Genomic DNA, 56,429 nt, shown 5'->3' with positions numbered 1-56,429 from the left:
TGAACGTTTCCCGAAGCGCGCCCCTGACGCGCCTTTCCTGCGTGCTACGCTTCGGCGCATGGATGAAGTTCTCGCCGCGCGCCGCGCACGCCCCGCTCGTTTATTCCCGCGCCTCGCCGGCGCGATGATCGTCTTCCCCCTGATGTTCGCCCCCGCGGTGTTCGCCCAGACCCATCCGGGTCAGGCACAACTCGTCGACGAAGTGGCGAAGGACACGGGCAAGAGCAAGGCCTCGCTGAACGCGATCCTCGACGGCGCGAAGATGCAGCAGTCCATCATCGATGCGATGAACCGTCCGGCGGAAGGCAAGCCGTGGCGGGATTACCGGCCGATCTTCCTCACCGAGCAGCGCATCCAGGCGGGCGCGGATTTCTACCAGACCCATCGCGCGCTGCTCGATGCCATCGGCAGGAAATACGGCGTACCGCCGGAATACATCGTGGCCATCGTCGGCGTCGAGACCTTCTACGGCCGTAACACCGGCAAGTACAAGGTGCTCGACGCGCTGACCACGCTGGCCTTCTATTACCCCAAGCGGGCGCCGTTCTTCCGCGAGCAGTTGAAGACCCTGCTGGAACTGCCGCCGAACCATCTCGCCGGTCCGCTGGATACGCTTACCGGCTCGTATGCCGGCGCGCAGGGCTGGGGGCAGTTCATGCCCTCGTCCATCCGCGACTGGGGCGTGGATTACGACGGCGACGGCAAGATCGACATGAAGGGCTCGATGGGCGACATCTTCGCCAGCGTGGCCAACTATTTTTCCCAACACGGCTGGGAAACCGGCGGTCCGCTGGCCGTGCGCGCCCAGCCGGATGCCGGCGTCCGCGATCCCGCCGTGCCGAAGGACTGGCGCCCCGTGGCGCCGGTGGAAACCTTCGTCGCCCAGGGCTTCGCGCCGCTGCAGCACCTCAATCCGGGGCGTGACGCGCAGCTGGTTCGCCTGGACGGGCCCTCGGGTCCCGAGTACTGGTTCGTCTTCCAGAACTTCTACGTGATCACCACGTACAACCGTAGCCCGATGTACGCGATGGCGGTAAACCAGCTGGCGCAGGCGATCCGGGAACGGACCCATGGATCCGCGGCGCGATGAACGGGCGAATCGAGGAGCTCGCTGTCGTGGGGAGCGTCTCGCTTCGCAGGGATCGCCGGCGTAGCCGGCTCCCACACACAGCCAGCGTCCCGACTGCCCCCCAGCCCATGTACGAACCGCGCCCCCTGCGCGAGCCGCCCCCTCTGCTGCGCGAGTCGCCCCCTCTGCTGCGCGAGCCCCGCCCTCTGCGCGAGCCCCGCTCCCTGCGTGAGCCTCGCTCCCTGCGTCAGCCCCGCTCCCTGTGGGAGCCCCGCCCCCTGTGGGAGCCGCTTCAGCGGCGATGGGTGCTAGCGACACGCCTCGCCCTCATCGGCCTCCTGGCGCTGGCCCTGGCCGCCTGCGGCGGTTCGAAGAACTCCCGTCCGTCGGGATCGCGTGGCGGCAGCGGCGGCTCGTCGTCGTCCTCGCGCGGTGGCCGTGACGACATCAGCAAGTCGCAGTCCTCCCGTTATCGCTCCAGTTCCGACAGCGTGCCGACCGACATTCCGGATGTGAGCAAGCTGCCGGAGCCCGTGCCGAAGGTCGAGCCGCGCGCGCTCTACGGCAACAAGAGCCCGTACTCCGTGCTCGGCCAGACCTACAACGTGCTGCCCACGCCGCGCGGCTACGTCGAGCGCGGCATCGCCTCGTTCTACGGCAACAAGTTCCACGGCTACAAGACCTCGAGCCTCGAGGAATACGACATGTACCAGTTCTCGGCGGCGCACAAGACGCTGCCCCTGCCGAGCTATGCACGCGTCACCAACCTCGAGAACGGCAAGAGCGTCATCGTCCGTATCAACGATCGCGGTCCCTTCCACGAGAACCGCATCATCGATCTTTCCTTCGCCGCGGCGGTGAAGCTCGGCGTCTGGCCGAAAGGCACCGGCCTGGTCGAAGTGCGCGCCATCGATCCGACCGAGGCCAACGGCGATCGCGGCGCGCCCTACGTGAACACGGCGCCGAAACCGGCACCGGTGACCGCCCCGGCACCACCGCCGCGTCCGGCCTTTGCCGCCGCGCCGCCGGCCGCACGCACGGCACCGACGCCGGACATGGCCACCTCGCCGCCGTCGACCCCGTCGCGCTTCGCCGCGGCGGCTCCGGTCGGCGCGACGCCCGTTGTCGCCGGCGCCACGCGCGCGCCGAGCGCGGCCATCGCCGCGCCGGTGGGCACGACCGTCCCGGTCCGGGCCACGCCGGTCGCGACGGCCTCCGCTGGGGACGAGAACGACGGTCCGGTGCCCGGGATGACCGGCGTTTCCGCCGCCGAGGCGCTCCCCCCGCTGCCCGGCGCGAAGCCGGCAACCGCTCCCGCCACGCCTGCCTCGACGCCGCGCCCGGCCACGCCTGCACAAGGCCCGGTGATCGCCTCGGTGCCCGGCAAGCCCTCGATCTACCTACAGGTCGGGGCGTTCTCCGACGTGGCCAACGCCAACCGCGTGGCCGACCGGCTGAACAAAGCCGGCCTGGGCCCTGTCAGTGTCATCGAGACCGCCATCGGCGGCCACAGCGTGCGCCGCGTGCGCGTGGGCCCCCTGGCCGATGTGGACTCCGCCGACCGCGTGACCGACCAGATCTCCGGTATGGGCCTGCCTCGGCCGCAGGTCGCGGTAGACTGACCTTCTTTTTTGTTGCTTTGACTGGATCGCTGAAACGATGAAGCTCTTCCCACGCTCCCTGTTCGCTTTCGCCGCCGCCGCGCTCGTCGCCGGCGTCACCGTGGCGCAGCAGACCCCGCCGCATCCCGCACCCGTTCCGCGCCCGGTCGTCCCCGAGGCGCCGGTGCCGCCGCCGCCGGACGTGGAGGGCAAGAGCTGGGTGCTGATGGATTACAACACCGGGCAGATCATCGCCTCGAAGGATCCGGACGTGCAGCTGGAGCCGGCCTCGATCACCAAGATCATGACCGACTACGTCGTCTCGGCCGAGCTGGGCAACGGCAAGATCCACAACACCGATCCGGTGACGATCAGCGAAAACGCGTGGCGTGGCGGCGGTGCCAGCACCGACGGCTCGACCAGCTTCCTCAAGCTCAACAGCCAGGTTCCGCTGAAAGATCTGCTCTACGGCATGATCATCCAGTCCGGTAACGACGCCGCCATCGCGCTGGCCGAGCACACCGCGGGCTCCGAGCCGGCCTTCGCCAACCTGATGAACGCGTATGCCAAGCAGCTGGGCATGACGCATTCGCAGTTCCAGAACGCCTCGGGCTACCCGGTGGCCAACCACTACACGACGGCTCGCGACATCGCGATCCTCTCCCGTGCACTCATCCACGACTTCCCCGAGGATTACGCGATCTCGGCGGTGAAGGAGTTCGAGTGGAACGGCATCAAGCAGCACAACCGCAACCTGCTCCTGTGGCGCGATAACACGGTCGACGGCATCAAGACCGGTCACACCGCCGCTGCCGGCTACTGCCTCGCCGCGTCGGCGAAGCAGGGCGACGCCCGCATGATCGCGATCATCATGGGCGCCAGCAGCGAGAAGGGTCGCGCCGACGCCGCGCTGGCGCTGCTCAATTACGGCTTCCGTTTCTACGAATCGCACAAGCTGTATGAAGCCAACAAGCCGCTCGCCACGCCCAAGCTGTGGAAGGGCGCCGAGAACACCATCCCGCTCGGCGTCGCCGAAGACGCATTGGTCTCGGTCAAGCGCGGCGACTACGACAAGCTCAAGGCCAACCTCGACATCCCGGCCACGCTCATCGCTCCCTTCAAGAAGGGCCAGCAGGTCGGCACATTGCGCGTGACGCTCGACGGCCAGCCGGTGCTCACCACCCCGTTGGTGGCCCTGAACGACGCACCGGAAGGTGGCTTCTTCTCGCGCCTCTGGGACACGATCATGCTGTGGTTCCACAGCGACAGCGACAAGAAGTAAGAGGACGGCACGATGCGTGAAATCGACTTCAGCGACGCGCAGAAGGACGGCAAGGGCTTCCAGTTCCCGGGCGAGTTCGAGATCACGGCTATCGGCAGCGCCGCGGCCGGCCTCGACAAGCATGTCCCGGCGCTGCTCCATGCGATCGGCCTGGAAGTGCTCCACGAGACCCTGTCGACCAAGCTCACCCCGGCCGGCAACTACCAGTCGGTCACCGTGAGCTTTGTCGCGCCGAGCCGTGAGAAGTACCTGGAGGCGCACAGCACCTTGCGCGCCGACGAGAACATCCGCTTTACGATGTGATCCGGCGCGGGCGGGGCTTTGTGGGCGAAAAGCTTTGTGTGGGAGCCGATTTATCGGCGAATGGGTGCTTGCGGCAGGCTGGCCCGCTGCCGCGGGATCGCCGCTGAAGCGGCTCCCACAGTCGCGGTGTAGTCGGCTCCGGGCTCTTGTATCGCTGGCGCTTCGCCCACAATTCCTCGACATCCCCTCCGATCCGATCCCCATGAGCCTCCCCCTCAACGTCCGCCGGCTGGGGCGCGTCCCCTACGAATCCACCTGGAAGGCCATGAGCGCCTTCACCGACAACCGCACGGACGACACCGTCGACGAGCTGTGGTTGCTGGAGCATGACCCGGTGTTCACCCTGGGCCAGGCGGGCAAGGAGGAGCACGTGCTGGCGGCCGGGGACATCCCCGTGGTCCGCGTGGACCGCGGCGGCCAGGTGACCTACCACGGCCCGGGCCAGATCGTGGCTTACCCGATGATCGACCTGCGCCGTGTGGGCGTGGGCGTGCGCGAGCTGGTCAACCGGATCGAGCAGGCCATCATCGACACCATGGGCGAGTGGAATATCGGCGCCGAGCGTCTCGAAGGCGCCCCTGGCGTCTACGTGGCCGGGGCCAAGGTCGCGGCCCTCGGGCTGCGCATCCGCCGGGGCTGCAGTTTCCACGGGCTGGCCTTCAACGTGGACATGGACCTGGAGCCCTACCACCGGATCAATCCCTGCGGCTACAAGGGTTTGGAGGTCACCCAGGTGTTAGACTTGGGCGGTCCGTCACGGTTGGCGGACGTGGAAGACGTCCTGGTACAGGAATTCTGCAAGCAGTTTGGCTTCCACGCCGTGTCAGCCGAACCCTCCCTCCCCGAACTCCCCGCCCGCATTGCGGTCTGAGGTCGTAGCCGTTATGAGCCATACCTCCACTTCCCCCTCCCGCAGCATCCCCATCGCCGTCGTCGATAAACCCGGCGAGAAGATGCTCGGTAACGACAAGATCGCGCTCAACCGCGCGAACTTCGATACCGACGTGCCCACGCTGCGCAAGCCGAGCTGGATCCGCGTGCGCCTGCCCCAGGGCAACGCCGTGCAGCAGCTGAAGGCGCGCCTGCGCGAGAACTCGCTGGTCACGGTGTGCGAAGAAGCGTCCTGCCCGAATATCCACGAGTGCTTCTCCAAGGGCACCGCCACCTTCATGATCCTCGGCGAGGTCTGCACCCGCCGCTGCTCGTTCTGCGACGTGGCCCACGGCCGGCCGCAGCCGCCGGATCCGCTCGAGCCGGCGCGCCTGGCCGAGACCATCCGCGACATGCGCCTGAAGTACGTGGTGATCACCTCGGTGGATCGCGACGACCTGCGCGACGGCGGTGCCGAGCATTTCGCCTCGTGCATCCGCGCCATCCGCCATGCCAGCCCGAACATCCGCATCGAGATCCTCACCCCGGATTTCCGCGGCAAGGGCCGTATGGAGCGCGCTCTGGACGTGATGAAGGACTTCCCGCCGGACGTCTTCAACCACAACCTCGAGACCGTGCCGCACCTGTACCGCGAAGTCCGTCCGGGCGCCGACTACCAGTGGTCGCTCGACCTGCTCAAGCGTTTCAAGGCACAGCATCCGGAGGTGCCGACCAAGTCCGGCATCATGCTGGGCCTGGGCGAGACGATGGAGCAGGTGCTCGAGACGATGCGCGATCTACGTCACCATGACGTGGACATGATCACCATCGGGCAGTACCTGCAGCCGACGGCGCATCACCACCCGGTGGTCCGTTACTGGACGCCGGACGAATTCGAGGCGCTCCGCGTCGCCGGCGAAGAGATGGGCTTCGGCCATGTCGCTTCCGGCCCGTTGGTGCGATCCTCCTACCATGCCGACCTGATGGCTCACGCCGCCGGCGTCGTCGAATAAACGCCCCAAAGCAATCCGAGGCTTCGACTACATGACCCTTCGCCCCGCGTTCGCCCTCCTGCTGGCCCTTTCCGCCGCGGGTGCCCAGGCACAGACAGCCGCCCCGCAGCATCCGGGTGCGGCCGCGCCGGCGAGCAAGCCTGCGGCGCCCCAGCCGAAGGACGCCTCCGAAGCGGCGACCTCGCCGGAGCCGCAGCGCAAGGAGTCCAGCCTGCCGCTGAAGGCGACGGCCGCCGAGGCCCAGGCCTCGCAGCTGTCGGCGCGTTTCCTCACGCGCTTCCACTACCAGGCCCAGCCGCTCGACGACGCCATGTCGGCCAAGATCTACAAGGCCTACTTCGACGCGCTCGACAGCGAAAAAGTCTTCTTCACCCAGGAAGACATGGACAAGTTCGCGCCGCTGAAGACCCAGTTCGACGACGCGATCTGGAACCAGGACCTCAGCGGTCCGTTCTCGGTGTTCAACCTGTACATCACGCGTGCCGTGGATCGCATGACCTACGCGCGCGGCCTGCTGAAGAAGGGCTTCGACTTCAGCGGCAACGAGAGCTTCAACTTCGACCGCAAGAAAGCCGCGATCCCGAAGAACCAGGCCGAGCTGGACGACGTGTGGCGCAAGCGCACCATGAACGACTGGCTGCGCCTGAAGCTCGCCGGCAAGAGCGACGACGACATCCGCAAGACGCTCGACAAGCGCTACGCGACCTACATCAGCCGCGTGCGTCAGCTCGACGACGAGGACGCGACGCAGGCCTTCATGACCGCGTACGCCAATTCGACCGATCCGCACACCGACTACCTCGGTCCCCGCGCCGCCGACGCGTTCGACATCGCCATGCGCCTGTCGCTGGAAGGTATCGGTGCGGTGCTGCAGGCGCGCGACGACTACACCACCATCCGCGAACTCGTTCCGGGTGGCCCGGCGAGCAAGTCCGGCAAGATGAAGGCGGGCGATCGCATCGTCGCCATCGGCCAGGGCGAAACCGGCCCGATGGTCGACGTCGTGGGCTGGCGCCAGGACGACGTGGTCAAGCTGATCCGCGGCAAGAAGGACACCACGGTTCGCATCGAGGTCCTCCCGGCCGACGCCGGCGTGGACGGCAAGCACGACATCGTGACCCTGGTCCGCAAGAAGGTCACCATGGAAGAGCAGGCCGCCAAGTCCAAGGTCATCGACGTGAAGGACGGCGACGTCACCCGCAAGATCGGCGTGATCGACCTGCCCACGTTCTACCAGGACTTCGGTGCGCGCAAGAACGGCGACGCCAACTTCAAGAGCGCCACCCGCGACGTCGCCAAGCTGCTCACCGAGCTCAAGGCGCAGAAGGTCGAAGGCGTGGTCATCGACCTGCGCAACAACGGCGGCGGCTCGCTGTCGGAAGCCACTGAGCTGACCGGCCTGTTCATCGACACCGGCCCGGTGGTGCAGGTGCGTGACGCACGCGGCCAGATCGACGCGCAGGGCGACGATGCACCGGGCATGGCCTGGGACGGCCCCATGGCCGTGCTGGTCAACCGTGGCTCGGCCTCGGCTTCGGAGATCTTCGCCGCGGCGATCCAGGATTACGGCCGTGGCCTGATCATCGGCGAGCCCACCTTCGGCAAGGGCACCGTGCAGAACCTGGTCGACCTCGACAAGTTCGGCAAGGCGGCCACCGGCGAAGACGCCAAGTACGGCGAGCTTAAGATGACCATCGCCGAGTTCATCCGTATCAACGGCGACAGCACGCAGCTGCGCGGTGTCACGCCCGATGTCATGTTCCCGCAGAACGGCGACGCGAAGGAATTCGGCGAGTCCACCTACGACAACGCGCTGCCGTGGCGTCATATCGATCCGGCCGACTACAAGCCGGTCGCCGACCTCAAGCCGATCGTCGGTCCGCTCAACGCCAAGCACGAAGCACGCGTGGCGAATTCGCCGGCGTGGAAGCTCATGCTCGACGAAATGGCCGAGTACAAGAAGCTCCGCGACAAGACCGACATCTCGCTGAATTTCGCCGCACGCCAGGCCGAGCGCAAGCAGTACGACGCGCTGCAGACCGACTTCCGCAACCGCCGCAAGGCGATCTTCGGCGGTGACGGCAGCCCGGCCGATGCCGCCGACGATGCGAACAACGGCGACGACGGCCTCAACGCCAACGAGCGCAGCCTCAAGTCGGAGATCAAGCAGGAAGCCGATGCGAAGAAGGCGAAAGACACGCCGCTCGACGAAGCCGCGCACATCGTCGGCGACGAGGTGGCGCTGATCAAGGCGGATCCGAAACTCGCCGCGGAAGTCCTTCCGTACGGCGGTCGCAAGATCGATGCACCGCAAACCGCGCAGGTGCCATCGAGCCGACCGGCGGCGACCAACCCCTAAACGACAAGCCCGCCACTGGCGGGCTTTTCTTTTTCTGCATTGCCTATCCCTGCTAGCCTCTGTGCCGAACAGAAAAACGCAGGAGGCACTCCATGAACGATTTGCTCAACCACCTCGGCATCGACACCGCCATGCGCGCGCTGATCGTCACCTATTCGATCCGCCTCGGCCTTGCCGTGCTGCTGCTCCTCATCGGCTTCTGGATCGCCGCGCGGGTGGCCAACTTCGGACGCCGCGCGTTGGAGCGGGCCCGCGTCGACGTCACGCTGGCGATGTTCCTGCGCAACGTCATCTACGGCATCCTCATCGCGCTGCTGCTGATCCAGGTGCTCGGCATGGCCGGCATCCCCACGGCCTCCTTCATTGCCGCGATCGGCGCGGCCGGCCTGGCCATCGGCCTGGCCCTCAACAGCTCGCTGTCCAATCTCGCCTGGGGCGTGCTGCTGATCCTGTTCCGCCCGTTCCGCGTCGGCGACCACGTGACTATCGGTGGTGTCGAAGGCGACGTGCAGAGCGTGAACCTCATGCACACCTACCTGATCACGCCCGACAATCGCCAGGCCGTGCTGCCGAATGCTAAGGTCGGCGGCGAGGCGATCATCAACTTCAATGTCCGCGGTACGCGTCGCTTCGAGATCAAGGTCGGCATCGGCTACAACGACGACATCGGCAAGGCCATGCAGGCGGTGCGCGATCTGTTCGCCGCCGATTCGCGCATCCTCAAGGACCCCGCGCCAGGCGTATGGACCGAGGCCCTCGGCGATTCCAGCGTGAACCTCGTCATCCGCGCCTGGACCGCGACCGGCGACCTTTGGGAAACCCAGACCCTGTTGATCCGCAGCATCAAGGAGCGTTTCGACGAGGCCGGGATCACGATCCCGTATCCGCAAAGCGAGATCCGCCTGGTGCGCCACCCCGCGGACGACCAGCCGAAGCCCGAAGCCTCCTGATCCCGCTCTGTAGGGGAGCCAAAGCTCAGCCTCCGGATCAAAGCTTTGCGTGGGAGCCAAGATCGAAGCCTCGGAATCAAAGCTTTGTGTGGGAGCCGCTTCAGCGGCGATCGGGCCGCCTCGGCCCGCTGGCCCGCTGCCGCGGGATCGCCGCTGAAGCGGCTCCCACAATCGTTTGGGATCGCCGCTGAAGCGGCTCCCACAATCGTTCGGGATCGCCGCTGAAGCGGCTCCCACAATCGTTCGGGATCGCCGCTGAAGCGGCTCCCACAATCGTTTGGGATCGCCGCTGAGGCGGCTCCCGCAATCGTTGGGGTGGCCGGTTCCCGCGTGGGTTCTCCCTGAAATACAGCCGAACAACTGTTTGAATCGTGGGAAACGGCGCCCGAGGGATTACAATCGACCGGTTGCGCCTCACAGCGGCGCCCTTCCTTCCCCCGCCGGTGGGTTTGCCGCCCGCCGACGCCTGCTCCAGGAGTTCCTATGGCCGACGTCAAAGAAGCCCGTGTCCCCGATATCGGTGGCAGCGCGGTCCCCGTCATCGAAATCATGGTCAAGGTCGGCGATCGCGTCGAGAAAGACCAGAGTCTGGTGACGCTCGAATCCGACAAGGCCACGATGGAAGTGCCGGCGCCCTTCGCTGGCGTCATCAAGGAACTGAAGGTCAAGGTCGGCGACGAAGTCGACGAAGGCCACGTGATCGCCCTGGTCGAAGCCGAAGGCGATGCCCCGGCCGCGGAAGCCCCGAAGAAGGCCGAAGCCCCCAAGGCCGATGCGCCGAAGGACGAGGCGCCCAAGGCCGCCGCTCCGGCTCCGGCTCCGGCCGCCGCCAAGGCGCCGTCCGCATCGAAGTCCTCCGGCCCGGTCAACGTCACCGTGCCCGACATCGGCGGCAAGCCGGTGCCGATCATCGAACTCATGGTCAAGGTCGGCGACACCGTCACCAAGGACCAGAGCCTGATGACGCTGGAATCGGACAAGGCCACGATGGACATTCCCGCACCTGCCGCCGGCGTGATCAAGGAACTCAAGGTCAAGGTCGGCGACGAGGTCAACGACGGCGACCTTATCGCGGTGCTGGAAGGCGAGGGCGGCGACGCCGCCGCGTCGACCGACACGCAGCCTGCGCCGTCCGCCGGGACGCCGGGTGTCTCCGAAGCACGTGCCGAAGCACCGAAGCGCGAAGCCGCGGCGCCGGTCGCCGATCTTCCGGTCGGTGGCGCGCCGCGCACGCCGCCGGTGTCGTTCGACGCCAGTGTCGTCATGCCGGGGTCCGTGCCTTACGCCAGCCCCGCCGTGCGCGCCTTCGCTCGCGAGCTCGGCGTGGATGTCGCCCAGGTCAAGGGCAGCGGCCGTGGCGGTCGCATCCAGCGCGAAGACGTTTCCGGTTACGTCAAACAGGTGATGACGGCCGGCGTGCCGGCGTCCGCAGGTGGCGCGGTTGCCGCCGGCGGTGGTCTCAACCTGCTGCCGTGGCCGAAGATCGACTTCTCCAAGTTCGGCGAAGTGGAAGAAAAGCCGCTCGGCCGCATTCCGAAGATCTCCGCGGCCAACCTCGCGCGCAACTGGGCGATGATCCCGCACGTCACGCAGTTCGAAGACGCGGACATCACCGAGCTGGAAGCCTTCCGCAAAAAGCTCGGCGAAGAGAACAAGGATCTCAAGGTCACCCCGCTGGTCTTCCAGATCAAGGCGGTGGTCGCGGCGCTGAAGAAATTCCCGCAGTTCAACGCGTCGCTGGACGCGTCGGGCGAGACGCTCACGCTGAAGAAGTATTTCAACGTCGGCATCGCCGTGGACACGCCGGACGGCCTGGTCGTCCCGGTCATTCGCGATGCGGACAAGAAGGGCCTGCTCGAACTCGCCGCCGAACTGGGTGAAATCTCGAAGAAGGCGCGCGACAAGAAGCTCACCGCCGCCGACATGCAGGGCGGCTGCTTCTCCATTTCCTCGCTGGGTGGTATCGGCGGCACGGCGTTCACGCCGATCGTCAACGCACCGGAAGTGGCCATCCTCGGTGTCTCCAAGGCGCAGATGAAGCCCGTCTGGAACGGCAAGGAATTCGTGCCGCGCCTGATGCTGCCGCTGTCGCTGTCGTACGACCATCGTGTCATCGACGGTGCGCTGGCCGCACGCTTCGCGGTGTTCCTCGCCAATCAGCTCGGCGACATCCGTCGCCTGCTGCTCTGACGGGAGACCCACGCCATGGCAAACACGATTGAACTGAAAGTCCCCGAACTCGGCGGTTCGCACGACGTGCCGGTGATCGAAATCCTGGTCAAGGTCGGCGACACGGTCGCCAAGGACCAGAGCCTGGTCACCCTCGAGTCCGACAAGGCCACGATGGATGTGCCGGCTTCGCAAGGCGGCAAGATCGTCGAGATCAAGGTCAAGGTCGGCGACGAACTCAACGACGGCAGCGTGATCGCCCTCATCGAGGCCGAAGCCGGTGCCTCGGCTTCGGCTGAGAAGCCGGCGGACGGCAAGGCTGCGGCTGGGTCGACTGCGAAGCCGGCGGCGACCGCCGCGGAATCGGCTACGCCGGCCGCCGGTGGTACGGTGTCCGAAGCCCCGGCTCCGGCGCCTACGACGTCCAAGTCCGCACCCAAGGCTGCCGCCGACTCCGGTCGCAAGGCCGATATCGAGTGCCAGCTGGTCGTCCTCGGCTCCGGTCCGGGCGGCTATACGGCCGCCTTCCGTGGTGCGGACATCGGCCTGGATACCGTGCTGGTCGAGCGTTACGCCATTCTCGGTGGCGTCTGCCTCAACGTCGGCTGCATTCCGTCGAAGGCGCTGCTCCATGCGGCGGCGGTGATCGACGAGGCGGAAGCCATCGCCGCGCACGGCATCACCTTCGGCAAGCCGACCATCGACCTGGACAAGCTGCGCTCGTTCAAGGAGAAGGTCGTCGGCAAGCTCACCGGTGGACTTGCCCAGATGGCCAAGGCACGCAAGGTGCGTACCGTCACCGGCGTCGGCACCTTCATCTCGCCGAACGAGATGGAAGTCCAGACGGCCGAGGGCACCAAGCTCATCCGTTTCCAGAACGCCATCATCGCCGCCGGCTCGCAGTCGGTGAAGCTACCTTCGTTCCCGTGGGACGACGAGCGCGTGATCGATTCGACCGGCGCCCTCGAGCTGCGCGACGTGCCGAAGACGATGCTCGTCGTCGGTGGCGGCATCATCGGCCTGGAAATGGCCACGGTGTATGCGCGCCTGGGTTCGGAAGTGACGGTCGTCGAACTCGCCGACCAGCTCATGCCGGGTGCCGACCTCGACTTGGTCAAGCCGCTGCAGGCGCGCATCGCCAAGCGCTACAAGGGTATCCACCTCAAGACCAAGGTCGTCGAGGCGAAGGCCACCAAGAAGGGCATCGAAGTCACGTTCGAAGGCGAGAGCATTCCCGAGACCAGGCTGTTCGATCGTGTCCTGGTGTCCGTCGGCCGCTCGCCGAACGGTAACAAGGTCGGCGCCGACAAGGCGGGCGTGGAAGTGACCGATCGCGGCTTCATCCCGGTCGATCGCCAGATGCGTACCAACGTGAAGCACATCTTCGCCATCGGTGACCTCGTCGGCCAGCCGATGCTGGCACACAAGGCCACGCACGAAGCCAAGGTCGCCGCCGAAGCGGCCGCCGGTCAGAAGAGCTTCTTCGACGCGCGCGTGATCCCCTCGGTGGCCTACACCGATCCGGAAATCGCCTGGGTCGGCGTGACCGAACGCGAGGCGAAGGAAAAGGGCCTGAAGATCGGCGTCGGCAAGTTCCCGTGGGCGGCCTCCGGTCGCGCGATCGGCATCGACCGCACCGAAGGCTTCACCAAGCTCCTGTTCGATGAAGAGACGCATCGCATCGTCGGTGCGGGCATCGTCGGCGTGCACGCCGGCGACCTCATCTCCGAACTCGCGCTCGCCATCGAAATGGGCGCCGAAGCCGGCGACATCGGCCGCACCGTCCACCCGCACCCCACGCTCGGCGAATCCGTCGGCATGGCCGCCGAGGTGTACGAGGGCACGATCACCGATCTGTACATTCCGAAGAAGAAGTAACTCACGCCCACCCGCGGTGCCGGACGGCATCGCGGGTGGCGCGCTGGCGGCATTGTGTGGCGATGCATACATCACCTCACTCGCGCGACCTCCGTCGGGGTCGTGTTTCTGAACCCGGTCGGATCTACCTGATCACCACGGTCGCCTGGAATCGGGCACCCGTGTTCCGCGACGTCGCTCTCGCACGTCGCGCCTCGCGCATCTGTCACTCGCCTGCGACCTGGAAGGATGCCGCATGTCTTGCGTGGGTCCTGATGCCCGATCACTGGCATGGCCTGATCGAACTTCACGATGGCGACCTTTCGCGTGTCGTCGCACGATACAAGGCCATGGTCTCGCGTTCGATCAAGCGATCGACAGGGCGCAAGTCGCCGGTCTGGCAGACGTCGTATCAGGATAGGGCGCTGCGCAAGAGCGATGACATCAAGGCGGCAGCACGCTACATCGTCGCCAATCCGATTCGCGCGGGCCTTGTGACACGCGTCGGCGACTATCCCTACTGGAACGCCACCTGGCTCTAGCGCAGGCGCAGCTTCTTCCGGGGTCACTTCATGTGAGAACCACTTCATGTGAGAACACACTCCGTGTGCGGCCCGCGCCATGTGGGAGCCGCTCCGTGTGGGAGCCGCTCCTTGTGGGAGCCGCTTCAGCGGCGATAGGGTGCTCGCCATAATCCCCAATACCCCACTCCGCAGGAATCGCCGGCATAGCCGGCTCCCACACAATGCCGGGCCGGGCTGGCGCGGCCTGGTCGGGACAAATTCTCATCCTTATGGCATCGTCCGGGGATGTCTGCCCCTCAGCCTGCTCACTACCTCCGTCGCCTTGGCATCTGGGATGCCGCGATGATCGTCATTGGCGGTGTCATCGGCGCGGGTATTTTCCGTACGCCGGCCACTGTCGCGCAGCTCACCAGTTCGGGCGGGGAAGTCATCCTGCTCTGGACGCTGGGCGGTCTGCTGACCCTGGCGGGGGTGCTCTGTTACGCCGAGCTAGGTGCGCGACGGCCGCAGGCGGGTGGCACGTACGTCTACCTGCGTGAGGCCTTCGGGCAGCTGCCTGCCTTCCTGTTCGGCTGGACCATGGCGTTGATCAACTACCCGGGCAGCGTGGCCGCTGTGGCGACGACGTTCGCCGACTACGCGTGTCGGGCGATGGGCTTGCCGCACGAGTGGGTCAAACCACTGGCGGTCGGTGCGATCAGCTTCATCGTGGCGGTGAACCTGTTCGGTATCCGTGCCGGTGCCTGGGTGCAGAACATCTTCACCGTGCTCAAGCTCGGTGCCGTCGCCCTGCTGATCGTGGTCGGACTGTTTCTTGCGAAGGGCCATCTCGGCGCCGCCTTCGCGGCCGACCCGACGCATGACGTGCCTGCGAGTACCGTGATCGGTGCCTTGCTTCCGGCGATGTTTGCCTATGGTGGCTTCCACTACCTCAACGACCTGGCCGGCGAAGTGCGCAATCCGCAGCGGACCTTGCCGCGCGCCCTGGGCCTGGGCATGGCCAGCGTGGTCGTGTGCTATGTGCTGGTGAACATCGCCTACATGGCCGGCCTCGGTCATGCCGGACTCGCCGCGAGCACCGCGCCGGCGGCCGACCTCATGCGTCGTGTCTTCGGCGAATCCGGCGCGACGATCATCGCCGTCGGCATTGCGTGCTCGACCTTCGGCTACTGCAGCATCGCCATCGCCGGTGGCGCGCGCGTGCTTCAGGTGATGAGTGCGGACGGCATGTTCTTCAAGCCGATCGCACGCATCGAACCACGTACCGGTGCACCGCAGTTCGCACTCGTCGCATTGGGTGGCTGGGCGATCGTCTTGCTGGTGTCAGGCAGCTTCAATGCGTTGCTCAACTACACGACGGTCGGCGAGTGGTTGTCGCATGCGTTCGGCATCGCGACGATTTTCTGGTATCGCAAGAAATTGAAGTCGGAACCTTCACCGTACCTGGTGCCGGGGTATCCGGTGTTGCCGTTGGTGTTCACGGTGACCGTGTTTTGCGTAATTGCCGCCACGGCGATCACCGAACCGGGCGATGCCGGCATGAGCCTGTTGATTATTGCGGTGGGTGTGCCGGTTTATTACATGTGGCGGAAGCGGCTGGGGCGGGCTGTTTAGAGCATCGCCGCTGAAGCGGCTCCCACACGTCGGTGACGGCTCCCACACGTCGGTGAAGGCTCCCACGCGTCGGTGAAGGCTCCCACGCGTCGGTGACGGCTCCCGCAACGTGGCAATATGGGGGGATGCGCTCACTTCTTCTGCTGTTGTTGGTCGGTGCCACCGTGTCCGCGCAGGCGGCGACGGTGGATCTGGTTCATCCGGATGCGCTGCGTGTGACGCCGAAAGGCGCGACGCTCGATCCCACGCCGCGCAAGGCGGCGGATGGGGGCGACCTTGTCGCCGTCACTTTCCAGCCGTCGCCGTCACCCTCGCTGACGATCGCACCGAAGCAGGGTACGTGGGCCTGGCCGGCGGATGGCGCCATGCGCCTGCGTGTGCAGAACGGCATGCCCTGGCCGGTGACGCTCATCGTCGACATCGCCTCCAACGGCAAGCACACGACGACCACGGTCGGTGTGCCGCCGGGTCCGCCACAGACGTTGTCGGTATCGTTGAAGCCCACGTCGCCGCGTGCGTTCGGCATGCAGGTCGGGCCACCGATGCCGTATGACGAAGGCAAGGAAAAGCGCCTCGTCGCCACAGCAGTGGAAGGCGGCGTCGAGGCGGGCGCCATCACCTCGGTCACCGTGTCGATGCCGCAGCCCGGTGCCGCGCAGACCCTGCTCTTCGGCACGATCCAGACGACGGACAACGGCGACGACCTGCGTCGTGCGTATACCGCCATCGTCGACCGCTATGGCCAGTACACCCGCGCAACGTGGCCGGAGAAGATCGACAGCGACGCCGCGCTCAAGCAGCGCGCGAGCGCCTTGCCCACCGCGGAGAAGGTCAAGGGCCTCGACACGTATGGCGGTCGCACCGACGTGCCTGCCCTGCAGGCCACCGGCTGGTTCCATACCCAGAAGCAGGGCGGGCGCTGGTATCTGGTCACGCCCGAAGGCCACGCCTTCTTCTCGCTCGGCGTCAATGCCGTGAACATGACGGACGGCCGTACCTACGTGCAGGGTCGCGAGTACATGTTCGCCGACCCGGCCGCGGCGAACGGCACGTTCGGCGGTACGTCGGACAGCCGCAGCGATGCCGGTTCGCAGCGCGACAACGGCATGAACCATGGTCGCTGGTGGGACGTCTACGCGAACAACGTCGCGCGGACGCTCGGCGACAACCCCGAAGCCGCATGGCGCAAACGCACGATCGATCGCCTGAAGGCCTGGCGCTTCAACACGCTCGGTAACTGGAGCGATCCCGGTTTCGCGGGCGACCATCGCATCGCCTACGCGGTACCGATCCTCATCCACGGCGACTTCAATACGGTCGGCACCGGCTACGACTATTGGGGCCGCATGCCCGATCCCTTCGATCCGCGCTTCGTCAAGGCGACCGAAGTGGCCGTCGCCGCCGCGACGAAGAACGTGCGCGACGATCCCTGGTTGCTCGGTTACTTTGCGGACAACGAACTGGCGTGGGCAGGGCAGGGACCGCAGGGTCGTTGGGCGCTGGCCGTCGGCAGCCTCGCGCAGGGGCCGGACAGTCCGGCGAAGCAGGCCTTTCTTGCCTACCTGAAGAAGACGCACGGTGACGCAGCCACGTTCGCCAAGGCGTGGGGCGTGGACGCGGGCTCGTGGGAGCAGGTCGCCGCGAAAGGCTTCAAGGCGCCCGACCCGAGCGAGGCGCATCCCGCCGTCGCCGTCGACTACATCGCCTTTCTGAAGCTCTACGCGGGGCAATACTTCCGCACCGTGGCGCAGACGCTGAAGAAGGCCGATCCGCATCATCTCTTCCTCGGCGGCCGCCTCGCCGTGCGTACGCCCGAGACCGAAGAAGCGAGTGCGACGTATGCCGACGTCACCAGCGTCAACACCTACACCGACCTCCCCGAGCACGGCTTCGACGTGGCCGGATTCCGCAAGTTCGACAAGCCGGTGATGATCACCGAATTCCACTTCGGCTCGGCCGACCGTGGGCCTTTCGGCAATGGCGTGGCCGCCGTGGGCAGCGAGGACGAGCGGGGCAAGGCCTACGCGCGCTTCGTCGATGCCGCCGTGGCTTCGGGCGTCATCGTCGGTACGCACTGGTTCCAGTACGTCGACCAGCCGGTGACCGGTCGCATCCTCGATGGGGAGAACGCCCATATCGGGCTGGTCGGCATTACCGACATCCCCTTCCAGGGTTTTACGCGCGCCGTCACCGACGCGAACGCGCGCTCAGGCGGCGGGCGTTAGCTGCAGGCCGTGACGGGTCTCGCGCGCGATGTCGCGGCCGAAGGCGAAGGCCAGCGGCTCGGCAAGGCCGACGATGGTGCTGAACGCCACGTTCTGGTTCACCGCGTAGCTCATCGAAAAGGCGATGCTGAAATGCGTCGCCGCGTACTTGATCTTCCTGGCCATGGCCGGACTCTCCAATAAGAATGACTCTCATTATGGGGACGAGAGCCCCGGAGTCCAACTGATCATTCGGATCGGATCGATAGGGTTGCTCTATCGCCTTAGCGGCGAATCGTCGTGCCCAGGACCATCGCCACAACCATCACCAAGGCGACCGCCATGCAGGCGCTGGTCGGCTTCACCCGCCGGGCGTCGATCCGCGGGACCAGGCGCCAGATGAGAAACGCGCCGATCAGCATGTCCAGCACCAGCGAGGCACGCATCCAGGGCAGGACGAAGATCGACTGCCCCGGTGCCTGGCCGTGCTGGGCGGCGATCACCAGGCCGCCCGTGAGCACTGCGACGAGGGCCCAGATCAGGCTGGCCATGTAGGCCCGGTTGAACACCACCGGGGTCTTCTCGAGGAAGCGTAGGGCACCCCAGACGATCAGGGCAGGGATCACGGCAGCGGCGCTGGAGTAGATCACCCACCAGATAGCGGCGGAGAGGAAGGTCAGGAGAGGTTGGGTCACGTTGCTTCCGTCAGTACGCCGGGCCGAAGCGGCCGAGTGCCTTGCTCATCAGCCATGCCGGTCCGATCAGCAGGTACTGCAGGTCGGTCAGGAACGAGGGCCGGCGACCTTCGATCCTGTGCCCGATGAACTGGCCGATCCAGGCCACCACGAAGACGCCGACCGCCAGCCAGAGCAGGCCGCTGCTACCGATGTTGCGGTAGAGGGAGTCGGTGACCAGGGCCAGTGAAAGAAAGGCACCGGCCATGGCCAGGCCGATCCGCCGCGACAGCCGGTAGTAGTAGAAGCAGAAGGCCAGGAACATCGCGAGTACGGCCCACAGGCCGGGGCGACCGAGCCAGCCCGGCACCGGAACCAGCCAGATCAGGGCGACCACCGTCCAGGTGATGGCCGGCACGCAGACCCAGTGGATCAGGCGATTGGTCGGATTCTGGTGATCGGCCGCGTAGTTGTTGAACCAGGTGGCTGCGTCGCGCATGGTCGTACCCCCGTAAGAACCGTCTGACGAGAGCTTAGTCCAGTCGGATGCCCGCGAGCTTATCCAGCGCCTCGGCGTACTTCGCCGCGGTGCCGTCGATGACGTCCTGGGGAACCTTCGGCGCCGGCGGCGTCTTGTTCCAGCCGATCTGTTCGAGGTAGTCGCGGACGAACTGCTTGTCGTAGCTTGGCGGGCTGATCCCGACCTGGTACTCGTCGGCAGGCCAGAAGCGCGAGGAATCCGGGGTGAGCATCTCGTCCATGATGTGCAGCACGCCGTTTTCGTCGCTGCCGAATTCGAACTTGGTGTCGGCGATGATCACGCCGCGCTCGGCGGCATACGCGGCGGCCCAGGCATAGATCTCGAGCGTGGCCTTGCGCACGGCGTTGGCCATGTCTTCGCCGACGAGGGCGACGACGGCGTCGAAACTGACGTTCTCGTCGTGGTCGCCGACGGCCGCCTTGGTCGACGGGGTGAAGATGGGTTCGGGCAGTTTCGCCGCCTGCTGCAGGCCTTTCGGCAGCGTGATCCCGCAGATGTCGCCGGTGGCCTTATACGACTTCCAGCCCGAGCCGATGATGTAGCCCCGGGCGATGGCTTCGACCGGGACCGGCTTCAGCCGCTTGGTGATCACCGCGCGTCGGGCGTATAGCGCCGGGTCCACGCCGGCCGGCAGCACCGAGGCGACATCTTCGCCGGTGAGATGATTCGGAATGATGTGCGCGGTCTTGCCGAACCAGAAGTTGGATATCTGCGTGAGCATTTCGCCCTTGCCCGGAATCGGGTCGGGCAGCACCACGTCGAACGCCGAGAGCCGGTCCGTCGCCACCATCAGCAGGCGGTTGCCCGGAAGGGCATAGACGTCGCGGACCTTGCCGCGATGGATGAGGTCCAGGCCGGGCAGGTCGGATTGGCTCAGGGTCGTAGGCACGGCGGGGACTCCGGGGTAGGCGGTTCGAGCCGTCTATTGTAACGAGCCGCTGCCTCGTGGGAGCCGATTCATCGGCGATACGGCGGTAGCGGGGAGGGATGTCGCGAGCACCCATCGCCGCTGAAGCGGCTCCCACAGGAACCGCTCGCCGCTGAAATGGCTCCTACAGGAACCCATCGCCGCTGAAATGGCTCCTACAGGAACCCATCGCCGCTGAAGCGGCTCCTACAGGAACCTGTCGCCGCTGAAGTGGCTCCTATGGGAACCGAAGTCCGTACGACCGGGTTACAGGGGTCGTGGCGATTGGCCTGCTAGAATTTACGGTTACTGCCCCCATTGCCCTGCCATGCGAATCCTGACGACCGCGGCGCTTGCCCTGGCCCTATCCGCCCCTGTCCTTGCGACGCCCCCTGCGAAGCCGGCGCGACTCGGGCTGTGCGCGGCGTGCCACGGTGAAGACGGCATGGCGCGGATCCCAGGCGCCCCCAATCTGGCCGGGCAGAAGCTCGACTACCTGCGCGAAGCCCTGCGCCAATACCGCGACGGCCGCCGCGACATCCCCGTGATGCGCGCCGCCACCGGTCCACTCACCGATGCGGAACTGGACCAGCTGGCCCAGTGGTTCTCCGCGCAAACCCCTTCCAGAGCGGCTCCATGAATTTCTTCGCTACGTTCATCGGCCTCTTCGGCGGCTTCTGGCTGACGCACAACCTGCTCGGTGCCCTCATCGGCGGCGCGCTCGGTTTCATGTTCGACGCCAGCCGCCAGCAGAACCAGCGCCGACGCGCACCGGCGCAAGGCGGCTACATCTCGCCGCTGTTCGCGTTGATCGGCGCCGTGGCCAAGGCCGATGGACGCATCTCCGAGGCCGAGATCGCCATTGCCGAACGCCTCATGGCGCGCATGGGCCTGGACCAGGACCAGCGCGCGGTCGCCGTCGGCGCGTTCAACGAAGGCAAGCAGCCGGAGTTCAACGCCGCCGAAGTGATCGACGAACTTCGCCAGTGGGTCGGTCATCGCCGCGACCACGCCTTCCCGGTGATCGACGTGGTGATCGAGACGGTGCTCGCCGAGGGCAACCCGTCGCCCGAGAAGATGGCCATCCTGCGCCAGCTCGCCTTCGCCCTGCGGGTGAGCGACATGGAGCTGATGGCCTTGATGGCGATGAAGGGCTACGCCTGGAACGCCAATGCGGGCGGTCGCTCGTACGGCGGCCAGGGCCGCACCGGCGGTGGCTACGTGCCGCCTCAGCGGAGCACGCTGGGTCCGGACCCGTACGCGGTGCTCGGCATCCAGCGCGACGCCGACGACCGCGCGATCAAGCGTGCCTACCGCAAGCTGATTTCCGAGCACCACCCGGACCGCCTGGGCGACCTGCCGGAGGACATGCGTCGCCGCGCCGAGTCGCGCGCCAGCGAAATCAACGCGGCGTACGAGCGGATCAAGGCGGAGCGCGGCTTCAAATAACGGTCGGGTCCTTGTTTGGCAGGCGCCGACTCGTCGGCGATGGGGTGCTCGCTGTAAACGCATCCGCACTGGAAATGGCCGCCCCACTGGATCACGCTTGGGCAGGCCCCATGTTTTTTCAGGCGCTGGCCCGCTGCCGCGGGATCGCCGATGAATCGGCTCCCACAATGTGCGCATGCCCCTTGGTCCTCTTAGAACCCCTTAGTCCTCGTACGAACTCCTTGGTCCTTCTTAGAACCCCTTAGTCCTCGTACGAACTCTTTAGTCCTCTTAGAACCCCTTAGTCCTCCTGCGAACCCCTTGGTCCTCCTAAGAAACGGTATCGATCATGTCCAAGCAAAGCCCCGTTATCGCCCCGTCCATTCTCTCGGCCGACTTTGCCCGGCTGGGCGAGGACACGCGCAAGGTGCTCGACGCCGGTGCGCAGTGGGTGCATTTCGACGTCATGGACAACCACTACGTGCCCAACCTCACCATCGGCCCGATGGTGCTCAAGGCGCTGCGTGACTACGGCATCACCGAGCACATCGACGTGCACCTCATGGTCAAGCCGGTCGACCGCATCGTGCCCGACTTCGCCAAGGCGGGCGCGCGCAGCATCAGCTTCCATCCGGAAGCGAGCGAGCATGTCGATCGCACCATCCAGCTGATCCAGGGCGAGGGCTGCGAAGCCGGCCTGGTGTTCAACCCGGCCACGCCGCTGTCCTGGCTGGACTTCGTCATGGACAAGATCGACATGGTGCTGATCATGTCGGTGAACCCGGGCTTCGGCGGGCAGAAGTTCATCCCCTCGGCGCTGGAGAAGATCCGCCAGGTGCGCGAGCGCATCGACGCCAGCGGCCGCAAGATCCGCCTGGAAGTGGATGGCGGGGTGGGCCCGGACAATATCGCGGCGATCTCGACGGCCGGCGCCGACACCTTCGTGGCGGGCTCGGCCATCTTCAACGCGCCGGACTACGCCGACGTGATCCGGCGCATGCACGCGGCGATCGACGGCAAGTAATTGCCGATGGCCGCCGGGCCATGAAAAAGATTTCACGAATAAAAAGCGAACTCGGTGGTACGGTATTAGCGACTCGGGGTGGGTCACAGTCGAGGATCTACGTATGAAGACGTTGTCCGTACTGACCCTGGCCGGAGCGCTTGCCGCTACCGCCGTCGCCGCCAACGCGGCCGATCGCCCGGTTCCCCTGCCCAACCAGCAGAAGTCCGTCGCCGACTCCCTGCAGCCGTGCCCGGGCGGCCTCGAGCGCTTCCTCCCCGGCGAGTACTACTTCTGTTCGGCGGCGCAGAACTTCTGGAGCGGGCATCTGGGGCTGGCGCGTGAAAGCCTCAAAGACGCCGCCCGCTGGGCGAGCAAGCCGGCGCAGTACGCGCTCGGCGTGATGTACTTCAATGGCGACCACGCCCAGAAGAACCGCCCGCTGGGCCTTGCCTGGCTGGCGCTCGCCGCCGAACGTCACGACCCCGCCTACGAACCCAGCTTCATCTCCGCCTACCAGCAGGCCACGCCCGAGGAGCTCGCCCAGGCCGACGCCTACTGGAAGGACATGAAGCCGATCTACGCCGATGCCGTGGCCGCCCCGCGTGCCGGACGCCAGTTCGACCGCGCTTACCATGAGCTCGAATGGGCAGCCAACTTCGGCGGCAGCGTCTTCATCGACGGCGTCATCATGCCGCCCAGTGCGGTCGCTTCCGCGGATAACCTGCCGCTACAGAGTGGCTTCAGCGTCGGTCGCTTGCTGCAGGCCCAGAAAGCCATGTACTTCTACGGCTACGACAGCCATGTCTTCGTGGGCGATGCGGAGCTTGTGCCGGTCAGCCAGGTAAATACCCGCAAGTCGGACCATTGACCCCAGGAATGCTCCCGTCGGAGCCGCTTTGGAGAAGCCCATGAAACATCTTCGCACCGCCGCACTCGCTCTGCTTTGCGCCGCTACCGGCGCCGTGTCGGCCACCGATGCCGCCTCCTCGTCGGTGGCGGCCAAGGCCGAGCTCCGCAAGACCATCCAGGGCTGCGCACAAGGCCTGGAGCGACTGCTGCCGGGGGACTACTACTTCTGCGCCGCCGCGCGTGACCTTGGTCACGGCCACAATGCCGCCTCGCGCGAGCGCCTGCGCGATGCGGCGCATTGGGCGAGCAAGCCGGCCCAGTACGCGCTCGGCCTGATGTACTTCAACGGCGACGAGGGTCCGGCCAATCGTCCGCTCGGCCTCGCGTGGCTGGCGATCGCCGACGAACGCCACGATCCGCGCTTCGAAGGTGCCTTCGTCCAGGCGTACACGCAGTCGACGCCCGCCGAACGTGCGCAGGCGAACCAGTACTGGCTGGAGCTGAAGGAAGATTACAGCGATGCCGTCGCCGGCCAGCGCGCACGTCGCCGCTACACCAACGAGATGCGCAACATTGAGGCCGCGTCGCTGTTCGGCGGCTCGGTCTTCATCGACGGGATCACTCCGCCGGATGGCCCTGGCTTCGGTGAGTTCAACAACGGCGAGAGTTCACGTGTCTCCGGATCGCACGGCTTTGCCGTGAACCGGTCGCTGAACAAGGCGGGCGAGGACTTCTTCCGCGGCATGGCCGGCACGGTCACCGTGGGCGAAATCACGCCGACGAATCTCGTGCCGATCGGTCAGGTCGCCGCCCAGCAGCAGAAAACCACCGACTGACGTGCGTTTTCGTTAGAGCGGTTGCCAATCCGGGTCGGGCTCCGCCGCCCCAGCGGCTGGCGCGCTTCCCTGCGCACCAGCCGCGCCAAGGCCTTCCATGGCCGGTTCCACGAAGTCGTCGAAAAGATCCATAAGAGGTCTCCCGTTTCAGTGCATGCCGAACAGGACGCCAAGGACGAGGGCGCCAATGGCCAGGGCCACGCGGAGCGGCTCGAAGTCGCGTTCCAGTTCGGTGTTGTCGGCGTCGGGTTTGGTTTTCATGTTGGCTAGTTGAACTCGGCGGACGGCGGGCGGAGCGTCCGGCTCAGGGCAATCCGCAGGCCGTTTGTGGCAAATCCCGGGCAAACGAAATGTGTAGGCCCGGGCCGGGCAGGGGTGCGAGAAGGGGCAAGACGCGGGCAATCGCCGCCGGGGCCTTGCGGACAGGGCGCCTGCATAGGAACCTGCGCTGGCTAATTCACCTCAACGGAATGCCCATGGCCCGCAGCATCGCCATCGTCGAAGACGAACCCCTCATCCGCGCCAACTATGTCGAAGCGCTCAACCGTTTCGGCTACGAGGCCCGCGGCTACGGCTCACGCGGCGAAGCCTCCATGGCCTTCGCCATGCGTCTGCCGGAACTGGTCATCATCGACATCGGCCTGGGCGACGAGCCGGAGGGCGGCTTCGACCTCTGCCGCGAACTGCGTGCGAAGTCGGCCACGCTGCCGATCATCTTCCTCACCGCGCGCGATTCGGATTTCGACGTCATCTCCGGCCTGCGCCTTGGCGCCGACGACTACCTGTCGAAAGACACCAGCCTGCATCAGCTCGCAGCGCGCATCGCAGCGCTGTTTCGTCGCATCGAATCGCTGAAGACGCCGGCGTCGAGCGAGACGGTGATCGAGCATGGTCCGCTGAAGCTCGAGTCCGAGCGCATGCGCATTCTCTGGAACGGCATCGAGATTCCGCTCACCGTCACCGAGTTCTGGATGGTGCATACGCTGGTGCGTTTTCCCGGGCACGTGAAGAATCGCGACCAGCTGATGCGCGAAGCCGAGTTGGTCGTCGACGACGCGACGATCACCTCGCACATCAAGCGCATCCGCAAGAAGTTCATCGCGCTGGCGCCCGAGTTCGACGCGATCGAGACGGTGCATGGCGTCGGCTACCGCTGGACCTCGTGATGGTCAGGGATGGCTAGGGATGGTTAGGGACCCACCCAAGACGGCCGCCTGCTCCGTGTGGGAGCCGCTTCAGCGGCGATATCCGGAGTGCGGCGACCTGGCCCGCGTGGGAGCTGGCCCGTGTGGGAGCCGGCCCGTGTGGGAGCCGCTTCAGCGGCGATATCTGGGGTGCGGTGAGCTGGCCCGCTGCCGCGGGATCGCCGCTGAAGCGGCTCCCACAAGGTAAAGCCTGCTCCCACAAGGTAAAGCCTGCTCCCAGAAGGTAAAGCCGGTTCCACGGTAAAGCCTGTTCCGACGGTGAAGCTCGTTCCATGAGGTCAAGCATTGAGTCTTCGGCAGAAACTGCTTTTGGTCGCCCTTTGCACGCTGGCCTTGCCTGTGGCCGGGTGGTTGTACGTGCGCCAGATGGAAACGCTGCTGCGCGAAGGGCAGGCGCAGGCGCTGGTCGCCTCCGGGCGCGCGCTCGCGCGCAGCCTGGTCGTCGTCGACGCGCCGTTGCCGCCAGCCGGCAAGGCCTGGTACATCCAGCACACGCCTACCGCCATCACCATGGATGGTTACGCCGATGACTGGGCTTCGCTGAGCCCCTGGGCGCAGAACTTCGGCAAGAACGCCCGGGTGATGCTCGCCGAGGACGATCACTGGCTGTACTTCTACATCGATGTGCGCGCCACCCAGCGCCGGCGGGCCGATGCCGGCGATCGCCTTGCGCTCAATGCCGACCATCTCATCGTTTCCATCGCCAGCGCGGACGACGCGCAGCGCTACCTCATGGCCAGCGCAGCGCCCGGCGCGACCACCGCGATCGCGCTCGACCCCGAGGCCGGCGTGCTGCCCGATCGCATCAACGCGCAGTGGCAGGAAGATGGCAGCGGCTTCCGCGCGGAATTCCGCCTGCCGCGCGGACTGCGGCTCGATCGTCTCGGCATCGGCGTGCATATCGCCGCCGATGGCGACAGCGAACCGCTTACCGCCGAAGCGCGGCCCTTGCTCGACTTCTCCGCACCGCTCTCGCAGGAGCTGGCGCGGCTCGCTCCGGACGGTGTGCGTGTGCGCGTGCTCTCGCCCGATGCCTGGCTGATTGCGCAGAGCGGCAAGCTCGACCTGCCTGACCTTCCGGCGTCCGAGCGTCCGGGCTGGTTCGCCTCGCTGGTGTATCGCTCGCTGCTGGCGACGCGCCTGGACGACGAAGGTGGCTGGACCGAAGACGCGCCGCGCCTGGACCTGCCGGAAGTTCGCGAAGCGCTGCAGGGCAAGCCGGCCACCACCTGGCGTGCCGGCGAAGCGCGCGGCAGCGTGGTGCTCGCCGCCGCCTTGCCGGTCCAGGCCGGCGGCAAGCTGCGTGGCGCGGTGTTGCTCGAGCAACCCAGCCGCGCGGTGCCGCTGCTGGCCAACCGCGCCTTGTTCGGCCTGCTGCTGACGAGTTTCGCCGTGTTACTGATCGCCGGCGGTGTGCTGCTCCTGTTCGCTACACGGCTCACCTTCCGCCTGCGCCGCCTGCGCAATGCAGCGGAGCGCGCGCAGGACAACGATGGCCGTCTGGATGGCCCGTTCCCGCTGATCGACGCCACGGACGAACTGGGCGACCTCGCGCGCAGCTTCGCGCGGCTGTTCGAGGTGGTGGGCGGGTATACGGACTATCTGCGCACGCTGGCCTCCAAGTTGTCGCACGAGCTGAATACGCCGCTGGCGATCGTCAAGTCGTCGCTGGATAACCTCGATCACGCCGGCCTGCCGGCCGAGGCCGAACCGTATCTCGCGCGGGCGAGGGACGGCGTGGCGCGACTGGGCGCGCTGGTTCGCGCGATGAGCGAAGCGAGCCGGATGGAGCGCGCGATCGCCTCGGCCGAAGCGGAAGACGTGAACCTCGCCGATATCGTGCGTGGTTGCGCGGACGGCTATCGCGGCCTGGCCGGCGACCGCACGCTCGAAGCCGTCTTGCCGGCCGGCCCGGTGCCGATGCACGTCTCGCCGGAATTGATCGCGCAGGCCCTGGACAAGCTTTTCGACAACGCCTTGTCGTTCACCCCGGCGGGCGGCTGGCTGCGCATCACGCTCACGCCTACCGCCGAGGGTGCGGACGTGGAACTGGCCAACGAGGGTCCTTCGCTGCCGGCGGCCATGCAGGGCCGCCTGTTCGACTCGCTGGTAAGCCTGCGCGACAAGGCCACGCCGGGCGATGCGCCGCATCTGGGCCTGGGGCTGTACGTGGTCCGGCTGGTCGCCGAGCGCCACCAGGGCAGCGCGAGCGCGCGGAATATCGAGGGCGGCGTAGCGTTTACGCTGCACCTGAAAGGATTGCCAAGGCAGCGCCTGGCGTAAGCGCTACCGTGGGGCCAGCTCTCTGTAGGAGCCGCTTCAGCGGCGAATGGGGTATGCGGCAATCTGGCTATCGCCGATGAATCGGCTCCCACAGAAAGGTGGCAACCTGGCTATCGCCGATGAATCGGCTCCCACAGAAAGGTGGCAGCTTGGCAATCGCCGATGAATCGGCTCCCACAGGAGGGCAGTCGGGCGTCCCGATATCCTACAATCGGCTATTAACCCCACCCGATGCGACGCCCCGAATGATTTCCCGCGAACAATTCGATGCCTACGCCGCCCAGGGCCATACGCGCATTCCGCTGGTGCGCGAGGTCTTTTCCGACCTCGACACGCCGCTGTCGGTGTACCTGAAGCTGGCCGATGGCCCGTATACCTTCCTGTTCGAATCGGTCGAGGGCGGCGCCACCTGGGGACGTCATTCCATCATCGGCCTGCCGGCGCGGCGCGTGTATCGCCTGCGCGGGCATGAGCTGGAAGTGGAAGAGTGCGGCGAGGTCGTGGAGCGTCGTCATCTGGACGATCCGCTCGCCGAGATCGAAGTGCTGCGCAAGCAGTACGACGTACCGAAGCTGCCGGGCCTTCCCGACTTCACCGGTGGCCTGGTCGGCTACTTCGGTTTCGAAACGATCGGCTATATCGAAGAGCGCCTGGCGCAGTGGGACAAGCACGACGAACTCGGCACGCCCGATGTCCTGCTGATGCTCGCCGACGAAGTGGCCGTGTTCGACAACCTCAAGGGCCGCCTGTACCTAATCGTCCATGCCGATCCGTCGAAGCCGCAGGCGTATGCCGATGCGTCGCGGCGTCTGGATGCGCTGGCCTTCCGTCTGCGCCAGGGTGGCGTGTCGTACCCGCAGATGCTGCAGCCGGCGGCGATCGACGAATCCGATTTCAAATCCTCGTTCACCCGCGAGGAGTACGAGGAAGTCGTGCGCAAGGCGCAGGAATACATCCGTGCCGGCGATATCTTCCAGGTCGTGCCGTCGCAGCGCCTGAGCGTCGGCTTCAACGCGCGGCCGGTGGATGTCTACCGCGCCCTGCGTGCGATGAATCCCTCGCCGTACATGTTCTTCATCGACATGGGGCCGACGCAGATCGTCGGTTCGTCGCCGGAGATCCTCGTGCGGCTGAAGGCCGGTCGCGTGGTGTTGCGTCCTATCGCGGGCACGCGTCGCCGCGGTGCCAACGAGGTGGAAGACGTCGCGCTGGAGACCGAGCTCCTCGCCGATCCGAAGGAGCGCGCCGAGCATCTCATGCTGATCGACCTCGGTCGCAACGACGTCGGCCGCGTGAGCAAGACCGGTACGGTGGAGCTTTCCGAGTCCTTCGTCGTCGAGCGCTACTCGCATGTCATGCACATCGTGTCCCAGGTCGAAGGCGATATCCGCGACGACCTCTCCTACATGGATGTCATCAAGGCGACGTTCCCGGCAGGCACCGTGAGCGGCGCGCCGAAGATCCGCGCGCTGGAGATCATCCAGGAGCTGGAGCCCTTCAAGCGCAACATCTACGCCGGCGCGATCGGCTGGCTCGGCTGGTGGGGTGACGCGGATACCGCGATCGCGATCCGCACCGCCGTGATCCAGGACGGCCGCCTGCACGTGCAGGCCGGTGGCGGGGTCGTGTACGACTCCGACCCGGCCGCCGAGTGGGAGGAAACCATGAACAAGGGTCGCGCGCTTTTCCGCGCGGTGGCCCAGGCGGCCAAGGGACTCTAGCCACATGACCAGCACACGCACCTTCATCGCCGCGGGAAGCCTGGCCGTCATGGCCGTCACAGCGGCGCCGTCGGCGCATGCGCGTGAGGCGTTCTCCGACGATGTCGCCTCGCGCACGCAGGCACTCGCGCTGCTGGAAACGCTCAACGCCGACCTGCTCAGCCACCCGAGCGCGACGCTCACGCTGGAGCGCTGGTGCGGCGATCACGCCCTGGCCGGCGACGCGAAGATCCTCGCCCGTCGGGTGAAGGGGCAGGACAAGCCGCTCCCGGCCGAGGACCGGCAGACCCTCGGCATCGGTCCCGACGAGCCGGTGAAGTACCGCCGCGTGCAGCTGACCTGCGGCGAGCACGTGCTCTCCGAGGCCGACAACTGGTATGTCCCCTCGCGGCTCACCGCGGACATGAACCAGATCCTCGACAGCACAGACCAGCCCTTCGGCAAGGTCGTCCAGGGGCTGCACTTCCGCCGCCAGACGATCAGCGCCGACCTGCTGTGGTCGCCGCTACCCAGGGGCTGGGAGATGGACGCACCGCTGCCTCCGGCCATCAAGGGACCGCTGGCGATCCCGCACGAGTTGCTGCGGCATCGCGCCGTTCTCTTCACCGAAGCCAACCAGCCTTTCAGCCTGGTGGTCGAAACCTACACCTCCGACGTGCTGGCCTTCGGCCGCCGCTCAGCGCTCTGAATCCTCGATCCCTTCCACAACCGCATCCAGCAATGTCGTAGGAACCCTTGTGGAACCTTGGAGCCCTTGGAGCCCTTGGAGCCCTTGGAGCCCCTTGGAGCCCTTTGTGGAGCCCCTGTAGAAGCCCTTGTGGGAGCCGCTTCAGCGGCGATCCCGCGCCAGCGGGCCAGGATTAGGCGAGCCCCCTATCGCCGCTGAAGCGGCTCCCACACACGGCCACACCCACACCCTGCCATACCCACTCCTGCCTCCACCAACTGCCTCCACCAACCGCCGTATTCCATCCGGCCGACTTGGCAGGGCGGGGCGACCGCCCGAAGCTGGACGCCACGAGAAGGTGGAGGCGACCCATGGCCCCGGCGAGCGCAGTCGTACGAAAAGTCCCAGCGCCCCGGCTGTCGGGAACGAACGCCCTCGGGGCGATGCTCACCGTCGCCCACGAACCTCGACTGGGTCCGCAGCCGAACTCGCTCGACAACGCCGTCGCCAATGCCACGCACTGGGTGCAACTGTCCAACGCGGCGCGCCGTCCCGATGCCATGTGGCTCGAGGCCGGCGCGATGATGCAGCGGCTGGTGCCGCGTTCGGAATGGGTTCGATACCTGCGGAAGATTCGCATCGATCGCGGCGCGTTGATCAGCCGCGAGTGGTTCGAAGTCACCCGCGTTCGCGATCCGGTCGGTTTGCCCGCCGGCGATTACCTCAACGTGATCTTCGTGGCGCAGTTCGCCAGGGCGGTGCTCTTCGAGACCGTGTCGCTGGCGCCGGGGAGTGGCGGGTGGATGCCCGTCGGTTACGTCATCCGCCCCATGCAGCGCGAGATTTCGTTCGTGCAGTAGAGCCCGGTTGTGATGTGCGCGGCCGCTGCCTTGTGTGGGGGCTGTTGCCCTGTGTGTGGAAGCCACTGCCCTGTGTGGGAGCAACTGCCCTATGTGGGAGCCGCTTCAGCGGCGATGCCTTTCGCCGCTGAAGCGGCTCCCACACACAGCGGGGTTCCACACGTGGTCCAGGGCCTGATAGAACCGTTCGGGTGCAGCCTTGGCTTGCCAGTCTTCCAGGCCGAGCGGGTCGACCGGCACCGGCTTCTCCACGCCCTGCGGATACATCAGCGTGCAGCGCGTGCCGATGATGCCGCCCATCGAATGAGCGACCACCGTGACCTTGTCGACGCCGAGGCTCGCCAGCAGGTTGCCGCGAAAACGTGCGAATTCGCATTGCGAGGGCGATGGCCAATGCCATAATCGCCTCGTACCGGCCAAACAGGGATCTCCCATGAGCGATTTCGAAGCGCCGTCGCGCGAGTACACGCGACCGCCGATGACGCGCGGTGTCGACCCCCAGCGCATGAACTGGCTTTGGCAGCTGATCCTGCAGGCGACGGATCTGGATCCGGACGACGTGCGCGCGGCGCTGGTGTCCTCCGGCGTGGCCGCGACGGCGAAGCGAATACACAGCTGGCAGGTGAGCGATCAGGATGACGCGTACTTTCCGCTGTCGCTCGCGGAGCTGGAGCGAAATCTACGCGCGGTCGTTGCGGTGAGGACGCAGCGCGCTGAAGCGACCAAGAGCGAGCGCGACGAGTAAGCCCGCGTCCGGTTGGAGCCCTGCTTTATGTGGGAGCCGATTCATCGGCGATTGCCAGGTTGCAGCGAGTTGGCCCGCTGCCGCGGGATCGCCGGCAATAGCCGGCTCCCACAAGGTGTCCGGTCCTACAAGGTGTCCGGTTGGAACCTTAGCTTTGTGTGGGAGCCGATTCATCGGCGATTGCCAGGTTGCAGCGAGTTGGCCCGCTGCCGCGGGATCGCCGGCGATAGCCGGCTCCCACAAGGTGCGGGATCGCCGGCAATAGCCGGCTCCTACAAGGTGCGGGATCGCCGGCGATAGCCGGCTCCCACATGGAACCGCACGCGGTAGCGGGCTTTCCTTTTAGGAATAGCGCTCGGAGAGGAACCGATAGAACGCACGCAAACCCTGCGCTTCACCACCGCGCGGATGGGCCGGGCGGTCGGTGTCGTTCCACGAGTAAGTGTCCAGGTGCATCCAGTTCTGGCTCTCGGGGACGAAACGCTCGAGGTAGAGCGCGGCGGTGACGGCGCCGGCGTGGCGTGAGGGGCCGGCGTTGGCGAAGTCCGCCACGTACGACTCCAGCATGCGACGGTACGGACGCCACAGCGGCAGGCGCCACAGCGGGTCGCCGACGAGTTCCGCGGCACCGATCACATGGTCGGCGAGCTGGTCGCGGTTGGTGAACAGCGCGGGCAGCTCGGGACCGAGCGCGACGCGTGCCGCGCCGGTAAGCGTGGCGAAATCGACGATCAGATCCGGCGCCTGTTCCACCGCGTAGGCGATCGCGTCGCACAGCACCAGGCGGCCTTCGGCATCGGTGTTGTCCACTTCCACCGTGTGGCCGGCGCGGGTCTTGATCACATCGCCCGGTCGCATCGCATTGCCGGCGATCGCGTTCTCGACAGCCGGCACCAGCAGGGTGAGGCGCACCGGCAGGCGTGCCTGCATCACCAGGCCGGCCAGGGCGATCGCATGCGCGGCGCCGCCCATGTCCTTCTTCATCCAGCGCATGCCGTCCGATGGCTTGATGTCCAGGCCGCCGGTGTCGAAGCAGACGCCCTTGCCGATGATCACCAGCTTCGGATTGGAGTTCTTGCCCCAGGTGAGCTCGATCATGCGCGGCGCGCGATGGCTTGCGCGGCCTACCGCGTGAATGGTCGGGAAGTTCGCGGCGAGCAGTTCGTCGCCGACCCATTCCTGCACCTTCGCCTTGTGCTCGGTGGCGTGTGCGTGGATGGCGGCGGAGAGATGTTCGGGGCCCATGTCTTCGGTGGGCGTGTTGACCAGGTCGCGGACCTGGGCGGTCGCATCGATCACCGGCTGCACCGAGCGCAGCGTCGCGGCGTCGACCACCAGCTGTGCCGGCGGCCGGGCGCGCGTGCGGTAACGATCGAAGCGGTAGGCGCCGAGTGCCCAGCCGAGCGCGAGCAGGTCGCGGTCGTCGACCACGCCTTCGTCAGCGAACTCGTACAGACCTTCGGGAAGCCGGGTGGGCAGGGAGCCGAGTGCGGCAATGGGATCGGCGCGGTCGACGCCGACCAGGATGCGTTCGATCGCGCCCTTGGCATCCGGCAGCACGAGGATCGCGCCCGGCGTCGGCCGGAACGCGGTGGAAACCAACCACTGACGATGCATTGCCCCGAGCCGCCCTTCGGCCGCCGACATGCCTGCCACATCGACGGTCTCGATGGGAATGGCGATACGTTTTCCGGACTTGCGTTCGATCAGTGACGACATCAGGCCTCCCGTGCCTCGCGGTCGTTGGCAACCGCGTCAATAGAATAGTGCAATCGGTGTGCCGCTATTCTAGCCGTCCGTAAGCGCCGACGCTTCTACCCAATCGGCCAAATGCGTCATGTCGGGGAACTCCAGGTCGGGCGCCGGTCCGTGCGACCACACCTCAGCCGTGCGATTGAGCCAGACGGTCCGCAGTCCTGCCTGGCGTGCGCCCACGACGTCTAGCACGGGATCGTCGCCGACATGCAGAATCTCGCCGGGCTCGACACCCAGGGCTTCGGCGGCCGCCAGAAAAATACGGGCATCCGGCTTGGCCACGCCCAATCCGCCCGCGCTGATGCGTGTATGGAAGAGGTGGTGCAGGCCGATGATCTCCAGGTCGGCGTTGCCGTTGGAGATGCTGACGATGGGCACGCGGTGCGCGATGCGTTCGAGAGCCGGCAGGCTGTCGGGGTAGAGCTCCACGTTGTTCCGGGCGGCGAAGTAGAGCCGCCAGAGTTCGTCCACCGGGGCATCGTCGATGCCGCAGTGCGCGAAGGCCGCGCGGATGGTCATCCGCCGCTGTTCGCTGAAGTCGTGGGAGAGGTGGGCGTTGTCGCGGGCGATCTGCTCGCGAAGCTCACGCATGGCCTCGATAGGCCATGCGTTTGCGACATCGGGATGGTGGTGGCGGAGCCAGCGGTCCACGACATGCTCGGCCTCGATCAGGGCCGGCAGAACCGGCCACAGGGTATCGTCGAGGTCGAGGGAGACGGCGCGGACGGCCATGGGGCGCTCCCTCAGCGTGCGCTGACCTTCAGCACCTGGCCCGGATGGACATTGTTGTCCTTCAGGCCGTTCATGGCGCGCAACTGGTTCACGTCCACCGCGTTCTTCTTGGCGATGGAATACAGCGTGTCGCCGGTCGACACCTTATAGGTGTGCGCCGACGCAGCGGCCTTCGGGGCGGCCTTGGCCACGGCGGCCTTGGCTTCCGGCTTGGCGGCAGCGGCGGCCTTGGCCGGCTTGGCCTCGCTCACCTTCGGCGTGTCGATCTTGTTCGACTTCTCGGAGCTGTCGATCGGCGCGGCCGGCTTGGCCGAGATCTTGCCCTTCACCGTGACGGCGTCGGCGAGGACCTTGGCGAACTTGCCGCCGATCTTGGCGTTGTCGGAGTTCGAGAACGCTTCCGCGTGGACGCCGGCAAAGCCCATGTGCGCCGAGGTGCTGACGCTGGCGACGACCTTGGCGAACTGCGACGGCTCAGCCGTGCTCGCGGCGGAGCCCTTGGCTTCCTTCGCTGCCTTGGCGCCCTTGCCCTTGGTCTCGGCCTTGGCGATAGCGACTTCCTTCGCGGCGGCCGGAGCGGCGGCGACGGCCGTCGGTGCGGTGGTCATCGGCTCGCCCACGTTGGCGCGCGTACCGACGGTGGAAGCGATCTTCGCGCGACGGGCGGCATCGCCCGCGGCGAGGGACGCGCCGTCGGCGTACGGCACCAGGCTGTGCGAACGAAGCAGCGAGCTACCCGTGCTGGAGGTGACGAAGGCAAGGAATTCCTTGATCTCGGCCGCCTTCGGGCTGGTGTCGTTGGTGACCAGGTAGATCTCGCTGTACAGCGGGTAGGCACCGCTGGCCACCGTCGAGGCCGACGGCGTGACGCCGTCGATCTGCAGGATCTTCACCTTCTTGTTCGTGGCCACGCCCGCGAGCGTGGTCGCGCCGAGACCCTGCTTGTCGAGGGTCACGCCCTCTTCGAGCTTGGCCACGTTGACGTAGAGACGCGGTGCGGCGACGGGCTGGTTGCCGCGTCCGAACAGCAGGCGACGCATGCTGTATTCGACGCCGTCGGCCGGGCTGGCCACGGCGTAGAGGTTGATCGGGAGATCGGCGCCGCCGAGGTCCTTCCAGTTCGTGATGTGCCCCATGTAGATCTCATGGAGCTGCTTGAGCGTGATGTTGCTCACCGGGTTGGACGGGTAGGTGACCATCACCAGGGCGTCCCACGCCACCGGCGTGAAGGTGAGCGACTGCTCGGCGGCACCGACACCCGGACGCGCCGAACCGGCGATATCCGCTGTGCCCTTGGCGACGGCGTCGATACCCGAAGCGGTATTGAACGGCTGCAGTTCGAACTTGCCCTTGCCGGATTTCTCCCAGGCCTTGGCGACATCGATGACCACGCCGCGCGCGGTGGTGATATCGCCACGCCACACCAGGGCGGTGTCGGCGGCGAAAAGGGTTGCAGAGGCGCTAAGGCCGATCAGCGTGGCGGTAAACAGTCGCGCAAGACGGAGAGACATGGACGGCAAGAACCTCGGGACGGAAGCGGGGTTGGGCATTGGGGCGCAATTGTGGGCTATTGAGGGCCCGGGCGCACCCTTTGACGTCAATCGGCATCCTGCCGGGGTGAAACAGAACGTAGGCTGTCGGGAAGGGTGGGGGGATTTTGTTAGGAGAGCATCGCCGATGAATCGGCTCCCACACGGAGCTGGTGAATCGGCTCCCACACGGAGCTGGTTGCTCTCACACAAAGCTGGTTGCTGCTGTGGGGCGTTTGCATGGAGAAGCTTATCGCCGCTGAAGCGGCTCCCACAGGAAGCGGGCGCGCGCTCCATGTGGGAGCCGATTCATCGGCGACAGGCCCTACAACACCGCGTAATACACAGAATCATCACGCACCACAGTCAGCAGCAACTGCCTCCCCGCCAACCCCGCCCCCAGCGGCAAGCCCTTCACCGACGTCACCTTCCTCTGCTGTATCCCCACCACGATATCGCCATCCTTCAACCCCGCCGCCGCGGCCGCCGAGCCGCGCTTCACCCCGCTCAGCACCACGCCAAACCCGCCGCCGGCTTTCTGATCCGCAGTGAGATCGCTCAAGGTCACCCCGGCCAGGCGCGGATCCACCTTGCCGCCGTCCACCGAGGCGATGGCGACGGCGGCGATCGTCGCCTCCACATCGCGGGATGCGCCCTCGCGGCGTACCGACAGTTTCACCCGGGCGCCGAGCGGCATCAGGCCTTCCGTATTGCGCACATCCTGCGCCGAGCGCACCGGCTTGCCGTCGATCGCGGTCAGCACGTCGCCGGTCTGCAGCCCCGCGCCATCCGCCGGCGAGCCCTCGTTGATCCGCGTGACCACGGCGCCGTTCGCGTCCTTCAGCTTCAGCGCCTGGGCGATACGCGGGGTGATGTCCTGCACCTCCACGCCGAGGTTGCCGCGTCGCACCTTGCCGTACGACAGCAGCTGCTTCATCACCCCGGTCGCCAGGTCGGTCGGAATGGCGAAGCCGATGCCGACATTGCCGCCGGAGGGCGTGAAGATCATCGAATTGATGCCGACCAGCTCGCCGCGCAGGTTCACCAGCGCGCCGCCGGAGTTACCTGGGTTGATCGAGGCATCGGTCTGGATGAAGTTCTGGAAGCCCTTACCCAGGCCCGAACGACCCAGGGCCGAGACCATGCCCGACGTCGCCGTCTGCCCGAGGCCGAAGGGATCGCCCACGGCCACCACGAAATCACCGACGCGCAGCGCCGACGAATCCGCGATCGGTAGCGCCTGCAAGCGCTCGGCGGGAATCTGCAGCACTGCGACGTCCGTCTCCGGGTCGCTGCCGAGCAGCTTCGCCTTGAAGTCGCGACCATCCTGCAGCGTGACCGTGATATCGTCCGCGCCCCCGACGACATGGTGGTTGGTCAGGACATAGCCTTTATCGGCATCGATCACCACGCCCGAGCCCAGGCTCTGCTCCACCCGTTCGCGGGGAACCCCCTGGTTGCCGAACAGCTGGCGGAACAGCGGATCGTCGAAATACGGATCGCGTGCGCGCACGCGGGTCTTCGTCGAGATGTTCACCACCGCCGGCGTCACCTTCGCCAGCATCGGTGCCAGTGAAGGCATCGGCTGACCGTCGATCGTCGGCGGGATGGCGGCAAACGCGGGCGCGGCCAGGGCAAAACCCAGGGTCGCGACGACGGAGAAAATCTTGGTTCGCCGAAGAGCGCTGGCGGGCATACAGGAACTCCTTGTTGTGTCACTGAAACGGGGATTTCGACGCCTTCGACCATCCGGGCGCCTGTGAGTTTCAAACCGTGCGACAGCCATCACCGACACTTTACTTCGACCCTCTCCGGGTTTAAGGTTCACTCCGGTCGTAACCACAACATCTTGTGTTCCCAGGTTCCCTTGTTACCTAGCGCTGGTGCTGCGGTTACTCAGGTTCTCAGTACAAACCATCGTCGGCAAAGGCTTTTCGGGAGGGCCGGCGGAGGGAGCACGGATGGTCGGCAGAGGCTCCGGGGGGAGAGCTGTCGAGTGGTTGCGTCAACGCAAGCCAATAAGAGGCCTACAAGGGCCTAGACTCGAGGACGACACATACATGAGCACTGCACGTGCGCAAGCCATGGGGCTTGAGACCGCGGCCATTCCGCTTCAGCCCGCCTCGTACGACATCTGGGACAAGAAGTACCGCCTGAAGGCCAAGTCGGGCAACCCCGTCGACGAGTCGGTGGACGGCACCTACCAGCGCGTCGCCCGCGCACTGTCCGATGTCGAAGCCACCGACGAGCTGCGCGCACACTGGTTCGAGCGTTTCCTCTGGGCCCTGCGCCGCGGTGCCATTCCCGCCGGCCGCATCACGTCCAACGCTGGCGCGCTCGAGCACAAGCCGGCCACCTCCACGATCAACTGCACCGTCTCGGGCACCATCCACGACTCGATGGACGACATCCTCGAGAAGGTGCACGAAGCGGGCCTGACGCTGAAGGCCGGTTGCGGCATCGGCTACGAGTTCTCGACGCTGCGCCCGCGCGGCGCCTACGTCTCCGGCGCCGGCGCCCACACGTCGGGCCCGCTGTCGTTCATGGATATCTACGACAAGATGTGCTTCACCGTCTCCTCCGCCGGCGGTCGCCGCGGTGCGCAGATGGGCACGTTCGACATCGCGCATCCGGACGCCAAGGAATTCATCCGCGCCAAGCGCGAAGACGGCCGCCTGCGCCAGTTCAACCTGTCGCTGCTGATCACCGACGGCTTCATGGAAGCGGTCGAAAACGACCAGGACTGGCCGACCGTCTTCCCGGTGCACGTGAAGGAACAGGACGAGATCGACCTCAACGACGCCGCCAAGGTCATCTGGCGCGAGTGGCCGACCAAGGAAAACTACGTCACCCGTGAGGACGGCCTGGTCGCCTGCAAGATCTACGGCCACATCCGTGCGCGTCACCTGTGGGACATGATCATGGTCTCGACGTATGACTACGCCGAGCCGGGTTTCATCCTCATCGACCGCGTCAACGAGATGAACAACAACTGGTGGTGCGAGCACATCCGCGCGACCAACCCCTGCGGCGAGCAGCCGCTGCCGCCGTACGGCTCCTGCCTGCTGGGCTCGATCAACCTCACCGTGTTCGTCCGCGATCCGTTCGGCCCCAAGGCCCGGTTCGACTGGGACGAGTACCGCGAAGTGGTCCGCGTGTTCACCCGCATGCTCGACAACGTGGTCGAGATCAACGGCCTGCCGCTGGCGCGCCAGCGCGAAGAGATCCTGTCCAAGCGCCGCCACGGCATGGGCTTCCTCGGCCTGGGCTCCACGGTCACCATGCTGAAGATGCGCTACGGCAACGCCGACGCGGTCGCCTTCACCGAGGAAGTCTCCCGCGAGATGGCGATCGCCGGCTGGGAAGTCGCCCTGGAGCTGGCCAAGGAAAAGGGCCCGGCGCCCGTCCTGTCGCGCGAGTACACCGTGACCGCCGAGATGCTGCGCAAGCGCCCGGAGATGGTCAAGGACGGCTGGAAGGTCGGCCAGAGCATCCGCGGCAGCGCGCTGCACGCCAAGTACTCCCGCTACATGCAGCGCGTGGCCGAAGTGGCCCCGGAGCTGGTCGACGCCCTGGCCGAGACCGGCGCGCGCTTCACCCACCACTCGTCCATCGCGCCCACCGGCACGATCTCGCTGAGCCTGGCCAACAATGCCTCCAACGGCATCGAGCCCAGCTTTGCGCACCACTATTCCCGCAATGTGATCCGCGAAGGGAAGAAGTCGAAGGAAAAGGTCGAGGTCTTCAGCTACGAGCTGCTGGCCTACCGCGCGCTGATCAACGGCGACGCGCTGCCGTTCTCCGACGACCCGAAGACCCGCCTGCCGGATTACTTCGTCTCCGCCGACGACATCAGCCCGAAAGAACACGTAGACATCCAGGCGGCCTCGCAGAAGTGGATCGATTCCTCCATTTCCAAGACCGCGAACGTCCCGACGGATTATCCGTACGAGGACTTCAAGGACATCTATATGTACGCCCATAAGCAGGGTCTGAAGGGCTGCACTACCTTCCGTTTCAACCCCGCCGCATTCCAGGGCGTGCTCGTAAAAGAAACCGACCTGGAGAACACCCTCTATCGCTTCGAATTGGAAGACGGTAGCGTTGTCGAACTGAAGGGTAACGAAGAAGTCGAATACGACGGTGAAATGCACACCGCCGCGAACCTCTTCGATGCTTTGAAGGAAGGCTATTACGGTAAGTTCTGACCCCGCGGAGAGGGAAAAACATGTCCAATGAAAACCAGGTTGTCGAGGGTGAGCTGCCCGATATCGACACCAATGACACCAGCGACACGCCCGAAGCGGAGACGAATGTCACCGCCGAAGTGACGCCGTCGCCGGTCGTCGCCAAGAAGGTCGTCAAGAAGAAGCCGGTCGCCATCAAGACCATCGAGCCGACCTCGGCGCCGGTCGAAGATGCGTCCCCGGTCTCGGTCGATCACTACAGCGAGCCCGACTACGTCTCGCCCGAGCCGGTCGTCAAGAAGGCTCGCAAGGCGCCGGTGAAGAAGGCGGCCGTTGCCGAGGTTGCTCCGGTGGAGACGCCGGCTCCGGCCAAGAAGGCTGCGAAGAAGGCAACCCGCAAGGCTGCTCCGGCCAAGGCTGCTCCGGCTGAAGCGGCGCCGAAGAAGGCCGCTGCGAAGAAGGCAGCGGTGAAGGCCGCTCCGAAGAAGGCTGCCGGCAAGAAGGCGGCGACGAAGAAGGTCGCTGCCAAGAAGGCTGTCGTCAAGAAGGCTGTCAAGAAGGCCGCCGTGAAGAAGGTGGCTGCCAAGAAGGTCGCTGCGAAGAAGGCGCCGGCCAAGAAGGCCGCCGTGAAGAAGGCAGCGGTCAAGAAGGTTGCCGCCAAGAAGGTCGCCGCCAAGAAGGCCGTGAAGAAAGTCGCGGTCAAGAAGGCTGTCAAGAAGGCGCCGGCTCGCAAGGTCGCCAAGAAGGGTTCGACCCGTAAGGCAGTCGCGGTCAAGAAGGTTGCCCGCAAGGCAGCCGGTCGTGTCGTGAAGAAGGCCGCCGCCGTCCGCAAGACGGTCAAGAAGGCAGCCGGTCGCGTGGCGAAGAAGGTCTCGGCGGCTCGCAAGGCCGTCAAGAAGGGCGTGGCCAAGGTAGCTCGCAAGAGCGCCGGTCGCGTCGCAGCTGTAAAGAAGACGGTCCGCAAGGCCGCCAGCAAGAAGACCGCCCCCAAGGCGGTCAAGAGGTCCACTGCCAGCAAGACCGGTCGTACGTCGGCACGCAAGAGCGCCGTTCGTGGCCGTCGTAAGTAAGTAGCACCCATCCCGCCCGGCGATCGCGCCGGGCGGGATACCTATAAGAGAAGAGTCATGGCGATCAAGATCGAAAAGAAGATCAAGGGCTATAACGTAGTCAAGCCCGAGGACAAGGCCGCTCCGGCCCCCGCGCCCGTGCCGGTGAAAGAAGCCGCGCCCGTGGCCGAAGTCATCCAGATGCACGAAAGCCTGGAACGACCGGAGACCCTCGTCGGCAGCACGTACAAGATCAAGTCGCCGCTCTTCGAGCATGCGCTGTACGTCACCGTCAACGATATCGTCCTGAACGCCGGCACCAAGCACGAGCAGCGTCGCCCCTTCGAGCTGTTCATCAACTCGAAGAACATGGACCACTTCCAGTGGATCGTGGCGCTCACCCGAATTCTGTCCGCCGTCTTCCGCAAGGGTGGCGACGTGACGTTTATTGTCGAAGAGCTCAAGGCGGTCTTCGACCCGCGCGGCGGCTACTTCAAGGCCGGCGGCGTCTACATGCCCAGCATCGTCGCCGAGATCGGCGCGGTGGTCGAACAGCACATGAAGTCGATCGGCCTGATCCACGACCCGGAAATGAGCGACGCGACCCGCGCGCTGATTGCCGAAAAGCGTGCCGCCTACGAGAAGGCCGCGAAGCCCGCAACGCCGGCCGCCGCCGCGGCCGCCCCTGTGGGAGCCGGCTCCGCCGGCGATGCTTCCCAAGCCGCCGCAGAAGCCGCCCACATGAACGCCTCCGGCTTCCCCGCTGGCGCCACGCTCTGCGCTAAGTGCAATACGCAGGCGCTGGTGCTGATGGACGGGTGTCAGACTTGTTTGAATTGTGGGTATTCGAAGTGCGGGTGATGCTCGGGTGGGCACCTTAAAGCAGGTGCCGGTGGCTTTCCGGGTTAAGATCGACCGCGCAAGTAATCTTTTATCACCACGACTTATATTTGAAGACTATAGTCTGAAGAATATAACGTGCTTCATGCATACCATGGGATGCATGAAGTCATCATTAACAATTAGCGAGTCCGTTGGCGCGGCAATCGCGTCATTCCGAGTTGAAGCTGGCCTGTCGCAAGAGGAGCTAGCTTTTTCAGCTGGTGTGCACCGCACATACATAAGCTTGCTAGAGCGGGGTGTCAAAAGTCCCACCGTTAATACTCTTAGCTGCATTGCACATGCGTTAGGGATGAAGACTTCCGAGTTGGTGAGGGTGGCGGAACTTCACATCGATCGGAGGGTGCGCTGATGGCCGGCCGGCAGGGCGCTGTTTCCAGGTTGTACAGCACCGCTTCAAAGGCGCCGACACCGAATTTTAATGGGATGGTGTTGAAATGGCTGCGTGACGAGCTCGTAATAAGGGATCACGCTGTTGCGAAAGCCTTTGCGCCGGTACGAGCGTTGATGGATCTGGAGCTTACCGCCTTGGCAAGCGACAGATCCACCAAGGCAGCGCATACTTTCCTTCTCTCGAACCTCACCAGGCTGCTCCTTGAGATTGATCTAGGTGCCCATCTAGAGGGGCGCCTTGTGGGAGATCTCATCAACCTCACGGGCTTTCGAAGCGCGCTGTCTCAAGGGCACGCTAAAAACAACGGCGAGAACTTCGTGAATGCCATCGTCTATGGGCTGGCCAAGTTGCTTGAGTCACAGGACAGAATCCTGGTCGATAAGGGCACGCCACCGTGCCTGAAGGATGCACTGTGTTTAACGCGAAACATCGAGCTTGCCGGGCACGCAGAGGTGTTGAAGATTCCAATCGAATGCGATTTCGCGATCTACGATCGTGAGGATCCTTCAAACGCAATTGTCGTTAGTGCGAAGACGCGCCTGAAGGAAGTGTTCCACGTGGGTACAATGTGGAAGATACTCTTCGATATGGTCGGTGACGAGTACTGCGAACAGAAGTGGGGCCTCAAGTCCAACGGGGATACCTCCCAGATGATCTATTGTTTCGCAACCGCAGACATGATCCCGCCCAAGGGCAGTAGGACGCAGGGAGGCGATGTTGAGCGGGCGAGCCCACGAAACCTCATCAAGATGGATGCGTCGTTCTTCGACTACGTGTTTGTATCCAAGGCCGACATACCGCACGTCGCCAGTACGTTAGATTTGGCTAGAGGTCGAGAAGCGCTTTTTCACGAGCTCGGCTGCCTTGTGAGTCTCATCGAACAAAAGTTCCGGATAACCATCTCTTAAGCACGTCAGCGATGCCATCCAGATTTGAAAATAATTGAATACTAAAGTATACATATAAGATGGAAACGAAAGCTTCGCAAGCCGTCTGGAATGTCGTCGATCTCTTCTCGGGTTGTGGCGGCCTTTCTTTAGGTTTTGACGCATTGCAGGAGCCGAGCGGGCACAAGCCCTTCCGTTCCGTGCTGGCAATGGACAATTGGAAGCCAGCAGTCGAGGTGTTTCGCTCGAACCATCCTGCGCCGCGAGGGAGTCGACTGCCGATCGCACGGCTTGCTGATCTAGCATGGTTCAACCACTGGTCGGAGGCTCTCCTCTTCTACCTTGTGCACTTCTCAGAAGCGCATCGAGACGGCCAGCTTCGAGCGAGTTTGAGGCAGCTCGGCTTCGACGAATATGTGTCAAAGCTGAGAGCTCTGGACGAGGCATTTCAAGCCAAACTTGATCACATAGGCGAATCGACTGAGCACGCGAGTGCTATCGCGCAGGTCGATGCCAAAGTATTCAGTCTCGCGCTGGGTAAATCGATCTTGGGTAAGCTTCATCTTGCATCGCTGCGTGAGGTCAGGCTCGACGGAACTTCCCTCCCTTGGACGACCGAGCAATTGCTTGTCGAAAAGTCCGGCGTAAAGCCCTCCATGGTGAGTCCCGATCCGGTCCATCGCAAAGCCGCCACAGACGAATGGCAGGAGGCGATCGATCGAACGAAGGCTGCCGCGGAGGCCGTCGGACGTGGTCAACATAAGCCAAACGCAGTACGGATGGCCTCGCTTCACGGTTATCTGTCCTCGAGCGCAGGAACCTCTGTTCGTAAGGCCTGGATCGAATGGTTCGCAGGTCGCCTCACGTTGCGGAGCGAATTCTGTCTCGAGAACGCGAAGAAGCTGAGAGAGCTCTATAGCGGCAATCGAAGAGTGAGTGTGCTTTTGGGTGGGCCTCCGTGTAAGGGCTTCAGCCGAATCGGTCGCGCTGTGATTCGCGAGCTGCGCGATCAAGGTGCACACGCATGGGCGTCCAACAAGTTTGGCGACGAGCGCAATGCGCTCATGTATCGCTACGTTGTCTTCCTCGAGGCACTTCGGCCGAAGGTATTCCTATTCGAGAATGTTTCCAACTTTGCTTCGAAACTGGCCACGCCGGATGGGGAGCTCAATGCACCGGAATTGCTCGAAGAGCTCATCGACTCGCTTGAATGCGAAGATCTACACTACGAAGTAGATGCAAAAATTGTCCGAGCAAAAAGTCACGCTGTGCCGCAAGCGCGAGAGCGCTACATTATGTGTGGCATCAGCTCAGAGGTCTCTGATGGCGACCCGCGCGCCGTTCTCGCAATCCCCTCATTCTCAGAACACGTCACGCTAGGTTCGGCGTTGTCTGGCCTTCCCGTTGCAAAGATGTTCCGTGACCAGGGAAACGACACGTCGACAGTAAGTAGTGTTGCTGATCCGATAGGTGAAGGGGCTGAGGTGGCGACCGCGACTTATCTGCGCTGGGTTCGTCAGCCAAGCTTGATCTCCGGTGCGATGTCGCGAGAAGTGGATGCGCATATATATCGAAATCCGCGAGAAGATGATGCGAGGCTGTATAAGCTAGTGGCACCAGGAGTCCGGTGGATGGATCTCAAGGTTCCCCAGGCCGAGTCCCTATCTAGAGTATCTGCGCTGGTTGCTGATATGGCGAAGGCGCTTGGGGTTGGTGCCAAGAATGATGCTCTACGAGATCGAGCGGCGGAGGTTGCTAAACGGTTGAACGACTCGTTCGCGCTGCGACTTCTTCTTGAGCAGATGTCGAGTGGTTTGCACGAGAAGCATCACCTGCTAGGAGAGGGGTATCTTTCGAATGGGTCTGGTCAACATGGTGATTGGCTTGAGAGGTTGTCTGCGTCCCGTCCGTGCAAAACGGTGGTAGCCCATATTGGAAAGGACACCTACGGGTACATTCACCCATTCGAGCCTCGGCCGATAACGATTCGGGAAGCTGCGCGCGTCCAAGCCTTTCCGGACTGGTTTTCTTTTGCAGGCGTGGGCGTCGTCGATGCATACTCGATGATCGGGAATGCGGTACCACCCCTTCTCGCAAATCACTTCGCACATCGCGTTGCGGCGGCACTACGCAAGCCCGCGGCTACGTCCAAAGTGGTGCCGATGAGGCGCGCGTCGCGAAGCTCTGAGCAGCAGCTTCTTCCATTCTCTACGGAGCGGCACGCGGCGAGCGACTGAGGCGAAGCATTCCTAATTGCCAATGTGAGTGTGGCGTGACCCAGCCCCTGATAACTGGCTCGTCGTAAAGTAGGGACTTCGGCCGTCTGGGCCCCGTTACCAAACGAGGAATCAGCGCGTGAAGAAGTCGCGTTTTACCGAGGAGCAGATGGCCTATGCGCTCAAGCAGGCCGTGCTGGCCTTGCCACTGCGCGACAAATGCCAGCCAAGAAGTTCGCGGGTGTGGCAATCAATGACCAGCGCCAGGCTGAGCCAGCCGTCCTTGCCGCCCCAGACGCGGCACAGATCCGTCGACCAGCGCTCGTCCGGCCGGTAGGCGACCGATGGCAATGCCTGGATACGTGGACGCTGTCCGATGGGCCGTTTGCGCACCTGCCAGCCCTTGAGCTGGAAGATGCGCTGGACCGTGTTCTTGTTTATGCCCAGGAGGCCGGCGACGGCCCGGTAGCCGAACGAAGGCTCGGCCTCCAACAGGTCCTTGACCGGCACAGCGAGGACCTCCTGTACCCTCGGAGGCGCCTTGGTCGGGCGGTAATAGACCGTCCGCCGTGCGACACCGAACCATCGGCACAGCTTGACCATAGACACCTCGAAGCCATCGGCACGCAGTCCCTGCTGAAGTGAGGTCATCAGGTCTCGTCCTTGCCCAGCAGGGAGTTCAGTTTTTTTCCGGCGCGCAGTTCCAGCATGGCTTCGCCGTAGGCTTCCTGCAGGTCTTTCAGCTGCCGCTCGTACTGCTCGCGGACATCCTCCGGCTTGGCGCGCAGCGCGTTCTCCATGCCGCGCTTCGCGTCCTCGACCCAGCCTTCGATCTCCGAGGGCGGCAGGTCGAACTGGCGACTGGCTTCCGAAATCGACGTCTTACCCTGAATCACTTCCAGGACCAGCGCCGACTTCCGGCGGGCCGTCCAGCGCTTGATCTCTTCTTCCATCACGATGCTCATGGGAGTGTTCCCTTGGGAAAGTGACACCTGAGCAGGATTTCAGTGGGTCATTACAGGGATTCAGCCGAACAGGCGGCCGAGGGTCGCCCACTCATCCAGAGCGTGGTCGAGGTGGACGTGGCCTTGGCTATTAAGGCCCTGCGGCCACGACAAGCGACGATCCCTCGAATGCGCTCCGAGATTTCGGGCTTCGCACCGTTAATTCGCCCCGAGATTTGAGATAATTCTCCAAGCGCCCGGTCCGGCTTGTTCGCGGAGGCAGGAGGGTCGCCGGGACTTTGACGCCAAACGGGGGCGGTATGGACATAAAGGCGCTACAGGCCGTATTGCAAGATTTCGCTGATGCCAGGGGATGGGACAAGTTTCATGGTCCTAAGAATCTGGCGATGGCACTGTCTGTCGAGGCCAGCGAGCTGTTGGAGATCTTCCAATGGTTGAGCGATGACGCCGCCTCTCGAATTGCCGACGACGAAGTTTCCAAGCAACACGTCGCGGAAGAACTCGCGGATGTCGCGATCTACCTGTTGCGGCTCGCCGACAAGGTCGGGGTTGATCTGGAGGCATCGATACAGGCAAAGATAATCAAGAACGGTGAGAAGTACCCGGCGGAGCTCGTTTACGGCTCGGCAAAGAAATACACCGAGTACTGAGCGACTATGGCCGTATTCATCGTTCCCGCGGCCAACCGGGCAGCGCAGGAAAACTACGCAAAGACACTGACGTCACCAGTCAGTTCCGAACGTCGGCGCGCTCTTCCGTCTGATCTCGTTCTGCCGGAAGCTGACGTTTACGCTTGGGGCTTTCCTCGCAACGAGGGAAATCGTGAACTGTGGGCGCAGATGATTCCGGGGGATGTGTGTCTTTTTTACGCAAAGATTGAATCGAGTGGCGAGTACTGTTGGGCAGCTCGAGTCAATCGAACGGTAGAGGAGGGCTATGCAACGGCTGCCTCGAGCGCGTTTTGGGACAACGATGAATTTCTTCCTTACTTCATAGACAAGCCCATCCGTATAAAGGCGAGTACAGGCCAGTTGGCGGCGAGCCTCGCTCATGAAGCCAACTACATGGCATCACATCCATTGTCATCGATGCGGCTGGCTGACGAGAAGAGAGCTTCTCGTGCGATTGCGGAATTCGGAAGCTTCGACGACTGGGTCGTCGAGTTTGTCAGGGCGCACTCTATCGATTCGCTCGCCGGTAATGAGGTTGAACGCTATTTCTCCGCGCCGCCTCCAGTTGAAACGGGGCAGGAGATCGAATACGCGACGAACCTTTTCAAGCCCGTGATGAAGCGGGTACGCGGATCGCTTATCAGTGCTCCCAGTCAGTCGAGGCGCCTTTCGCTTCGAGCGAAGATGATTGGCGATGCTGGAGAACTGGCGACGATTGAGCATCTGCGTGTGACGTTGCCACCCTCGCAGGCTGCGACGGTCCGATGGGTGGCCAATGACGGTCAGACGCCAGGATGGGACATCGAACATCTTGACGAACACGGTCAGCTTGTTCGAATTGAAGTGAAGTCCACGGTTGGCGAGACATTCCCGTCGTTCGATATGACAGCGAACGAGTTGTACGCTTCAGAACAGCACGGCCCCGCGTACCACCTGTACCTCGTCGCGAACTGCCTATCGCCCGGGCGGCGTCGCCTGCAGGTCGTCCGAGACCCGTACAAGGAGTTTGCTGGACTTTTCGTACCATCGGTCTATCGGGTCGGATTCGCGAGCCCTCGATAGCTCTCGCAAACAGACCAAGTCAATATCGCGAGGGTCGGATGGAGGCGAACCCCACCCTTCAGGGGAAAAGCCAGGCCCCAGTCTTGGCTTCATCCAGACCGCATTGCCTCTTCGATCACGCCCCCCGCCGTACGCTCCCCCCATGTGCGGACGCTACGCCACCTACGGCCCCGTTTCCGTCTCCCGCCAGGCGCGGGAGGTGCTCGACGAGCTCGATCTGGATCTCGTCAGTGAAATCAATCAGCGCGATGACGCGTTCAACATTGCGCCAACCCACAGGGCCCTGGTGGTCACCCATGGCGAGCAGGGCTACGAAGCCGGGCTGCTGCGATGGGGCCTGATTCCATCGTGGGCCAAGGACGCCAAGCTCGGCGCCAAGACGATCAACGCCCGGGCTGAAACCGTCGCCACCAAGCCCGCTTTCCGTAACGCGTTCAAGAAGCGGCGGTGCCTTATTCCCGCCTCGGGCTTCTTTGAATGGCGCGTGGAGTCGGCTGGGAAGCAGCCGTATTTCATCCATGATCCGGCCGGGCACCTGTTGATGTTTGCCGGGGTATGGGAGGCCTGGCGCCCGTCCGAGAACGACGACTGGCTCAAGACATTCACGATCATCACCGGGGCACCGGGGAAGGTTTCCGGGGACATCCACGATCGCCAACCGGTGATCCTTCCGCCCGATGTATGGCAGGCATGGATGACCGACACCGTCGATGAAGCCGCCGCCCTTCTGGCCGCGGTTCCGGAGGCCGAACTGGTGTCTTACCCCGTGCCGAAGGCGGTTGGCTCTCCAAGAAACAATCGGCCCGAGCTGGTCCAGCCGATTACCGTCGACGCAGAGCCCGACGACCTGCTATGAACCGACGTTGCCGGGCGACCTGCAAGGCCGCGGCCACGGCGGTATACGGCTGAGTGCCTTTGTCTCGGCCTCGACGACAAGGCCGTGAACATCGTCCGCAGACAACTTACGCAGTTCGGCATTTGCCGAGTCGGTCACCTACTTGCCTCCGCTCCCTTCACCGGTGGCCAGGCGTGGAGATATCGCCGGAGGACTGATGTTTGCCAACAGGCTGCGATCGCGAGTCCGGCTCGTGCTTAGTGGGCATCGCTTCGGTGCTGGCAGCGGGGGCGGATTTGAGTGGATCAGTCGCGCCACCTTCCGTCGTCGGCGGCCCGATCATCTTGACCGTGACCTCATTGTGCTGAGCCGAAGGCTTTAGTTGGCTGTAGACAGTGAAAGCCAGGCTACCAAACGCAATGACCGCGGCTGTGCCAGCAATCCATAGTGAGCGATGCGCCGCGGACGCCGACGCACTCGCCGCGCGTACTGAGTCTTGTGCGTGCCACGCGTTGCCCACGTCGATCCAGAGTTTTGACGCCGTCCATCGCTCAGCAATCTGTGCGATCCCATCCAGCTCTGTGCGTTCCTGATCCATCGTCGGCAGGTGGGTGTAGCTCCTTCCGCTGCGCATCCACGCGTTGATCTCGAGCCATTCGTCGATGCACGAATCCTTCATTTCGGCAGCGAACTCGATAAACTTCCCGCGGGACGTCTCAAGTGCCGCCGCAGCCAGTTCGGGGCGGGGCTTCGCAAAACGGACGATTGTCTCGATCACCGCATTTCGAACCACTGCCTCGCAGTCGTTGAAGCGACGTTCTATCGATGCCTGAAATGCGAGGCGTGCGCGCATCCATTCTTCGCGTGAAGCCGGGGCCTCTGGGTCAATCCAGTCGGAATTAGAACGCGACTTCTCGCTGTTGTCGCTGGTGCTGCTCAGCTTCTCAATCAATTCACGCTTCCATCGACCAGCTAGAAGCGGCTCAAATTCACGCCACGCGCGCTCGATGTCGCTTGGAAGCTCGTCAATAGAATCCGACCGCACGATTCGATCCCTCTGCTTTCTAGCGTTCAACCGCCCTTCTCAGTCATGCCAATGAGGGAGGGAAGGTCAGTCAAAAATATCCCCGACCCAAGACGATGTCCTCGGCATCAGCCTCCTTCTCCGGAAAGCACTCCTCCAGATGCCACACGAAGCGCTCGAAGCACTTGATGTCGAGCGGATGCTTGTCGAGAAACGTCTCGTACTCAGCACGTGAGGCTTTACGTCCGGCAGTCGTCGCGAACTCTGCCCGCGTATTCGAAGTGAGGCGCTTCGCCTTTCGAAGGACGATAACCTCGTCGATCGACGTCAACTTCGTCGTAATCGGCGTCATGTCGAGGTATTCGCAAAGCAGGATGTACTTCGAGCCAGGCACGGCCTTCTTGAGCTCGGCCGCGGTTGCGGACGCTTCTTGAAACATCGTCTTGTCGAGGTTCGTCTTTATCTCGGCGGCAAAATGCGAGACGGAGAACTTTTCATTGAAGGAGGGAGATCCGTTCCCTGGCTCATCGGTGATCGTCATGCGATGAGACTTGGTGACCGAGAAATCCTGGTTCTTCAGCTTGATATTGGCGCCGCCAACGTGCAGGGCGACAAACGGCGAGGCGAAGCTCAAGCCAGCGAAAGAAGCGTGCGGCCCCGCACTGAGATTCTTGATTCTCTTGAGGCCGGGCAACAGGCGGTCATCGAAGAGGTACGGCAGAAACTCTTCGAGGATCGTGTTGTCGAGCTTCAGCTGGCCTTTCTGCCTATACAGGAAATCGCTTTCAGAATCGAAGATAAGCTCGAGATCGACGTGTTTCTTGTAGTTGTTAAGAGCCTTCACATGCGAAGCCAGCACGCTACGTGGTTTGCCCTTGGCGGCTTTCATCGCAGCGATCCAGGCGTTGTAGGCCTCGATCGTTCGCTCTACGCGTTTCTTGTCCGCCTTCGGTAAGTTCTTGTTCTTCAGAAGAGCGTCCAGCTTCTTGCCGTGCGCCTTCGTGCGGATCACTTCCATAGTTACCTCGGTCAGGCGAAATAAGCGGGGAAATCCAGTGCTACGGCTGGCGACGGGGCAACGGAACTCGACTTCTCGATGGCTTCGTCAAGAAGCGCCTTGCTCTTGTCGGGGGCCGTCGGCCTTGCGTTGACGAGCGTGTCCAGGGCGATGCCGTAGGCGCTGCCGTTCCGATTCTCGTCTGCGTTGTTTCTGGTGACGAAGAACATATCTTCCTTGATCTCTTCCCCAAACCGATTCAAGAAGCTCCGCGTCTCGTGTGCGTCCACGTTGAAGCAGTGCATGTCTGCGAGAAGTCTCTTGACGATCTCGCCATTCTCAAACGAGGTTCCGAGGACGTTCGACGTCCGACCGAGAATCATTACCAAGCGACCGTTCTCTCGCATCACCCGGCCGATATCGGAAAGCGACGCCCGCATGTCGAGACAGTACTGGGTGACCGTGTGGAAGCGATTCGATCGGTTCTTGCGGTTGGAACCAATTTCCGCAGGCGCCGCCTTCAGGGGCGTCCACCCCAGGCGCTCGGCGGCGGGCCGATAGTTCTGGTGGTAGTTGAAGACGTTGATGTACGGCGGGGACGTCACAACCAGATCGATCGACGCGTCGGGTAGGGACGAGCTTCGGGCATCTCCCAGGACGCAGTCGGCCATGAATGACGTGGCGTCCATTTCGTCGAGCATGTCCAGCACCGATCGGCAGGCGCGGGTCATCGAGTTCTCTGAGTAGCTTTGCCCGTTGCCCATCGCAAGAATGAAGCAGGCCGCCGTCGCCAGTCGCGAGAAAGGCAATTCATGGGACTGGATGTGTTCAAGCACACCGAGGTGTTCCAACCCATTGGCGTACCGGGTAGCCACCATCGCGAATGACGCGACGTCCGCCTTTGCGGCGAGCTTCTCGGGCTTGCCAAGCTTGGAATAGCGGGACAGCACGGCCAGGTGCCAGGCAGCGGGATTGATCTCCGTTCCGATGGCATGAAAGCCAAAGCCCAGCGCCTCATACAAGACGGTTCCGCTTCCGCAGAACGGATCGTATGCCGTCGTGACGTTATGGCCCACCAGCTCGAAGAGGTATTCGACAAGCTCCGGCGAGAACTGCCCTCGCCATGGAAGTCTGCTGTGCCGGGAGCGTTCCGATACGTCGAGCCGGCCTTGGCTCACGGATCCCGCGATACCCGCTGGCACGACCTTCGACAGGGCGATCTGGTTCATCTTTCTTAGGCCGTCCGGTCTCTTCGTGGTGCAATTGTGCTGCTAAAAGGTGCCGTCTGGGCTCTCCGAAGGGATTGTTCCCGCCCCAGGTCGGACCTCATTGGCGAGGAGGGCATCCCCCCGCGAAATCGAGTCCCGACGCGGTCGTGGCGAGGTCCCAGGGGCGCCCGTAGATTGGCGGGCAGTTTACCGTGACTGGACATTGCCGTGCAGGCGGAATACGGGGGAGGTCGTAGCCACGAACTAGCGATTGGCCCGTTGAAGGTCCGCATTAAGGGCCAGACCTACAGACAACCCAATGTTGTTTTGCTACGGTCGTTCCGTTGCCTGCGTCGTCGCCATCAAAGCCGCGCAGACAACCATCGCTCAAAGCGGTGAAAAGCGCAGACCGGGAGTGCTGTAACACCCCCGGCCTGCTGACCATAACCAACTAGCAGAGAGCTGATAATGGCTACCCCCGATCATACGGCACCCGCTCGCCCGCCGAATCCCCTCGGCGACACCCCCAACGGTTACCGGCCTGTCTGCCTACCGCGCAGACACGGTTGAAGAACCGCGGCGGCGGCCGCTTTTCTAAGATCTTTCTTGGCTGTCCTACCCGGCACGTAGCCGCTTGGGTGGGTGGTCAGGGCTGACGCCGCGATCCACTTCGTCAACGCATGCCGCCGGCGCCCGGACACGGGCAGCCGTTCATCCCGCGAGTCCTATGGTCCGCGGCACGCCGCGCTGTGCTCGGCGTGCCGCAACTTGGGCGCGCGCGGCCACCCGAAAGGAAGAAGACCATGAGTGCCATCAGTGAAGCGGAAACCTCCACCCACGATCTCCTGAACCAGGCCACCGAGTGGCTGCAATACGCCCGAGGCCTCACCGAGCTGTTGGCCGAACTCGTGCACGAGGCCGATACGGTCGATTGCAACCGCATGGCGTTGGGACTTGAAGCCATCAGTGCGCTGACGCGCTTGGGTGCGCGCTGTACGGCGGAGGCGCATGCGCGTTTGACGTGGGAGCGGGCAGGGCGGGTATGAGAATCGCAGCCACGGTGAATAGAAGAATTCTGAAAAGTGGCTGATTGCCCTGTTGGCGCTCCGCTTTGCCGTCTTGCTACTGCATCCTTGCGAACCTCAAAGTTGGCAGGACGCATTCGCCTGTCCGACTTAGGTCCGACTGATAAAAGGATTTTGGAGACTTCGCTAGATGACATCGTTTAAGCCAATCCCAGAGCTCGCCGGGCCACTGTATGGAAAACATCCGTGGCCGCTACGCTTTCACCGTCACGGCTTTCATGCGGTGTGCTTCAACTCGCTCTACTGCAGCATCATCTACAACGGGCATCAGTTCGGGACGCGTCAGTACGAGTACGACGGCACTCCGATAGACAAGCCCTCCGGGCCTCCTCCCTTTGAGTCCTGGCGCGACCAATGGACTGGTAGCCACAGCATTAGTCCCGTGCGCGGCAAGACGTTCACCAGCACCGTCGACATTGAATGGGGCTCCCTGGACGGCCGGCGGCACGGCACGTCCATCGACCTTGATGTGCTGTTCAAGGAGCGCCTGATCCTTCACAAGGTAGGGCGTGACGAGGTCAAGGAGGCCTGGTTGGCCACCACGTCCTTATCCCCAGTGAGTCCCGACCTCCTCGTAGAGGTGAACGACGCTGTCGTGAACGTCTACATGCGAGCGATCGTCGCGACCGAAGCGGAACAGATTCCTGGCAACAGCCACAGTCACTTCCGCGACGACATCATCCTTGCCTGGACCCGTACCTACTGAGCAAGGAGTGCTCGCAGTGAAAGATATTCGATTGCATATTGACGGCGCCCCGCACGACGGCGTCGGGCATGACCTTGCATCGCAGGAGACCCTCGCTCGCTTCAAAGAGGCCGAAGGCATGCTTAGCGAACTCCGGGCACCCATCCTGGTCCGCGCGCGTCATCGAAACGAGAGGCTCTTCATCGCGGCGTTCGATGGGACGGGAAACAACAAGTTTCTCGACCCGCATCATGCAACCAACGTTGCCAAGATCGACGATGCGGTGGTCTCCCAGGGGTTGTTCACCGACGCGCACTTGCGTAGGGCAGCGGAACGACCGGTGCATCCGCTATCTTTCAGCCTTCGAATCCACGGATATGAACCTCCATGCGAATGAAGCTCCGCCTCGTTGCCCTGGCCCTCTACACCATAGTCACCACCGCCACGGCGGGTGCCTTGGGAGTCGCGCCCCTTCAGCCGGACGACCGGGACGGCGCTGCCACTTACTACACCAACGGAAGCCAGCTGCTTAAGGGCCTGCAGTACCCAGATCAGTACGGCAATGCCCGCATCTTCGCTTTTGGTGCCAGCAAGAACGGCCCATCGATCGACGACAAGAGTTACGTCTCCTTGCATGCCTACGGATTTCTTGAGGATCACGGCGGCTACCTGACCAAGTGGGAGATCAAGGACACCAACAGTACTCAACTCTGTGGGCTCCAGCTCCTGATGCCACTGGTCGACGTCATTGACGCTGGTGACGGCAACGCGCTGGTCACAGTTCCGTACTGGATCGCCTGCGATGGCCTCGACGGCACCGTGGTCAAGCTGATCATGGTCTACAAGGACAAGAAGTACGCCATCCGCGGTAGCCTGCCGAACCAGGACACCGACGAGATCACCGAGACGCCGAGCGCCAACTTCAAGGAGCTGCCGGCAGCTGTACAGAAGACCGCGCTGGCGTACTACGCGAAGGTGGAGGCGGCGGCCAAGAAGGCAGCTGACTGGTCGGACCCGCGAGCTTTATGACGAGTCGGAAACAGCGACTGCTGAGATGAAACGGCTGCCGGGGTCGTGCTCATGGCCCCGAGTGACCAGAGCATGTCTGGATGGGCTGGCATTCGCCTTGATAGCCACCATGACAACGCGTGTCGTAGATCTGTGTTTGACATTTCCTGGATATAAAACAGCATGAAGCTCAAATGCCTTGCGGCAATATTCACTCTAGGCGTGGCCATGTATGGCGTCGTGGAAGCACATGGAAGGCCGCGTGATCCGGTATCGCCGAATGCGAACTCCGTAGCTGTGGCAAAGATTCCCGTGCGCTTCAACCAGCGCGCGTCGACCTCAATTGGAAACGGTGAGAACTGTGTAGTGGGCGAGGTGGGTGACGAAGACGGTATGAACAATCGCCCCTTCGTCTATCTCGCAGGCGCGACTAACCGCAACGTGCATTGGGGAAAGCCTCTCGGTATTCCTAAGTTCTATTACGAAGGTCGCGCCACACATTGCGTACGAAAGGCTGAGTATCTCTACGTTCTGGTTCAGCTCAGCACGAGCTCGTTTCAGTCAACAAATCAAGGCGAGTTGCATGTTCTGAAGCTTCAGATCGATGACGGATCCGTCGAAGCCGATGTCGAGGTGGTGGTCCCAAACGCCAAGCGCGCATACTCGGCATGGGCGTGGGAGGACGACGACCTTCGGCTCATGGACGACGGAGTGATGGTGCGCGGCCTGTATCGGTACTCCGATCTGGAAGACGACCTCCCGTTCTCCGTGATATTGAAAATGTAGATTGCGGATCGGGTTCGCTTACGCTAATCCGAGTCTCTCTCGGACGCCCGCGCCAGTGCTTGCGTGTCGACATATTCCCGAGCGTTCGCCACCTTTCCACCGTTTCACGAGTGAGTCGGTGGACCCTGACTGAGCTGAACTTCAGGTGGTCAGGATGGGCTCGACGCCAAATCGGGTTCCAGCTGCTCGAGCCCAAACTCCAGGATCAGCTTCATCCGATCGCGCCGTGTGCGCTGAAAGGAAATCCTCCAGCTCGTTATGTACATCACCGCTATGAGCGTCGCTACAAACGCTCGCAGGGCGACGCTCAACGTCGAAAGGTGATTTGAAAGGATGGCATCCGCTTGGGTGTAGAGGATGCCCAGTCCTGCAAGCAATCCGAGACCTGCTGTAGGCCCGAAGATCATGCCGAAGGCCATCTCTTCGGTGAGCGCTCGCTCTTTCAATGTTTGAATTGAGCGCACAATGCTGGCTCTTTCAAAAGTGGCAACCCAACTAATTGTCTCGCCATCCTCGGTGGCAAGCCTGTCGTATTCGAGCAACCATTCTTTGTCATCCATAGCTCTTGTTCGCCGCATGTCTCGGTAGAAGACAGCACCGGCGAGGAACTCGATGGCAAGCGTAACTAGGCCAATCCAGCGAAGGTCTTGCCGGAATGTGAAACTGGCTACGGTGGTTGCGACGTAGGAGACCACCATGATGATGAGCATCGCACGGCGCTTCGGCGACGTCCCTTGATCATGGAACACCCTTTCGCGAGATGCGGAAAGTCTCTCTTGAAGCTCGTGCAACGATACGTGGCTTGGCATTCCCGCTCCTTTGGCTTCTTGTCCATGAGTATTGAATCACTCGTTGTGATCCTCCGTTACGCATTTCGGCGAGGCGCCAATAATCTTTAGCAAGTCGCGTATGCTTAT

At 64.0% G+C, this 56,429-nt stretch carries 53 protein-coding genes; 38 read left to right on the top strand and 15 right to left on the bottom strand.

Annotated elements, in window-relative coordinates:
* Nucleotides 1-58 precede the first annotated feature (58 nt).
* The 13 genes from mltB (at nucleotide 59) to VM621_RS12705 (ending at nucleotide 17,836) form a co-directional block, all read left to right on the top strand.
* Nucleotides 59-1,090: a lytic murein transglycosylase B gene (mltB, locus tag VM621_RS12765; protein ID WP_414674531.1), complete on the top strand. Its 1,032-nt coding sequence runs from the start codon at nucleotides 59-61 to the stop codon at nucleotides 1,088-1,090.
* Nucleotides 1,091-1,374: 284 nt separating this feature from the next.
* Nucleotides 1,375-2,691 (top strand): septal ring lytic transglycosylase RlpA family protein, encoded by a 1,317-nt coding sequence (locus VM621_RS12760; RefSeq protein ID WP_325469340.1) that lies wholly within the window; start codon nucleotides 1,375-1,377, stop codon nucleotides 2,689-2,691.
* 37 nt (nucleotides 2,692-2,728) lie between these two features.
* Nucleotides 2,729-3,952 (top strand): D-alanyl-D-alanine carboxypeptidase family protein, encoded by a 1,224-nt coding sequence (locus tag VM621_RS12755; RefSeq protein WP_325469339.1) that lies wholly within the window; start codon nucleotides 2,729-2,731, stop codon nucleotides 3,950-3,952.
* A 12-nt stretch (nucleotides 3,953-3,964) separates the two neighbouring features.
* On the top strand, nucleotides 3,965-4,255 hold the full coding sequence (locus VM621_RS12750) for a DUF493 family protein (protein WP_325469338.1): 291 nt from the start codon (nucleotides 3,965-3,967) through the stop codon (nucleotides 4,253-4,255).
* A gap of 202 nt (nucleotides 4,256-4,457) precedes the next feature.
* Entirely contained in the window at nucleotides 4,458-5,126 is a 669-nt protein-coding gene (gene lipB, locus VM621_RS12745) for a lipoyl(octanoyl) transferase LipB (RefSeq protein WP_325469337.1), read from the top strand.
* Between the two features lie 13 nt (nucleotides 5,127-5,139).
* Nucleotides 5,140-6,138: a lipoyl synthase gene (lipA, locus tag VM621_RS12740; RefSeq protein WP_325469336.1), complete on the top strand. Its 999-nt coding sequence runs from the start codon at nucleotides 5,140-5,142 to the stop codon at nucleotides 6,136-6,138.
* Between the two features lie 31 nt (nucleotides 6,139-6,169).
* Nucleotides 6,170-8,497: a carboxy terminal-processing peptidase gene (locus VM621_RS12735; protein WP_325469335.1), complete on the top strand. Its 2,328-nt coding sequence runs from the start codon at nucleotides 6,170-6,172 to the stop codon at nucleotides 8,495-8,497.
* Between the two features lie 92 nt (nucleotides 8,498-8,589).
* Nucleotides 8,590-9,447 (top strand): mechanosensitive ion channel family protein, encoded by an 858-nt coding sequence (locus VM621_RS12730; protein WP_325469334.1) that lies wholly within the window; start codon nucleotides 8,590-8,592, stop codon nucleotides 9,445-9,447.
* Between the two features lie 483 nt (nucleotides 9,448-9,930).
* Nucleotides 9,931-11,637 (top strand): dihydrolipoyllysine-residue acetyltransferase, encoded by a 1,707-nt coding sequence (aceF, locus tag VM621_RS12725; protein ID WP_325469333.1) that lies wholly within the window; start codon nucleotides 9,931-9,933, stop codon nucleotides 11,635-11,637.
* Between the two features lie 15 nt (nucleotides 11,638-11,652).
* Nucleotides 11,653-13,494: a dihydrolipoyl dehydrogenase gene (gene lpdA, locus VM621_RS12720; protein ID WP_325469332.1), complete on the top strand. Its 1,842-nt coding sequence runs from the start codon at nucleotides 11,653-11,655 to the stop codon at nucleotides 13,492-13,494.
* A gap of 62 nt (nucleotides 13,495-13,556) precedes the next feature.
* Complete coding sequence (locus VM621_RS12715; protein WP_325469331.1) at nucleotides 13,557-14,015, top strand: REP-associated tyrosine transposase; 459 nt, start codon at nucleotides 13,557-13,559, stop codon at nucleotides 14,013-14,015.
* Nucleotides 14,016-14,282: 267 nt separating this feature from the next.
* Nucleotides 14,283-15,611: an APC family permease gene (locus VM621_RS12710; protein WP_325469330.1), complete on the top strand. Its 1,329-nt coding sequence runs from the start codon at nucleotides 14,283-14,285 to the stop codon at nucleotides 15,609-15,611.
* Between the two features lie 125 nt (nucleotides 15,612-15,736).
* Entirely contained in the window at nucleotides 15,737-17,836 is a 2,100-nt protein-coding gene (locus VM621_RS12705) for a beta-agarase (RefSeq protein WP_325469329.1), read from the top strand.
* On the opposite strand, the gene VM621_RS12700 is transcribed toward VM621_RS12705, so the two are convergent.
* The 4 genes from VM621_RS12700 to VM621_RS12685 all read right to left on the bottom strand — a co-directional run bounded on the left by VM621_RS12700 (nucleotide 17,819) and on the right by VM621_RS12685 (nucleotide 19,919).
* Nucleotides 17,819-18,001: a DUF2061 domain-containing protein gene (locus VM621_RS12700; RefSeq protein WP_325469328.1), complete on the bottom strand. Its 183-nt coding sequence runs from the start codon at nucleotides 17,999-18,001 to the stop codon at nucleotides 17,819-17,821. The genes VM621_RS12705 and VM621_RS12700 overlap by 18 nt on opposite strands.
* Nucleotides 18,002-18,099: 98 nt before the next feature.
* Nucleotides 18,100-18,510 carry a hypothetical protein gene (locus tag VM621_RS12695; RefSeq protein WP_325469327.1) on the bottom strand — a complete coding sequence of 137 codons (411 nt, stop codon included), beginning with the start codon at nucleotides 18,508-18,510 and terminating at the stop codon, nucleotides 18,100-18,102.
* Between the two features lie 10 nt (nucleotides 18,511-18,520).
* Nucleotides 18,521-18,988, bottom strand: coding sequence for a DUF962 domain-containing protein (locus VM621_RS12690; protein ID WP_325469326.1), 468 nt, complete (start codon nucleotides 18,986-18,988; stop codon nucleotides 18,521-18,523).
* Nucleotides 18,989-19,022: 34 nt separating this feature from the next.
* Nucleotides 19,023-19,919, bottom strand: coding sequence for a phosphoribosylaminoimidazolesuccinocarboxamide synthase (locus VM621_RS12685; protein WP_325469325.1), 897 nt, complete (start codon nucleotides 19,917-19,919; stop codon nucleotides 19,023-19,025).
* Between the two features lie 346 nt (nucleotides 19,920-20,265).
* Between VM621_RS12685 and VM621_RS12680 the strand changes: the two genes are divergently transcribed.
* The 10 genes from VM621_RS12680 (at nucleotide 20,266) to VM621_RS12635 (ending at nucleotide 30,792) form a co-directional block, all read left to right on the top strand.
* Nucleotides 20,266-20,577 carry a c-type cytochrome gene (locus tag VM621_RS12680; RefSeq protein WP_046967895.1) on the top strand — a complete coding sequence of 104 codons (312 nt, stop codon included), beginning with the start codon at nucleotides 20,266-20,268 and terminating at the stop codon, nucleotides 20,575-20,577.
* Complete coding sequence (djlA, locus tag VM621_RS12675; RefSeq protein WP_325469324.1) at nucleotides 20,574-21,386, top strand: co-chaperone DjlA; 813 nt, start codon at nucleotides 20,574-20,576, stop codon at nucleotides 21,384-21,386. The genes VM621_RS12680 and djlA overlap by 4 nt, the downstream gene beginning before the upstream one ends.
* 328 nt (nucleotides 21,387-21,714) lie before the next feature.
* Entirely contained in the window at nucleotides 21,715-22,389 is a 675-nt protein-coding gene (rpe, locus tag VM621_RS12670; protein WP_325469323.1) for a ribulose-phosphate 3-epimerase, read from the top strand.
* Nucleotides 22,390-22,492: 103 nt separating this feature from the next.
* Entirely contained in the window at nucleotides 22,493-23,239 is a 747-nt protein-coding gene (locus tag VM621_RS12665) for a hypothetical protein (RefSeq protein WP_325469322.1), read from the top strand.
* Between the two features lie 40 nt (nucleotides 23,240-23,279).
* Nucleotides 23,280-24,056, top strand: a complete 777-nt coding sequence (locus tag VM621_RS12660; protein ID WP_325469321.1) for an SEL1-like repeat protein — start codon at nucleotides 23,280-23,282, stop codon at nucleotides 24,054-24,056.
* A 476-nt stretch (nucleotides 24,057-24,532) separates the two neighbouring features.
* Complete coding sequence (pdsR, locus tag VM621_RS12655) at nucleotides 24,533-25,222, top strand: proteobacterial dedicated sortase system response regulator (protein WP_325469320.1); 690 nt, start codon at nucleotides 24,533-24,535, stop codon at nucleotides 25,220-25,222.
* A gap of 324 nt (nucleotides 25,223-25,546) precedes the next feature.
* Nucleotides 25,547-27,544, top strand: a complete 1,998-nt coding sequence (locus VM621_RS12650) for an ATP-binding protein (protein ID WP_325469319.1) — start codon at nucleotides 25,547-25,549, stop codon at nucleotides 27,542-27,544.
* A gap of 245 nt (nucleotides 27,545-27,789) precedes the next feature.
* Nucleotides 27,790-29,265, top strand: a complete 1,476-nt coding sequence (gene trpE, locus VM621_RS12645; RefSeq protein WP_325469318.1) for an anthranilate synthase component I — start codon at nucleotides 27,790-27,792, stop codon at nucleotides 29,263-29,265.
* Between the two features lie 4 nt (nucleotides 29,266-29,269).
* On the top strand, nucleotides 29,270-29,953 hold the full coding sequence (locus VM621_RS12640; RefSeq protein ID WP_325469317.1) for a hypothetical protein: 684 nt from the start codon (nucleotides 29,270-29,272) through the stop codon (nucleotides 29,951-29,953).
* Between the two features lie 422 nt (nucleotides 29,954-30,375).
* Complete coding sequence (locus VM621_RS12635; protein WP_325469316.1) at nucleotides 30,376-30,792, top strand: DUF4019 domain-containing protein; 417 nt, start codon at nucleotides 30,376-30,378, stop codon at nucleotides 30,790-30,792.
* 105 nt (nucleotides 30,793-30,897) lie between these two features.
* Here the strand turns inward: VM621_RS12635 and VM621_RS12630 are convergent, their stop codons facing one another.
* Nucleotides 30,898-31,227, bottom strand: a complete 330-nt coding sequence (locus VM621_RS12630; protein ID WP_325469315.1) for an alpha/beta hydrolase — start codon at nucleotides 31,225-31,227, stop codon at nucleotides 30,898-30,900.
* Between VM621_RS12630 and VM621_RS12625 the strand changes: the two genes are divergently transcribed.
* Entirely contained in the window at nucleotides 31,226-31,537 is a 312-nt protein-coding gene (locus VM621_RS12625; RefSeq protein ID WP_325469314.1) for a hypothetical protein, read from the top strand. The genes VM621_RS12630 and VM621_RS12625 overlap by 2 nt on opposite strands.
* 342 nt (nucleotides 31,538-31,879) lie before the next feature.
* Here the strand turns inward: VM621_RS12625 and VM621_RS12620 are convergent, their stop codons facing one another.
* From VM621_RS12620 to VM621_RS12605, 4 genes are all read right to left on the bottom strand, one after another.
* Complete coding sequence (locus VM621_RS12620) at nucleotides 31,880-33,256, bottom strand: leucyl aminopeptidase family protein (protein WP_325469313.1); 1,377 nt, start codon at nucleotides 33,254-33,256, stop codon at nucleotides 31,880-31,882.
* Nucleotides 33,257-33,325: 69 nt separating this feature from the next.
* Nucleotides 33,326-34,024 (bottom strand): HAD family hydrolase, encoded by a 699-nt coding sequence (locus VM621_RS12615; protein WP_325469312.1) that lies wholly within the window; start codon nucleotides 34,022-34,024, stop codon nucleotides 33,326-33,328.
* 11 nt (nucleotides 34,025-34,035) lie between these two features.
* On the bottom strand, nucleotides 34,036-35,535 hold the full coding sequence (locus VM621_RS12610) for a LysM peptidoglycan-binding domain-containing protein (protein WP_325469311.1): 1,500 nt from the start codon (nucleotides 35,533-35,535) through the stop codon (nucleotides 34,036-34,038).
* 343 nt (nucleotides 35,536-35,878) lie between these two features.
* Nucleotides 35,879-37,249, bottom strand: coding sequence for a Do family serine endopeptidase (locus VM621_RS12605; protein ID WP_325469310.1), 1,371 nt, complete (start codon nucleotides 37,247-37,249; stop codon nucleotides 35,879-35,881).
* Between the two features lie 364 nt (nucleotides 37,250-37,613).
* On the opposite strand from VM621_RS12605, the gene VM621_RS12600 reads away from it, so the two are divergent.
* From VM621_RS12600 to VM621_RS12580, 6 genes are all read left to right on the top strand, one after another.
* Nucleotides 37,614-39,761 carry an adenosylcobalamin-dependent ribonucleoside-diphosphate reductase gene (locus VM621_RS12600; protein ID WP_325469309.1) on the top strand — a complete coding sequence of 716 codons (2,148 nt, stop codon included), beginning with the start codon at nucleotides 37,614-37,616 and terminating at the stop codon, nucleotides 39,759-39,761.
* Nucleotides 39,762-39,781: 20 nt separating this feature from the next.
* A complete protein-coding gene (locus tag VM621_RS12595) occupies nucleotides 39,782-40,810 on the top strand; it encodes a hypothetical protein (RefSeq protein ID WP_325469308.1) in 1,029 nt (342 codons plus the stop codon).
* A 57-nt stretch (nucleotides 40,811-40,867) separates the two neighbouring features.
* A complete protein-coding gene (locus VM621_RS12590; RefSeq protein ID WP_325469307.1) occupies nucleotides 40,868-41,650 on the top strand; it encodes an NrdJb in 783 nt (260 codons plus the stop codon).
* Between the two features lie 124 nt (nucleotides 41,651-41,774).
* Complete coding sequence (locus tag VM621_RS19525) at nucleotides 41,775-42,041, top strand: helix-turn-helix transcriptional regulator (RefSeq protein WP_332844001.1); 267 nt, start codon at nucleotides 41,775-41,777, stop codon at nucleotides 42,039-42,041.
* Nucleotides 42,041-42,991 (top strand): hypothetical protein, encoded by a 951-nt coding sequence (locus VM621_RS12585; protein ID WP_325469306.1) that lies wholly within the window; start codon nucleotides 42,041-42,043, stop codon nucleotides 42,989-42,991. The genes VM621_RS19525 and VM621_RS12585 overlap by 1 nt, the downstream gene beginning before the upstream one ends.
* A 59-nt stretch (nucleotides 42,992-43,050) precedes the next feature.
* A complete protein-coding gene (locus VM621_RS12580; RefSeq protein WP_325469305.1) occupies nucleotides 43,051-45,207 on the top strand; it encodes a DNA cytosine methyltransferase in 2,157 nt (718 codons plus the stop codon).
* 153 nt (nucleotides 45,208-45,360) lie between these two features.
* On the opposite strand, the gene VM621_RS12575 is transcribed toward VM621_RS12580, so the two are convergent.
* Nucleotides 45,361-45,837, bottom strand: a complete 477-nt coding sequence (locus VM621_RS12575) for a DDE-type integrase/transposase/recombinase (protein ID WP_325469304.1) — start codon at nucleotides 45,835-45,837, stop codon at nucleotides 45,361-45,363.
* Nucleotides 45,837-46,151 carry a DUF1153 domain-containing protein gene (locus tag VM621_RS12570; protein ID WP_325469303.1) on the bottom strand — a complete coding sequence of 105 codons (315 nt, stop codon included), beginning with the start codon at nucleotides 46,149-46,151 and terminating at the stop codon, nucleotides 45,837-45,839. The genes VM621_RS12575 and VM621_RS12570 overlap by 1 nt, the downstream gene beginning before the upstream one ends.
* Before the next feature lie 299 nt (nucleotides 46,152-46,450).
* Between VM621_RS12570 and VM621_RS12565 the strand changes: the two genes are divergently transcribed.
* The 3 genes from VM621_RS12565 to VM621_RS12555 all read left to right on the top strand — a co-directional run bounded on the left by VM621_RS12565 (nucleotide 46,451) and on the right by VM621_RS12555 (nucleotide 48,740).
* A complete protein-coding gene (locus VM621_RS12565; protein ID WP_325469302.1) occupies nucleotides 46,451-46,801 on the top strand; it encodes a nucleotide pyrophosphohydrolase in 351 nt (116 codons plus the stop codon).
* 6 nt (nucleotides 46,802-46,807) lie between these two features.
* Nucleotides 46,808-47,884 (top strand): DUF3883 domain-containing protein, encoded by a 1,077-nt coding sequence (locus tag VM621_RS12560; RefSeq protein ID WP_325469301.1) that lies wholly within the window; start codon nucleotides 46,808-46,810, stop codon nucleotides 47,882-47,884.
* 142 nt (nucleotides 47,885-48,026) lie between these two features.
* Nucleotides 48,027-48,740, top strand: coding sequence for an SOS response-associated peptidase (locus VM621_RS12555; RefSeq protein WP_325469300.1), 714 nt, complete (start codon nucleotides 48,027-48,029; stop codon nucleotides 48,738-48,740).
* 157 nt (nucleotides 48,741-48,897) lie between these two features.
* Here the strand turns inward: VM621_RS12555 and VM621_RS12550 are convergent, their stop codons facing one another.
* From VM621_RS12550 to VM621_RS12540, 3 genes are all read right to left on the bottom strand, one after another.
* Entirely contained in the window at nucleotides 48,898-49,764 is an 867-nt protein-coding gene (locus tag VM621_RS12550) for a hypothetical protein (RefSeq protein WP_325469299.1), read from the bottom strand.
* Between the two features lie 70 nt (nucleotides 49,765-49,834).
* A complete protein-coding gene (locus tag VM621_RS12545) occupies nucleotides 49,835-50,761 on the bottom strand; it encodes a Bpu10I family restriction endonuclease (RefSeq protein ID WP_325469298.1) in 927 nt (308 codons plus the stop codon).
* Nucleotides 50,762-50,772: 11 nt separating this feature from the next.
* On the bottom strand, nucleotides 50,773-51,969 hold the full coding sequence (locus VM621_RS12540) for a hypothetical protein (protein ID WP_325469297.1): 1,197 nt from the start codon (nucleotides 51,967-51,969) through the stop codon (nucleotides 50,773-50,775).
* 782 nt (nucleotides 51,970-52,751) lie between these two features.
* Here VM621_RS12540 and VM621_RS12535 point away from each other — a divergent pair.
* From VM621_RS12535 to VM621_RS12515, 5 genes are all read left to right on the top strand, one after another.
* Nucleotides 52,752-52,994, top strand: coding sequence for a hypothetical protein (locus tag VM621_RS12535; RefSeq protein ID WP_325469296.1), 243 nt, complete (start codon nucleotides 52,752-52,754; stop codon nucleotides 52,992-52,994).
* 169 nt (nucleotides 52,995-53,163) lie between these two features.
* Nucleotides 53,164-53,739, top strand: coding sequence for a hypothetical protein (locus tag VM621_RS12530; protein WP_325469295.1), 576 nt, complete (start codon nucleotides 53,164-53,166; stop codon nucleotides 53,737-53,739).
* Nucleotides 53,740-53,755: 16 nt separating this feature from the next.
* A complete protein-coding gene (locus tag VM621_RS12525; protein WP_325469294.1) occupies nucleotides 53,756-54,115 on the top strand; it encodes a hypothetical protein in 360 nt (119 codons plus the stop codon).
* Complete coding sequence (locus VM621_RS12520) at nucleotides 54,106-54,747, top strand: hypothetical protein (protein ID WP_325469293.1); 642 nt, start codon at nucleotides 54,106-54,108, stop codon at nucleotides 54,745-54,747. Before VM621_RS12525 ends, VM621_RS12520 begins: the two co-directional genes overlap by 10 nt.
* Before the next feature lie 162 nt (nucleotides 54,748-54,909).
* The gene (locus VM621_RS12515; protein WP_325469292.1) at nucleotides 54,910-55,512 is read left to right on the top strand and encodes a hypothetical protein; all 603 of its coding nucleotides are present in this window, start codon (nucleotides 54,910-54,912) and stop codon (nucleotides 55,510-55,512) included.
* Between the two features lie 149 nt (nucleotides 55,513-55,661).
* Here VM621_RS12515 and VM621_RS12510 read toward each other — a convergent pair whose 3' ends face one another.
* Entirely contained in the window at nucleotides 55,662-56,321 is a 660-nt protein-coding gene (locus VM621_RS12510; protein ID WP_325469291.1) for a hypothetical protein, read from the bottom strand.
* Nucleotides 56,322-56,429: the final 108 nt, after the last annotated feature.

The organism is Luteibacter sp., from assembly GCF_035539195.1.
GTDB lineage: Bacteria > Pseudomonadota > Gammaproteobacteria > Xanthomonadales > Rhodanobacteraceae > Luteibacter.
Note: the sequence above shows the minus strand (reverse complement) of the source record. Positions and strands in the feature narration are given on the sequence as shown.

What these genes read in the sequence shown, in the direction of transcription:
- mltB (WP_414674531.1), top strand. Translation starts at nt 59, where the DNA reads ATGGATGAAGTTCTCGCCGCGCGCCGCGCACGCCCCGCTCGTTTATTC.
- VM621_RS12755 (WP_325469339.1), top strand. Translation starts at nt 2,729, where the DNA reads ATGAAGCTCTTCCCACGCTCCCTGTTCGCTTTCGCCGCCGCCGCGCTC.
- VM621_RS12750 (WP_325469338.1), top strand. Translation starts at nt 3,965, where the DNA reads ATGCGTGAAATCGACTTCAGCGACGCGCAGAAGGACGGCAAGGGCTTC.
- lipB (WP_325469337.1), top strand. Translation starts at nt 4,458, where the DNA reads ATGAGCCTCCCCCTCAACGTCCGCCGGCTGGGGCGCGTCCCCTACGAA.
- lipA (WP_325469336.1), top strand. Translation starts at nt 5,140, where the DNA reads ATGAGCCATACCTCCACTTCCCCCTCCCGCAGCATCCCCATCGCCGTC.
- VM621_RS12735 (WP_325469335.1), top strand. Translation starts at nt 6,170, where the DNA reads ATGACCCTTCGCCCCGCGTTCGCCCTCCTGCTGGCCCTTTCCGCCGCG.
- VM621_RS12730 (WP_325469334.1), top strand. Translation starts at nt 8,590, where the DNA reads ATGAACGATTTGCTCAACCACCTCGGCATCGACACCGCCATGCGCGCG.
- aceF (WP_325469333.1), top strand. Translation starts at nt 9,931, where the DNA reads ATGGCCGACGTCAAAGAAGCCCGTGTCCCCGATATCGGTGGCAGCGCG.
- lpdA (WP_325469332.1), top strand. Translation starts at nt 11,653, where the DNA reads ATGGCAAACACGATTGAACTGAAAGTCCCCGAACTCGGCGGTTCGCAC.
- VM621_RS12715 (WP_325469331.1), top strand. Translation starts at nt 13,557, where the DNA reads ATGCATACATCACCTCACTCGCGCGACCTCCGTCGGGGTCGTGTTTCT.
- VM621_RS12710 (WP_325469330.1), top strand. Translation starts at nt 14,283, where the DNA reads ATGTCTGCCCCTCAGCCTGCTCACTACCTCCGTCGCCTTGGCATCTGG.
- VM621_RS12705 (WP_325469329.1), top strand. Translation starts at nt 15,737, where the DNA reads ATGCGCTCACTTCTTCTGCTGTTGTTGGTCGGTGCCACCGTGTCCGCG.
- VM621_RS12700 (WP_325469328.1), bottom strand. Translation starts at nt 18,001, where the DNA reads ATGGCCAGGAAGATCAAGTACGCGGCGACGCATTTCAGCATCGCCTTT.
- VM621_RS12690 (WP_325469326.1), bottom strand. Translation starts at nt 18,988, where the DNA reads ATGCGCGACGCAGCCACCTGGTTCAACAACTACGCGGCCGATCACCAG.
- VM621_RS12680 (WP_046967895.1), top strand. Translation starts at nt 20,266, where the DNA reads ATGCGAATCCTGACGACCGCGGCGCTTGCCCTGGCCCTATCCGCCCCT.
- djlA (WP_325469324.1), top strand. Translation starts at nt 20,574, where the DNA reads ATGAATTTCTTCGCTACGTTCATCGGCCTCTTCGGCGGCTTCTGGCTG.
- rpe (WP_325469323.1), top strand. Translation starts at nt 21,715, where the DNA reads ATGTCCAAGCAAAGCCCCGTTATCGCCCCGTCCATTCTCTCGGCCGAC.
- VM621_RS12665 (WP_325469322.1), top strand. Translation starts at nt 22,493, where the DNA reads ATGAAGACGTTGTCCGTACTGACCCTGGCCGGAGCGCTTGCCGCTACC.
- VM621_RS12660 (WP_325469321.1), top strand. Translation starts at nt 23,280, where the DNA reads ATGAAACATCTTCGCACCGCCGCACTCGCTCTGCTTTGCGCCGCTACC.
- pdsR (WP_325469320.1), top strand. Translation starts at nt 24,533, where the DNA reads ATGGCCCGCAGCATCGCCATCGTCGAAGACGAACCCCTCATCCGCGCC.
- trpE (WP_325469318.1), top strand. Translation starts at nt 27,790, where the DNA reads ATGATTTCCCGCGAACAATTCGATGCCTACGCCGCCCAGGGCCATACG.
- VM621_RS12640 (WP_325469317.1), top strand. Translation starts at nt 29,270, where the DNA reads ATGACCAGCACACGCACCTTCATCGCCGCGGGAAGCCTGGCCGTCATG.
- VM621_RS12635 (WP_325469316.1), top strand. Translation starts at nt 30,376, where the DNA reads ATGCTCACCGTCGCCCACGAACCTCGACTGGGTCCGCAGCCGAACTCG.
- VM621_RS12625 (WP_325469314.1), top strand. Translation starts at nt 31,226, where the DNA reads ATGAGCGATTTCGAAGCGCCGTCGCGCGAGTACACGCGACCGCCGATG.
- VM621_RS12630 (WP_325469315.1), bottom strand. Translation starts at nt 31,227, where the DNA reads ATGGGAGATCCCTGTTTGGCCGGTACGAGGCGATTATGGCATTGGCCA.
- VM621_RS12620 (WP_325469313.1), bottom strand. Translation starts at nt 33,256, where the DNA reads ATGTCGTCACTGATCGAACGCAAGTCCGGAAAACGTATCGCCATTCCC.
- VM621_RS12615 (WP_325469312.1), bottom strand. Translation starts at nt 34,024, where the DNA reads ATGGCCGTCCGCGCCGTCTCCCTCGACCTCGACGATACCCTGTGGCCG.
- VM621_RS12610 (WP_325469311.1), bottom strand. Translation starts at nt 35,535, where the DNA reads ATGTCTCTCCGTCTTGCGCGACTGTTTACCGCCACGCTGATCGGCCTT.
- VM621_RS12605 (WP_325469310.1), bottom strand. Translation starts at nt 37,249, where the DNA reads ATGCCCGCCAGCGCTCTTCGGCGAACCAAGATTTTCTCCGTCGTCGCG.
- VM621_RS12600 (WP_325469309.1), top strand. Translation starts at nt 37,614, where the DNA reads ATGAGCACTGCACGTGCGCAAGCCATGGGGCTTGAGACCGCGGCCATT.
- VM621_RS12595 (WP_325469308.1), top strand. Translation starts at nt 39,782, where the DNA reads ATGTCCAATGAAAACCAGGTTGTCGAGGGTGAGCTGCCCGATATCGAC.
- VM621_RS12590 (WP_325469307.1), top strand. Translation starts at nt 40,868, where the DNA reads ATGGCGATCAAGATCGAAAAGAAGATCAAGGGCTATAACGTAGTCAAG.
- VM621_RS19525 (WP_332844001.1), top strand. Translation starts at nt 41,775, where the DNA reads ATGCATACCATGGGATGCATGAAGTCATCATTAACAATTAGCGAGTCC.
- VM621_RS12585 (WP_325469306.1), top strand. Translation starts at nt 42,041, where the DNA reads ATGGCCGGCCGGCAGGGCGCTGTTTCCAGGTTGTACAGCACCGCTTCA.
- VM621_RS12580 (WP_325469305.1), top strand. Translation starts at nt 43,051, where the DNA reads ATGGAAACGAAAGCTTCGCAAGCCGTCTGGAATGTCGTCGATCTCTTC.
- VM621_RS12575 (WP_325469304.1), bottom strand. Translation starts at nt 45,837, where the DNA reads ATGACCTCACTTCAGCAGGGACTGCGTGCCGATGGCTTCGAGGTGTCT.
- VM621_RS12570 (WP_325469303.1), bottom strand. Translation starts at nt 46,151, where the DNA reads ATGAGCATCGTGATGGAAGAAGAGATCAAGCGCTGGACGGCCCGCCGG.
- VM621_RS12565 (WP_325469302.1), top strand. Translation starts at nt 46,451, where the DNA reads ATGGACATAAAGGCGCTACAGGCCGTATTGCAAGATTTCGCTGATGCC.
- VM621_RS12560 (WP_325469301.1), top strand. Translation starts at nt 46,808, where the DNA reads ATGGCCGTATTCATCGTTCCCGCGGCCAACCGGGCAGCGCAGGAAAAC.
- VM621_RS12555 (WP_325469300.1), top strand. Translation starts at nt 48,027, where the DNA reads ATGTGCGGACGCTACGCCACCTACGGCCCCGTTTCCGTCTCCCGCCAG.
- VM621_RS12545 (WP_325469298.1), bottom strand. Translation starts at nt 50,761, where the DNA reads ATGGAAGTGATCCGCACGAAGGCGCACGGCAAGAAGCTGGACGCTCTT.
- VM621_RS12540 (WP_325469297.1), bottom strand. Translation starts at nt 51,969, where the DNA reads ATGAACCAGATCGCCCTGTCGAAGGTCGTGCCAGCGGGTATCGCGGGA.
- VM621_RS12535 (WP_325469296.1), top strand. Translation starts at nt 52,752, where the DNA reads ATGAGTGCCATCAGTGAAGCGGAAACCTCCACCCACGATCTCCTGAAC.
- VM621_RS12530 (WP_325469295.1), top strand. Translation starts at nt 53,164, where the DNA reads ATGACATCGTTTAAGCCAATCCCAGAGCTCGCCGGGCCACTGTATGGA.
- VM621_RS12520 (WP_325469293.1), top strand. Translation starts at nt 54,106, where the DNA reads ATGCGAATGAAGCTCCGCCTCGTTGCCCTGGCCCTCTACACCATAGTC.
- VM621_RS12515 (WP_325469292.1), top strand. Translation starts at nt 54,910, where the DNA reads ATGAAGCTCAAATGCCTTGCGGCAATATTCACTCTAGGCGTGGCCATG.
- VM621_RS12510 (WP_325469291.1), bottom strand. Translation starts at nt 56,321, where the DNA reads ATGCCAAGCCACGTATCGTTGCACGAGCTTCAAGAGAGACTTTCCGCA.